The organism is Pseudomonas guariconensis (assembly GCF_024127895.1).
GTDB lineage: Bacteria > Pseudomonadota > Gammaproteobacteria > Pseudomonadales > Pseudomonadaceae > Aquipseudomonas > Aquipseudomonas guariconensis_B.
Window position 1 is genome coordinate 111999 of sequence record NZ_JAMYBK010000006.1, and the last position, 55842, is coordinate 167840.

52 protein-coding genes and 1 pseudogene (2 of these 53 running past the window's edge) are annotated in these 55842 nt (G+C 63.5%); 25 read left to right on the top strand and 28 right to left on the bottom strand.

Going from position 1 to position 55842, the window contains the following annotated elements; genetic code table 11:
• Window positions 1-196 carry the 5' portion of a dihydroxy-acid dehydratase gene (gene ilvD, locus NJF35_RS09710; protein WP_225787581.1) on the bottom strand. 1646 nt of this gene lie to the left of the window's left edge, so the window shows 196 of its 1842 coding nt (coding positions 1-196); its start codon is at window positions 194-196; its stop codon lies off the left edge, out of view.
• Between the two features lie 509 nt (window positions 197-705).
• Between ilvD and mgtE the strand changes: the two genes are divergently transcribed.
• Window positions 706-1761 carry a magnesium transporter gene (gene mgtE / locus NJF35_RS09715; protein WP_225787580.1) on the top strand — a complete coding sequence of 352 codons (1056 nt, stop codon included), beginning with the start codon at window positions 706-708 and terminating at the stop codon, window positions 1759-1761.
• A 36-nt stretch (window positions 1762-1797) separates the two neighbouring features.
• Here mgtE and NJF35_RS09720 read toward each other — a convergent pair whose 3' ends face one another.
• Together NJF35_RS09720 and NJF35_RS09725 are read right to left on the bottom strand one after the other, a co-directional pair.
• A complete protein-coding gene (locus NJF35_RS09720; protein WP_225787579.1) occupies window positions 1798-2994 on the bottom strand; it encodes a class I SAM-dependent rRNA methyltransferase in 1197 nt (398 codons plus the stop codon).
• Window positions 2995-3145: 151 nt separating this feature from the next.
• On the bottom strand, window positions 3146-3685 hold the full coding sequence (locus NJF35_RS09725) for a type 1 glutamine amidotransferase domain-containing protein (protein WP_225787578.1): 540 nt from the start codon (window positions 3683-3685) through the stop codon (window positions 3146-3148).
• Window positions 3686-3877: 192 nt separating this feature from the next.
• On the opposite strand from NJF35_RS09725, the gene NJF35_RS09730 reads away from it, so the two are divergent.
• Window positions 3878-4696 (top strand): HDOD domain-containing protein, encoded by an 819-nt coding sequence (locus tag NJF35_RS09730; RefSeq protein WP_225787716.1) that lies wholly within the window; start codon window positions 3878-3880, stop codon window positions 4694-4696.
• A 3-nt stretch (window positions 4697-4699) separates the two neighbouring features.
• Window positions 4700-5512: a bifunctional DNA-formamidopyrimidine glycosylase/DNA-(apurinic or apyrimidinic site) lyase gene (gene mutM, locus NJF35_RS09735; protein WP_225787577.1), complete on the top strand. Its 813-nt coding sequence runs from the start codon at window positions 4700-4702 to the stop codon at window positions 5510-5512.
• Window positions 5513-5630: 118 nt separating this feature from the next.
• Here the strand turns inward: mutM and ggt are convergent, their stop codons facing one another.
• The 6 genes from ggt to NJF35_RS09765 all read right to left on the bottom strand — a co-directional run bounded on the left by ggt (window position 5631) and on the right by NJF35_RS09765 (window position 11812).
• A complete protein-coding gene (ggt, locus tag NJF35_RS09740) occupies window positions 5631-7313 on the bottom strand; it encodes a gamma-glutamyltransferase (RefSeq protein ID WP_225787576.1) in 1683 nt (560 codons plus the stop codon).
• Window positions 7313-7564: a YfhL family 4Fe-4S dicluster ferredoxin gene (locus NJF35_RS09745; RefSeq protein WP_225787575.1), complete on the bottom strand. Its 252-nt coding sequence runs from the start codon at window positions 7562-7564 to the stop codon at window positions 7313-7315. Before NJF35_RS09745 ends, ggt begins: the two co-directional genes overlap by 1 nt.
• A 109-nt stretch (window positions 7565-7673) precedes the next feature.
• Window positions 7674-8153: a pantetheine-phosphate adenylyltransferase gene (gene coaD / locus NJF35_RS09750; protein ID WP_225787574.1), complete on the bottom strand. Its 480-nt coding sequence runs from the start codon at window positions 8151-8153 to the stop codon at window positions 7674-7676.
• A 111-nt stretch (window positions 8154-8264) separates the two neighbouring features.
• On the bottom strand, window positions 8265-9863 hold the full coding sequence (locus tag NJF35_RS09755) for a GMC family oxidoreductase (protein ID WP_253090975.1): 1599 nt from the start codon (window positions 9861-9863) through the stop codon (window positions 8265-8267).
• Window positions 9864-9882: 19 nt separating this feature from the next.
• Window positions 9883-10368, bottom strand: a complete 486-nt coding sequence (locus tag NJF35_RS09760) for a twin-arginine translocation pathway signal protein (RefSeq protein WP_225787572.1) — start codon at window positions 10366-10368, stop codon at window positions 9883-9885.
• Window positions 10369-10381: 13 nt separating this feature from the next.
• Window positions 10382-11812, bottom strand: a complete 1431-nt coding sequence (locus NJF35_RS09765; RefSeq protein ID WP_253079854.1) for a coniferyl aldehyde dehydrogenase — start codon at window positions 11810-11812, stop codon at window positions 10382-10384.
• 155 nt (window positions 11813-11967) lie between these two features.
• On the opposite strand from NJF35_RS09765, the gene NJF35_RS09770 reads away from it, so the two are divergent.
• On the top strand, window positions 11968-12633 hold the full coding sequence (locus NJF35_RS09770; protein ID WP_225787570.1) for a TetR/AcrR family transcriptional regulator: 666 nt from the start codon (window positions 11968-11970) through the stop codon (window positions 12631-12633).
• A gap of 37 nt (window positions 12634-12670) precedes the next feature.
• On the top strand, window positions 12671-13525 hold the full coding sequence (locus NJF35_RS09775) for a sulfurtransferase (protein ID WP_253090976.1): 855 nt from the start codon (window positions 12671-12673) through the stop codon (window positions 13523-13525).
• A gap of 67 nt (window positions 13526-13592) precedes the next feature.
• On the opposite strand, the gene NJF35_RS09780 is transcribed toward NJF35_RS09775, so the two are convergent.
• The 4 genes from NJF35_RS09780 to NJF35_RS09795 form a co-directional block, all read right to left on the bottom strand.
• Entirely contained in the window at window positions 13593-14585 is a 993-nt protein-coding gene (locus NJF35_RS09780; protein ID WP_225787568.1) for a hydrolase, read from the bottom strand.
• 92 nt (window positions 14586-14677) lie between these two features.
• The gene (rsmD, locus tag NJF35_RS09785) at window positions 14678-15280 is read right to left on the bottom strand and encodes a 16S rRNA (guanine(966)-N(2))-methyltransferase RsmD (RefSeq protein ID WP_225787567.1); all 603 of its coding nucleotides are present in this window, start codon (window positions 15278-15280) and stop codon (window positions 14678-14680) included.
• On the bottom strand, window positions 15280-16776 hold the full coding sequence (locus tag NJF35_RS09790; protein ID WP_253090977.1) for a M16 family metallopeptidase: 1497 nt from the start codon (window positions 16774-16776) through the stop codon (window positions 15280-15282). The genes rsmD and NJF35_RS09790 overlap by 1 nt, the downstream gene beginning before the upstream one ends.
• Window positions 16769-18124 carry a M16 family metallopeptidase gene (locus tag NJF35_RS09795; RefSeq protein WP_225787565.1) on the bottom strand — a complete coding sequence of 452 codons (1356 nt, stop codon included), beginning with the start codon at window positions 18122-18124 and terminating at the stop codon, window positions 16769-16771. Before NJF35_RS09795 ends, NJF35_RS09790 begins: the two co-directional genes overlap by 8 nt.
• 232 nt (window positions 18125-18356) lie before the next feature.
• Between NJF35_RS09795 and ftsY the strand changes: the two genes are divergently transcribed.
• From ftsY to rpoH, 4 genes are all read left to right on the top strand, one after another.
• Complete coding sequence (gene ftsY, locus NJF35_RS09800) at window positions 18357-19913, top strand: signal recognition particle-docking protein FtsY (RefSeq protein ID WP_225787564.1); 1557 nt, start codon at window positions 18357-18359, stop codon at window positions 19911-19913.
• The gene (gene ftsE, locus NJF35_RS09805; protein ID WP_225787563.1) at window positions 19910-20581 is read left to right on the top strand and encodes a cell division ATP-binding protein FtsE; all 672 of its coding nucleotides are present in this window, start codon (window positions 19910-19912) and stop codon (window positions 20579-20581) included. The genes ftsY and ftsE overlap by 4 nt, the downstream gene beginning before the upstream one ends.
• On the top strand, window positions 20578-21603 hold the full coding sequence (gene ftsX, locus NJF35_RS09810) for a permease-like cell division protein FtsX (protein ID WP_253079857.1): 1026 nt from the start codon (window positions 20578-20580) through the stop codon (window positions 21601-21603). Before ftsE ends, ftsX begins: the two co-directional genes overlap by 4 nt.
• A 112-nt stretch (window positions 21604-21715) precedes the next feature.
• Window positions 21716-22570 (top strand): RNA polymerase sigma factor RpoH, encoded by an 855-nt coding sequence (rpoH, locus tag NJF35_RS09815; RefSeq protein WP_225787561.1) that lies wholly within the window; start codon window positions 21716-21718, stop codon window positions 22568-22570.
• Between the two features lie 213 nt (window positions 22571-22783).
• Here rpoH and mtgA read toward each other — a convergent pair.
• Window positions 22784-23523 (bottom strand): annotated as a pseudogene (gene mtgA, locus NJF35_RS09820) (monofunctional biosynthetic peptidoglycan transglycosylase); the annotation flags it as partial.
• A gap of 37 nt (window positions 23524-23560) precedes the next feature.
• Here mtgA and NJF35_RS09825 point away from each other — a divergent pair.
• The 9 genes from NJF35_RS09825 to NJF35_RS09865 all read left to right on the top strand — a co-directional run bounded on the left by NJF35_RS09825 (window position 23561) and on the right by NJF35_RS09865 (window position 34458).
• A complete protein-coding gene (locus NJF35_RS09825; RefSeq protein WP_225787559.1) occupies window positions 23561-23932 on the top strand; it encodes a DUF423 domain-containing protein in 372 nt (123 codons plus the stop codon).
• A gap of 103 nt (window positions 23933-24035) precedes the next feature.
• Complete coding sequence (thiS, locus tag NJF35_RS09830) at window positions 24036-24236, top strand: sulfur carrier protein ThiS (protein WP_225787558.1); 201 nt, start codon at window positions 24036-24038, stop codon at window positions 24234-24236.
• 51 nt (window positions 24237-24287) lie between these two features.
• Window positions 24288-25082, top strand: a complete 795-nt coding sequence (locus NJF35_RS09835; protein ID WP_225787557.1) for a thiazole synthase — start codon at window positions 24288-24290, stop codon at window positions 25080-25082.
• Between the two features lie 9 nt (window positions 25083-25091).
• Window positions 25092-25814, top strand: a complete 723-nt coding sequence (gene trmB, locus NJF35_RS09840) for a tRNA (guanosine(46)-N7)-methyltransferase TrmB (protein ID WP_225787556.1) — start codon at window positions 25092-25094, stop codon at window positions 25812-25814.
• A 531-nt stretch (window positions 25815-26345) separates the two neighbouring features.
• On the top strand, window positions 26346-27746 hold the full coding sequence (gmtY, locus tag NJF35_RS09845) for a gamma-mobile-trio recombinase GmtY (RefSeq protein WP_253090978.1): 1401 nt from the start codon (window positions 26346-26348) through the stop codon (window positions 27744-27746).
• A gap of 75 nt (window positions 27747-27821) precedes the next feature.
• Window positions 27822-30365 (top strand): VPA1269 family protein, encoded by a 2544-nt coding sequence (locus NJF35_RS09850; protein WP_253090979.1) that lies wholly within the window; start codon window positions 27822-27824, stop codon window positions 30363-30365.
• A complete protein-coding gene (gmtX, locus tag NJF35_RS09855) occupies window positions 30362-31036 on the top strand; it encodes a gamma-mobile-trio protein GmtX (protein WP_253090980.1) in 675 nt (224 codons plus the stop codon). Before NJF35_RS09850 ends, gmtX begins: the two co-directional genes overlap by 4 nt.
• A 99-nt stretch (window positions 31037-31135) precedes the next feature.
• The gene (locus NJF35_RS09860) at window positions 31136-33283 is read left to right on the top strand and encodes a CHAT domain-containing protein (protein WP_253090981.1); all 2148 of its coding nucleotides are present in this window, start codon (window positions 31136-31138) and stop codon (window positions 33281-33283) included.
• A gap of 56 nt (window positions 33284-33339) precedes the next feature.
• Window positions 33340-34458, top strand: coding sequence for a hypothetical protein (locus NJF35_RS09865; protein WP_253090982.1), 1119 nt, complete (start codon window positions 33340-33342; stop codon window positions 34456-34458).
• Window positions 34459-35243: 785 nt separating this feature from the next.
• Here the strand turns inward: NJF35_RS09865 and NJF35_RS09870 are convergent.
• From NJF35_RS09870 to NJF35_RS09910, 9 genes are all read right to left on the bottom strand, one after another.
• On the bottom strand, window positions 35244-35570 hold the full coding sequence (locus NJF35_RS09870) for a DUF3392 domain-containing protein (RefSeq protein ID WP_003257821.1): 327 nt from the start codon (window positions 35568-35570) through the stop codon (window positions 35244-35246).
• Between the two features lie 9 nt (window positions 35571-35579).
• Window positions 35580-36794 carry a radical SAM family heme chaperone HemW gene (hemW, locus tag NJF35_RS09875; RefSeq protein WP_253090983.1) on the bottom strand — a complete coding sequence of 405 codons (1215 nt, stop codon included), beginning with the start codon at window positions 36792-36794 and terminating at the stop codon, window positions 35580-35582.
• On the bottom strand, window positions 36791-37387 hold the full coding sequence (gene rdgB, locus NJF35_RS09880) for an RdgB/HAM1 family non-canonical purine NTP pyrophosphatase (RefSeq protein WP_225787554.1): 597 nt from the start codon (window positions 37385-37387) through the stop codon (window positions 36791-36793). Before rdgB ends, hemW begins: the two co-directional genes overlap by 4 nt.
• A complete protein-coding gene (locus NJF35_RS09885; RefSeq protein WP_225787553.1) occupies window positions 37384-37818 on the bottom strand; it encodes a DUF4426 domain-containing protein in 435 nt (144 codons plus the stop codon). Before NJF35_RS09885 ends, rdgB begins: the two co-directional genes overlap by 4 nt.
• A 56-nt stretch (window positions 37819-37874) precedes the next feature.
• Window positions 37875-38495 carry a methionine biosynthesis protein MetW gene (gene metW / locus NJF35_RS09890; RefSeq protein ID WP_225787552.1) on the bottom strand — a complete coding sequence of 207 codons (621 nt, stop codon included), beginning with the start codon at window positions 38493-38495 and terminating at the stop codon, window positions 37875-37877.
• 7 nt (window positions 38496-38502) lie between these two features.
• Window positions 38503-39642, bottom strand: coding sequence for a homoserine O-succinyltransferase MetX (locus tag NJF35_RS09895; protein WP_225787551.1), 1140 nt, complete (start codon window positions 39640-39642; stop codon window positions 38503-38505).
• 90 nt (window positions 39643-39732) lie between these two features.
• Complete coding sequence (locus NJF35_RS09900) at window positions 39733-40323, bottom strand: YggT family protein (protein WP_225787550.1); 591 nt, start codon at window positions 40321-40323, stop codon at window positions 39733-39735.
• A gap of 10 nt (window positions 40324-40333) precedes the next feature.
• Window positions 40334-41152 (bottom strand): pyrroline-5-carboxylate reductase, encoded by an 819-nt coding sequence (gene proC / locus NJF35_RS09905; protein WP_225787549.1) that lies wholly within the window; start codon window positions 41150-41152, stop codon window positions 40334-40336.
• 38 nt (window positions 41153-41190) lie between these two features.
• Entirely contained in the window at window positions 41191-41877 is a 687-nt protein-coding gene (locus NJF35_RS09910; RefSeq protein ID WP_225787548.1) for a YggS family pyridoxal phosphate-dependent enzyme, read from the bottom strand.
• A gap of 65 nt (window positions 41878-41942) precedes the next feature.
• Here NJF35_RS09910 and NJF35_RS09915 point away from each other — a divergent pair, with 65 nt between their 5' ends.
• Window positions 41943-42941, top strand: coding sequence for a type IV pilus twitching motility protein PilT (locus NJF35_RS09915; protein ID WP_253090984.1), 999 nt, complete (start codon window positions 41943-41945; stop codon window positions 42939-42941).
• A gap of 103 nt (window positions 42942-43044) precedes the next feature.
• On the opposite strand, the gene NJF35_RS09920 is transcribed toward NJF35_RS09915, so the two are convergent.
• Window positions 43045-43686: a C40 family peptidase gene (locus NJF35_RS09920; protein WP_225787546.1), complete on the bottom strand. Its 642-nt coding sequence runs from the start codon at window positions 43684-43686 to the stop codon at window positions 43045-43047.
• Between the two features lie 169 nt (window positions 43687-43855).
• Here NJF35_RS09920 and NJF35_RS09925 point away from each other — a divergent pair, with 169 nt between their 5' ends.
• Window positions 43856-44275: an NINE protein gene (locus NJF35_RS09925; RefSeq protein WP_225787545.1), complete on the top strand. Its 420-nt coding sequence runs from the start codon at window positions 43856-43858 to the stop codon at window positions 44273-44275.
• Window positions 44276-44387: 112 nt separating this feature from the next.
• On the opposite strand, the gene NJF35_RS09930 is transcribed toward NJF35_RS09925, so the two are convergent.
• The 3 genes from NJF35_RS09930 to NJF35_RS09940 form a co-directional block, all read right to left on the bottom strand.
• Window positions 44388-45089: an SPOR domain-containing protein gene (locus tag NJF35_RS09930; RefSeq protein ID WP_225787544.1), complete on the bottom strand. Its 702-nt coding sequence runs from the start codon at window positions 45087-45089 to the stop codon at window positions 44388-44390.
• 1 nt (window position 45090) lies between these two features.
• Window positions 45091-46827, bottom strand: coding sequence for an arginine--tRNA ligase (gene argS, locus NJF35_RS09935; protein ID WP_253079860.1), 1737 nt, complete (start codon window positions 46825-46827; stop codon window positions 45091-45093).
• A 118-nt stretch (window positions 46828-46945) separates the two neighbouring features.
• Window positions 46946-49165, bottom strand: coding sequence for a primosomal protein N' (locus NJF35_RS09940; protein ID WP_253090985.1), 2220 nt, complete (start codon window positions 49163-49165; stop codon window positions 46946-46948).
• Window positions 49166-49334: 169 nt separating this feature from the next.
• Here NJF35_RS09940 and rpmE point away from each other — a divergent pair, with 169 nt between their 5' ends.
• From rpmE to NJF35_RS09955, 3 genes are all read left to right on the top strand, one after another.
• Window positions 49335-49550, top strand: a complete 216-nt coding sequence (gene rpmE, locus NJF35_RS09945) for a 50S ribosomal protein L31 (protein WP_225787541.1) — start codon at window positions 49335-49337, stop codon at window positions 49548-49550.
• A gap of 2 nt (window positions 49551-49552) precedes the next feature.
• Window positions 49553-50374 (top strand): thermonuclease family protein, encoded by an 822-nt coding sequence (locus tag NJF35_RS09950; protein ID WP_225787540.1) that lies wholly within the window; start codon window positions 49553-49555, stop codon window positions 50372-50374.
• A 177-nt stretch (window positions 50375-50551) separates the two neighbouring features.
• Complete coding sequence (locus NJF35_RS09955) at window positions 50552-51820, top strand: malic enzyme-like NAD(P)-binding protein (protein ID WP_225787539.1); 1269 nt, start codon at window positions 50552-50554, stop codon at window positions 51818-51820.
• Between the two features lie 134 nt (window positions 51821-51954).
• Here the strand turns inward: NJF35_RS09955 and NJF35_RS09960 are convergent, their stop codons facing one another.
• Entirely contained in the window at window positions 51955-54405 is a 2451-nt protein-coding gene (locus NJF35_RS09960; RefSeq protein ID WP_410896974.1) for a penicillin-binding protein 1A, read from the bottom strand.
• 165 nt (window positions 54406-54570) lie between these two features.
• Here NJF35_RS09960 and pilM point away from each other — a divergent pair, with 165 nt between their 5' ends.
• Both pilM and NJF35_RS09970 read left to right on the top strand, forming a co-directional pair.
• Window positions 54571-55494 (top strand): type IV pilus biogenesis protein PilM, encoded by a 924-nt coding sequence (gene pilM, locus NJF35_RS09965; protein WP_225787537.1) that lies wholly within the window; start codon window positions 54571-54573, stop codon window positions 55492-55494.
• Window positions 55494-55842: the 5' portion of a PilN domain-containing protein gene (locus NJF35_RS09970; RefSeq protein WP_225787536.1), read on the top strand. Its footprint extends 188 nt past the window's final position; only the first 349 of its 537 coding nucleotides appear in the window; its start codon is at window positions 55494-55496; its stop codon lies off the right edge, out of view. Before pilM ends, NJF35_RS09970 begins: the two co-directional genes overlap by 1 nt.

Here is a 55842-nt window from a genome sequence, read left to right on the forward strand (position 1 = left end):
GCTCGATCTCGCGGGCCACCAGTTGGCCCAGGTCCTTCAGGTGCACATGCCCTGGGACGAACTGGGTGAACGAGTTGGCGATGGCGATGATCGGTTTCTTGAAGTCTTCGTCCTTCATCCCGGTGGCGCGCCAGAGGGCACGGGCACCGGCCATGTTGCGGCCCTGGGTGGAAGTCTTGGAACGGTAAGCAGGCATGAAGCACTCCTGGCGGCTGAATCAGGTCACAAAAAGGGGAGTGAGCTTCTCTTGTCCTTTGCGCCGAGGCCGGTTGCCACTGGCACGGATGAGGTCGAAGACAGCGCGGGATCGCCGCGTGCTCGACCAGAGCTCATAAACCCGCCGGGGATGTCTGGCGATGAATAGGCCGATTCTACACCGCTGGCGCGGCGAGGGAATGGCGATGTGGATGGCCGGCGGCCATCTGGGACGGGGTTCGGCGATGATTTCATCTGACAGACGCTCTGTAGGAGGCTTCCCAAATGTAGCCAGAAGGCCTTTTCGCCACTGACGCGCCGGTGCGCCTGGCCTATCATCCCCGCGCCGCATGTGCGGCTTCACGAGACACGACCTCAATGGACCTTCCCAGTTTCAGTTCGTCACGAACCTGCAACCTGGCACTGAGTGCGCCGTCGCCAGGGCTACCGAAGGCTTGAGCCGGCAAGGCTGAGGTCTGCGGGCGCCTGGGTCGGCGCCTGGAGAACCTTATGCACTGCACATCCGATACCCTCGCTTCGCCATTCGACCCGCGCCAGGCCGCCCAGGCCCGTCGCGATGGCCTCCTGCAACAGGGCCGCTATCTCGAGGGCACCGCCGGCGCCCTGATGACCGGCGAATACTCGAGTCTCGACCGCGGCCTGAGCGCCAGCCAGGCCATCGACATGCTGCGCCGAGAGGCCGCCGATGCCGAGACCATCTACCAGGCCTACGTCCTCGACGGGCAACGCAACCTGCTGGGTACCCTGTCCCTGCGCGAGCTGATCCTGGCCGCACCTGACCAGCCGATCGAGCGGATCATGGTGCGCGATGTCATTTGCGTCGGCACGTCCACTGGCCAGGAAGAGGTGGCCCGCCTGGTCCGCGAACACGACCTGCTGGCCGTGCCGGTGCTCGACGAGGCTGGCCGGCTGGTGGGCATCGTCACCTGCGACGATGCCATCGACGTGGTGGTCGAGGAGGCCACCGAGGATTTCCACAAGGGCGCGCTGATCACCAACCACGTCGGCAACCTCAAGGAGGCCACCATTGGCCTGCTGTACCGCAAGCGTGTGCTGTGGCTGGTGCTGCTGGTGTTCGGCAACCTGTTCTCCGGGGCGGGCATCGCCGCGTTCGAGGAGACCATCGCCGCGCATATCGCCCTGGTGTTCTTCCTGCCCCTGCTGGTGGACAGTGGCGGCAATGCCGGCGCCCAGTCGGCGACGCTGATGGTCCGTGGCCTGGCCACGGGCGAGGTGGTGTTACGCGACTGGCTGCGCATGCTGACCCGCGAATGCGCGGTGGCGCTGGCCCTGGGCGGCACCATGGCGATCGCCGTGGCGTCGCTGGGCATGCTGCGGGGCGGGCCGGAGATCGCCGTGATCGTCGCCAGCAGCATGTTGGTGATCGTGCTCATCGGCAGCCTGATCGGCATGAGCCTGCCGTTCATGCTCAGCCGCCTGAAGCTCGATCCGGCCACTGCTAGTGGGCCGCTGGTGACCTCGATCGCCGATGCGGCGGGGGTACTGGTGTACTTCGGGATCGCTTCGCAGGTGCTGGGTCTGTGATGCGACCTGGGGCCGCGAGGCGGCCCCAGGTGACGGTCAGCTGTTGGGCAGCAGTCGGCAGGTGATGCTCTTGATGTAGCGGGTTTCGGCGATCGCCGGGTGCACCGGGTGGTCCGGCCCCTGGCCGCCGCGCTCAAGCAGTTGCAGGTTGCGGTCCAGGTGACGGGCGCTGGTCAGCAGGATGCTGTGCAGGTCGTCTTCCGGCAGGTGCATCGAGCACGAGGCACTGACCAGGATGCCGTCCTTGGTGAGCATGCGCATGGCCTGCTCGTTCAGGCGACGGTAGGCTGCCTCGCCGTTCTTCAGGTCTTTCTTGCGTTTGATGAAGGCGGGCGGGTCGGCGATGATCACATCGAAACGTTCCTCGGCGGCCTTCAGTTCGCGCAGGGCCTCGAACACGTCACCTTCGATGCAGGTCAGCTTTTCGCCGATGCCATTGAGCGTGGCATTGCGCTCCACGCCGTCGAGTGCGAAAGCGGAGGCATCGACGCAGAACACTTCGCTGGCACCGAACGCGCCGGCCTGTACGCCCCAGCCACCGATGTAGCTGAACAGGTCCAGTACACGCTTGCCCTTGACGTAGGGCGCCAGGCGCGCGCGGTTCATGCGGTGGTCGTAGAACCAGCCGGTCTTCTGGCCGTCGCGCACCGGGGCTTCGAACTTCACGCCGTTCTCTTCCAGCGGCACCCAGTCGGGCACTTCGCCGTAGACGGTTTCGACGTAACGCCCCAGGCCTTCGGCATCGCGGGCGGCGGAGTCGTTCTTGAACAGGATGCCGCTGGGCTTGAGCACCTGGACCAGGGCGGCGATCACCTCGTCCTTGTGCTGCTCCATGGTGGCCGAGGCCAGTTGTACCACGAGGATGTCGAAGAAGCGGTCGACCACCAGGCCTGGCAGCAGGTCCGAGTCGCCGTAGACCAGGCGGTAGCAAGGCTTGTCGAACAGGCGCTCGCGCAAGGACAGGGCGACGTTCAGGCGGTGCACCAGCAGCGACTTGTCCAGCGGCAGCTTGGCATCGCGCGACAGCAGGCGGGCGCAGATCAGGTTGTTGGGGCTCACCGCCACCACGCCCAGGGGTTTGCCGTTGGCGGCCTCGAGGATCGCCTGCTGGCCGGCACGCAGGCCTTGCAGCGGGGTCGCGGCGACGTCGACTTCATTGCTGTAGACCCACAGGTGGCCGGCGCGCAGGCGGCGGTCGGCATTGGCTTTGAGGCGAAGGCTGGGCAGGGACATGACGTCGCTCCGGGAAAAAGAGCGGGATTATAGCGCGTTGGACATAGGGCCGGGGCGGTTGACGATAAAGCGTGGATCGGGTTCCGGGGGGCTGGTCCGGCCTGTTTACGGCGGTTCGGCGCCCCGAACCGCCGCGAATGGGCTGCCGGTTTCACCTCGCCAGCGCCCTGACCAACTGTTCGTTGAAGGCCGGGATGTCGTCCGGCTTGCGGCTGGTGATCAGGTTACCGTCCACCACCACTTCCTCGTCGACCCAGTTGCCGCCCGCGTTGCGGATATCGTCCTGCAGGGTCTTGTAGCTGGTCATCCGGCGTCCCTGGGCCAGTCCGCTGGACACCAGCAGCCAGGCGCCGTGGCAGATGACCGCCAGGGGCTTGCTGGCCGAGTCATGGCTCTTGACCAGTTTTTGCGCGGCCGGAATCACTCGAATGGTGTCGGAATTTTGCACGCCGCCAGGTAGCACCAGGGCGTCGTACAGGTCGAGGCTGGCACTTTCGAAGGTGGCGTCGACCGGGAACGTGTCTGCCGGTTTGTCATGGTTCCAGCCACGCACGGTGCCTTCCTTGTCGCTCAGGATATCCACCACCGCACCGTGCCGCTCCAGGGTTTCGCGGGGGCCGGTGAGCTCCACCTGCTCGAAACCGTCGGTGACCAGGAAGGCCACGCGCTTGCCGTTCAGTTCTGCGCTCATGGGGTTGTGCTCCTTTTCTGGATGGGCCTGAGAAGGAGGCTGGCGGGGCTGTGGCAAAGTTCCTGGAAAAGGTGCCAGTGGTTGGTACGCCGATGGGATCCAGGGTTAGAATTCGCCGTCCTTTCCGAGTGTGTGTCCATGCCCCAGGAACTCAGCCCCGAACAGATCCAGCAAGCCTTGCAAGGCATCACCATCCCGCCGCAACCGCAGATCATGGTCGACCTGCAGTTCGAGCAATACATGCCCGACCCGGACCTGGAGACCATCGCCAAGCTGATCGCCCAGGACCCCGGCCTGTCCGGTGCCTTGCTCAAGCTGGTGAACTCGCCGCACTTCGGCCTTGCCAACAAGATCGGCTCGATCCAGCGTGCGGTGAACCTGCTGGGCAGCCGTTCGATCATCAACCTGATCAACGCCCAGTCGATCAAGGGCGAGATGAGCGACGAGACCATCGTCACCCTCAACCGCTTCTGGGACACCGCCCAGGACGTGGCCATGACTTGTCTGACCCTGGCCAAGCGCACCGGGCTCCAGGCGGTGGACGAGGCCTACACCCTGGGCCTGTTCCACGACTGCGGCGTGCCGCTGATGCTCAAGCGTTTCCCCGACTACATGCAGGTGCTGGAGGAGGCCTATGCCAATGCCGGCGAGGACCGGCGCGTGGTGGATACCGAGAACCGTGCCTTCAACACCAATCATTCGGTGGTCGGCTACTTCACTGCCAAGTCCTGGCGCCTGCCGGAGCACCTGAGCGCGGCCATCGCCAACCACCACAATGCCCTGGCGGTGTTCCGCGACGAGTCGTCGCGCAATACCCAGACCCAACTGAAGAACCTGCTGGCGGTGCTGAAGATGGCCGAGCACATCTGTGCCTCCTACCGGGTGCTGGGCAACCAGGGCGTTGACCATGAGTGGAACGTGGTCGGCCCGCTGGTGCTGGACTACATCGGCCTTTCGGAGTACGACTTCGAGAACCTCAAACAGACCATTCGCGAACTGGGTGGGCACTGATCCATGCCGGAATTGCCAGAAGTCGAGACTACGCGGCGCGGTATCGCGCCTTACCTGGAAGGCCAGCGGGTCAGCCGCGTGGTGGTCCGTGACGGGCGCCTGCGCTGGCCGATCCCGGAGGACCTGGACGTGCGCCTGTCGGGGCAGCGCATCGTCACGGTGCAGCGGCGTGCCAAGTACCTGCTGCTCAATGCCGAGGTCGGCACCCTGATCAGCCACTTGGGCATGTCGGGCAACCTGCGCCTGGTGGAGCTGGGCTTGCCTGCTGCCAGGCACGAGCATGTGGATATCGAGCTGGAGTCGGGCCTGGCCCTGCGCTACACCGACCCGCGCCGTTTCGGCGCCATGCTCTGGAGCCTCGATCCGCTCAACCACGAACTGCTGGTGCGCCTGGGGCCGGAGCCGCTGACCGACCTGTTCGACGGCGAGCGCCTGTTCCAGCTTTCCCGGGGGCGGGCCATGGCGGTCAAGCCGTTCATCATGGACAACGCCGTGGTGGTGGGGGTGGGCAACATCTACGCCACCGAAGCGCTGTTCGCCGCGGGCATCGACCCGCGCCGCGAGGCCGGCGGCATTTCCCGAGCCCGCTACCTGAAGCTGGCGATCGAGATCAAGCGGGTGCTGGCGGCGGCCATCGAACAGGGCGGCACCACGCTGCGCGATTTCGTGGGGGGCGATGGGAAACCGGGGTATTTCCAGCAGGAACTGTTCGTCTATGGCCGGGGCGGCCAGCCGTGCAAGGTCTGTGGCACCACCCTGCGTGAAGTGAAGCTGGGGCAGCGGGCGAGCGTCTACTGCCCGCGTTGCCAGCGCTGACATCCCTCTTGGGGCTGCTTTGCAGCCCATCGCCTTTGGCGTTGACCTCAAGAGCAGCGCGCCCCTTGTGGGAGCGGGCTTGCCCGCGATAGGGCCGCAAAGCGGCCCCTCTCGCAGGCTATTCGAATACCATGGCCTCGCCGACCCCACGCGGATCGCTCGCGGCCTCCAGTGTGCCGGCAGCCTTGTCCCAGTACAGCACCTGCTGGTTGCCATAGGTGCGCCCCAGGTCTTTCAGGCGGTAGCCGCGTGCCTGCAACTGCTCCTTCTGCGCCTGGCTGAAGGTCCCTGGTTCGTGTTCGAGCACATCCGGCAGGTACTGGTGATGGTAGCGGGGCATGGCCGGCCACTCGGCCACCGGGCGACCTTCGAGATAACCCAGCATCGACAGCAGCACCATGCTCGGGATGCGGCTGCCGCCCGGCGTGCCGAAGCTGGCGAACTGCTCCGGGCTTTCGATGAAGCTCGGGCTCATGCTCGACAACGGCCGCTTGCCCGCCGCCACCGCATTGGCCTGGCTGCCGGCCAGGCCATAGCTGTTGCTGCCGCCAGGGTCGGCGGCGAAGTCGTCCATCTCGTTGTTCAACACCACACCCGTGCCCGGCACGCTGAAGGCTGCGCCAAACGGCAGGTTGACCGAGAGCGTGGCCGACACGGCATTGCCCAGGGCATCGATCACCGCGAAATGCGTGGTGTGGTCGCCTTCGCGCCAGGCGCTGGCCGGTGGCAGGGTACTGCTGGGCGTGGCCTGGTGGACATCGATGCTGTCGGCCAGACCTGTCAGGTAGCCACGGGCCAACAGGCGGTCGATGGGGTTGGCGACGTAGTCCGGGTCGCCGAGCGAGCCACGGTCGCGGTACGCGCGGCGCAGCGTTTCGACCACGTAGTGGCTGCGCTGGACCGGCTCGGCCTGCTGCCACGGCAGGCGCTGGAGCATGGCCAGGCTCTGGGCCACGGCCACGCCGCCGGCCGAGGGGGGCGGGCTGCTGATCAGCTCGCGGCGCTCGGCCAGTGCGAAGCGCAGCGGTTCGCGCCAGGCGGTGTGGTAGCTGGCGAGGTCGTCGAGGGTCCAGATCCCGCCTGCCTGGCGTACACCATCGACCAGTTGACGCGCCAGGGGGCCACGGTAGAAGCCATCGCGACCGTGATCGGCCAGGCGTTGCAGGGTGTCGGCCAGCTCCGGCTGACGGATCACCGTGCCAAGGGCTGGCACCTGGCTGTCGCTCAGGAACAGCCGCGCGCTTTCCGGGTTGTCGCGCAGGGCAGACAGGCGCATGGTCGCGCGGTCGCGATAGATGCGATCGACGGCGAACCCCTGGTTCGCCAGGCGGATGGCCGGGGCCAGGCTGTCCTTGAGGGGGAGTTGGCCGTGGGCCTGCGCAAGGTCGGCCAGGGCCTGGGGCAGGCCGGGGATGGCGGCGGCCAGCGGTCCGTTGATCGACAGGTTGGGCAGGGGCTTGCCGTCTTTGAGGTACATGCCTGGCGTCGCTGCGCCAGGGGCGCGCTCGCGGGCGTCGAGAAAGGCATAGCGTGGTGTGTCGCCGGCTTCGCGGAGCAGGAAGAAACCACCGCCGCCGAGCCCGGAGCCATAGGGCTCGACCACCGCCAGCGCGGCGCTGATGGCAATGGCCGCGTCGAAGGCGTTACCACCTTGCGCGAGGATCTGCCGGGCAGCTGCGGTAGCCTCGCCATGGGGGCTGGCGATGGCGGCGCGACCGGGCCCGTCGGCCAGGGCGGCGCTGGCCAGCAGCGCCAGGAGCGTGCCGAGGCATACGCTGCGAAACGCGGCGACGAGCGGCATTAGGCCTTGCCGGTGATCCGGCGGTACTTGGCCATCAGTTCGTCGTGGGTCTCCGGGTGGGCTTCATCCAGGGGGATGCAGTCGACCGGGCAGACCTGCTGGCACTGGGGCTCGTCATAGTGGCCCACGCACTGGGTGCACAGGTTCGGGTCGATCACGTAGATCTCTTCGCCCTGGGAGATGGCGGCGTTCGGGCACTCGGGTTCGCAGACGTCGCAGTTGATGCAATCGTCGGTGATGATCAGGGACATGGGGACTCCGGCCGGGGCTCGAGGCCCGGGCATGTTTCAAACCAATGGGCACAATTGTGCCGCATTCGCGCCCGCAGTGCACGCGGGCGCGACGTTCAGGCAGGGGGCATCACTTCCTGAAGCGTTCGCTCAGGGCGTCGGCCACCACCGGATGAACGAACTTGCTGATGTCGCCACCCAGCGCGGCGATCTCCCGGACCAGGGTCGAAGAGATGAAGGAGTAACGCTCCGACGGCGTGAGGAACAGGCTCTCGACATCCGGTGCCAGTTGGCGGTTCATGTTGGCCAGCTGGAACTCGTACTCGAAGTCCGATACCGCGCGCAGGCCGCGCAGCAGCACATTGGCGCCCTGTTCCTTGGCGAACGCCGCCAGCAGGGTGGAGAAGCCGATGACTTCGACATTGGGCAGGTGCTTGGTGACCTCGCGGGCCAGCGCGACCCGTTGCTCCAGGGGGAACAGCGGATTCTTCTTCGGGCTGGCCGCCACGGCGATGATCACGTGGTCGAACAGGCGCGACGCACGTTCGACCAGATCGCCATGGCCTTTGGTAATGGGGTCGAAAGTACCCGGGTACAACACTCGGTTCATCGCGTCATCCTGGCTGGAGTGCGTTGGGGAGTCGGATGGTAGCGCAGGGACTGCGCCCGGCCAAGTCACGCGGCCGAATGATGGCACTATAGACAGTGCGGATAATCGTTGTCATGCGCCACGCGCCAGGCGGGTAGCCAGCGCCTCGCCGAGCCGGGCGCTGATGGCGTAGACCGACAGTTGCGGGTTGGCACCGATGCTGGTGGGGAACAGCGAACCGTCGTGGATCGACAGGTTCTGCAACTGGTGATGCCGACCCAGGCTGTCGCACACCGCTTGACGCGGGTCCTCGCCCAGCGCGCAGCCGCCCATGACATGGGCGCTGCCCAGGCGGGTGTGAAAGGGTTCCAGGAGCAGGCGCTCGATCAGTGCCTGGGCCTGGCGCAGGTCGTCGACGTAGCGTGCATCCCCATGTACCGGCATCACCTGGGCGGCGCTGGCGGCGAACTGGATCTGCGCCATGCTGTGGTAGGCCCGGCGCAGGCCGTCGCGCAGGTAGTCGGTGAGCGGGTAGTCGAGCACGGGCGAGCCGTCGCTGCGCAGCTCCACCTGGCCGCCCTGGCTCTGCGGGTGGAAACCGTCGCGCAGCAAGGCCAGCATCATGTGGGTATGGGGCAGCTCGGCCATGCGCTGGGCATTCTCCAGGCCATGCCCGCCCAACAGGGTACTGGCCAGGGCCGGGTGCAGCGGCGGCACCTCCAGCTTGTAGCCAATCGGGCCGTCGACACCCTCCAGCCACTGGAAATGATCGCTGTAGATGGACTGGGGCGCGCCGTAGAAAGGGGCGATCCGTTCGGCGAACCGCGCCACGCTGAAGTTGACCAGGTGCAGGAAGGTGCGCTTGCCCAGGCGCTGGTAAGGGTCTGGCGCTGCCGAGCGCAGCAGCAGGGCAGGGCTGTTGATGCCGCCGCCGGCCAGCACGTAGTGGCGAGCGCGGACCCGTACCTGGCGCCCGTTGGGATGTACGCCTTGGCTGTCCAGGGCCTGGCAGAGCAGTTCGCCAATGCGCTCGCCGTCGTGCAGGAAGCGCTCGGCCCGCGCCAGGTAGAGCAGTTCGCCGCCGTTGTCGAGGGTGGCCGGGATGCTGGTCACCAGCATCGACTGCTTGGCGTTGACCGGGCAGCCCATGCCGCAGTAGCCGAGGTTCCAGCAGTCGCGCACGTTGCGTGGGATCACCGCCCAGTGGTAGCCGAGGGCTTCGCAGCCGCGCCGCAGTACCTCGTTGTTGGCGTTCGGCGGGACGGCCCAGGGGCTGATGCCCAGGCGTCGCTCCAGGCGTTCGAACCAGGGTTGCAGGTCTTCGCTGCCCAGGCCTTTCACCCCGTGCTCCCTGGCCCAGTGGCCGAGGGTCTGTGGCGGCGTGCGGAAGCTCGAGGTCCAGTTGACTAGCGTCGTCCCCCCCACGGCTCGACCCTGGAGGATGGTGATGGCGCCGTCCTTGCTCATGCGCCCCAGCCCTTCCTGGTAGAGGCTGGCGTAGGCCTCGTTCTCCAGCAGGTGGAAGTCGCTGCTGGTCTTGAGCGGGCCTTCCTCGATCAGCAGGACCTTGAAGCCGGCGGCACTGAGTATTTCCGCAGTGGTGGCGCCACCTGCGCCGCTGCCGATCACGGCGACGTCGGCTTGCAGGGTCAGGTCTTGCTCCAGGCGCGAGGCATCATGGGTGATCCAGCCTTGTTCCAGGCCTTGGCGAAACGGGTCGGCTACGGGCATCGGGGAGGCTCTTGTGGGATCAGATGTTCGGAGGGCCGGGGTAACCACAGGCCGCCCAGGCTTCGGGGCGCTCGTACCAGGCCATGAGCAGCAGTTGCAGCAGCGAGGCGTGGCCCATGCGCAGCAGGTTCAGCGAGCTGTCCTGCCAGCGCGCGAGAAAGGCGCTGACCTGTGCGGGGCTGGCGTTCTCCCAGCGGCCCCAGACACCGGTCAAGGGCCCGCGGGTCAGCGGCAGGTTGAGCACGTCGAACAGTTGCCGGGTGAGCTTAAGCATCGCCGGCGACAGCGCCGCCAGCTTGTGGTCCAGGCTGTGCAGGACCAGCGTCGGCGACGCTTGGGTGCCGGCCAGCACCACGGGAATCAGGGCATGCAGCAGCGGCAGGTCGTCGTCGCGCAGCGTGCTGAAGCCCGGCGCGCTGGCCTGTGGCGAACAACCGACCAGGCTGGCGCCGGCCAGGAAGACGCTGGCGCCGAGGCTGAACTGGAGCAGGTCGCGGCGGTGCATGGGGGCGCCTCGCTCAGCGGATGAACAGCTTGTAGACCAGGCGTTGCAAGGCCTTGCCGTAAGGCGGGTAGATCAATCGGGCGGCGTTGAAGCGCTGCTTGGCCAGCACCGCCTTGGCCTTGCTGAAGGTCAGGAAACCCTCGTGCCCGTGGTAGTGCCCCATGCCGGATGGGCCGATGCCACCGAAGGGCAGGTCGTCCTGGGCCACATGCAGCAGGGTGTCGTTGAGGCAGACGCCGCCGGAATGGCTATGGCGCATGACATGGTCCTGCTCGGCGCGGTCGTAGCCGAAGTAATAGAGCGCCAAGGGGCGCGGACGGTCGTTGATGTAGGCCAGGGCGTCGTCGAGGCTGTCGTAGGGCACCAGCGGTAGCAAGGGGCCGAAGATCTCCTCCTGCATCACCTGCATGTCATCGTTCACATCCAGCAGCACATGGGGCGGCAGGCGCCGGCCCTGGCGAGGTTCGTCAGGGTAGAGGTCGAGCGCTTGGGCACCTTTGTCGCGGGCATCCTCCAGCAGTCGCTCCAGGCGCTGCAATTGCCGCGGGTTGACGATGGCGCTGTAGTCCGGGTTGTCGCCGATGCGTGGGTACAAGCGGCGCACGGCACGCCGGTAGGCATCGGCGAAGGCTCCCAGGCGTTGGCGTGGGACCAGTACATAGTCGGGGGCGACGCAGGTCTGGCCGGCGTTGAGGGTCTTGCCGAAGGCGATGCGCTCGGCGGCGGTGTCCAGCGGCACGCTGGCCGAGACGATGGCCGGCGACTTGCCGCCCAGCTCCAGGGTCACGGGGGTCAGGTTCTGTGCGGCGGCGAGCATCACGTGGCGGCCGACGGCAGTGGAGCCGGTGAACAGCAGGTGGTCGAACGGCAGGCGGGAGAAGGCCTGGCCGACTTGCATGTCGCCGAGCACGACACTGACCAGGTCGCCGGGGAACACTCGCTCCAGCAATGCCTTGAGCGCTTGCCCGGTGGCCGGCGTGGCTTCGCTGAGCTTGAGCATCACCCGGTTGCCGGCGGCCAGGGCGCAGGTCAACGGGCCGATGGCCAGGAACAGCGGGTAGTTCCACGGCACGATGATGCCCACCACCCCCAGCGGCTGGTACAGCACCCGGGCGCTGGCCGGCTGGAAGGCCAGGCCGACCCTGCGCCGCGAAGGTCGCATCCAGCGTTGCAGGTGACGCTCGGCATGGCGCAGGCCCTGTACCGATGGCAGCAACTCGGCCAGCAGGGTTTCGTCGGCGCTGCGGCCTGCGAAGTCCTGGTCGATGGCTTCGACCAGCTGTTGCTGCCCTGCCAGCAAGGCCTCGCGCAGGCTTTTCAGCCATTGCCGGCGTTGGGCCGCCTCGGGCATGGGGTGGCTGGCGAACGCCTGGCGCTGGGCGGCGAACGTCGCAGCCAGGTCGGGGTCGGAATACACAGGAGGCAAGGCGATCGGCGAAGTCATGGCGGCTCCACGAAAGGGGGCTGTGATGACTAGAGCCTATACTCTAATTTGCGCGCCGGCGCGAGTTTTTTGCGCCCTGGCACAGAACGGTGCATCCCTTGGCAGATACACCTTAAGATGGGCGATCATTGAAGTACGCAGACTTGGAGCTGAGCATGGCCCCGCGCATGAAGACCCGTGAGCGCATCGTGCAGAACAGCCTGGAGCTGTTCAACCAGCAGGGCGAACGCAGCGTCAGTACCAACCACATCGCCGCGCACATGGAAATCTCGCCTGGCAACCTGTACTACCACTTCCCTAACAAGCAGGCGATCATCGCCGTGCTCTTCAGCCAGTACGAAGCGCTGGTGGACAGCTTCCTGCGGCCTCCCCAGGGGCGCACCGCGACGGTCGAGGACAAGCGCTTCTACCTCAAGGCCCTGCTGGCGGCGATGTGGAACTATCGCTTCCTGCACCGCGACCTGGAGCACCTGCTCGACAGCGACCCGGAACTCGCCGCCCGTTACCGGCGTTTCTCCCAGCGTTGCCTGCAGCAGGGCCAGGCGATCTACCGGGGCTTCGTCGAGGCTGGGATCCTGGCCATGGATGCGGCGCAGATCGAATCGCTGACCATCAACGCCTGGATCGTCCTGACCTCGTGGGTTCGTTTTCTCAGCACCACGCGCGAACATTCCGCGCACCTGGGTGAAGAAGCCTTCAAGCGCGGCGTCTACCAGGTACTGGTGCTGGAACTGGGGTTCGTCACCGCCAGTTCGCGCGCTGCCGTGGACACGCTCTGCGAGGAGTTCCACGTACCGTTCAACCAGGCCCTGGAGCAGTGACTCCAGGGCCTTTCGTGCCATCGATCAGGAGATTGTCATGCCCCTTGCGCAATTGATCACCCCGCAGCAGTTGGCCGACCGCCTGGAGTCGCCGGGGTTGGTGATCCTCGACTGTCGTTTTGCCCTGGAGGATGTGGATTACGGCCAACGCAGCTATGCCGAGGGGCATATCGCGGGGGCGCACTTCGCCGACCTGGAGCGGGACCTGAGCGGGCCGGTGGTCAAGGGCCGCACCGGGCGCCACCCGCTGCCGGATCCGCGACGGCTGGTCGAGCGCCTGCGCGAATGGGGCATGGACAACGACAGCCAGGTGGTGCTGTACGACGATGGCCCCGGCGCGTTTGCCGCCCGCGCCTGGTGGCTGCTGGCCTGGCTGGGCAAGCGCGATGACGTTTTCATCCTCGATGGTGGCCTCAAGGCCTGGCATGCCGCCCATCTGCCGCTGAGCCTCGATCCACCGGTCAAACGCGAGGGCAGTTTCACCGGTGAGCCGGACATGAAGCTGCTGATCGACGCCGAGCGTCTGGCCAAGCGCCTGGGGCAACCGGAGTTGACCCTCATCGATGCCCGCGCGCTGCCGCGTTTTCGTGGCGATGTCGAGCCGATCGACCCGGTGGCCGGGCATATTCCGGGGGCCCAGTGCTTGGCGTTCACCGACAACCTGGGGCCGGATGGCCACTTCCTGCCGGCCGCGCAGCTCAAGCAGCGTTTCGACGAGGCACTGGCAGGGCGGGCACCGGAACAGCTAGTAGCCTATTGCGGCTCGGGGGTGACCGCTTGCCACAACCTGTTCGCCCTGGCGCTGGCGGGGTACCCGCTGGGGCGGTTGTATGCCGGGTCGTGGAGCGAGTGGATCAATGATCCACAGCATGGCGTGGCGAAAGGGGACTGAGCTTTCGAGGTCTTCGTCATCTGTGAAAGCAGGTAGTTCTGGCAGGCAGTGGGGTGTCAGGGCTGTTCTAGGCGCCCTCCGCCAACCACTGCGCAATCCTCCGCTCCAGGTAATACCCCGGATTGCGCAGGCTGCCATCGACGAACCCCACATGCCCGCCTCGCTCATGTAGCTCCAGATGCGTCTGTGCCGCCAACTCGCTGGCTGCGGGCAGGCTGTGGCCGGACACGAACGGGTCGTCGGTGGAGTGGATGATCAGTGTCGGCGTCCGGTTCTCGCCTAGGTAGTAGCGGCTCGACGAGCGCCGGTAGTAGTCATGGGCATCGCTGAAACCATTCAACGGTGCGGTGACCTTGCCGTCGAAATCCCAGAACGTGCGCAGGTTGCGTAACGGCCCCAGGCGCTCGAGCGCCGCCAACCCTTCGTGATGGCCGCTCTCGCGAAAGTGCCGCTGCTTCTGCTGCACATAGGCAAGCATCTCGCGCATGAAATGCGCCTGGTAGACCTTGGAAAAACCCTGGCCGATGCGATCGGCGCACTGATCCAGGCGAAACGGCACCGACACCGCCACCGCGGCCTCCAGCTGGCTGGCCGTACCGCTCTCGCCCAGGTACTTGAGCAGCACATTGCCGCCCAGCGAATAACCGACCGCATACAGCGGCGCCAGCGGGCGCTGGGCGCGCAGGTGGAGAATGGTCTCGGCCAGGTCTTCGCTGGCGCCGGAGTGGTAGCTGCGCGGCAGCAGGTTCGGCTCGCCGGAGCAACCGCGCCAGTTGACGGCGACGCTGGCCCAGCCACGGGCCTGCAGCGCCTGCTGCAGGCCTTTGACGTAGGGGGAGGCGGACGAGCCAGTCAGGCCGTGCAGCACCAGCACCAGCGGGGCGGCGGGCTGGTGTGGGCCATGCCAGTCCAGGTCGAGGAAGTCGCCATCGGCCAGCCACAGGCGCTCGCGGGTGCGCTGCAGGTCGGGGAGCTTGCGCCACAGCGGCCCCCACAGGGTCTGCAGGTGGGGGTTGGACAGGCCGGTGGCCGGACGGAAAGTGGCGTTGAGGCTAGGCATGCTGGGTGACCCCTGTTGTGCCTGCCTAGCTTGACATGAATCGTCGCCACTGTACCTGCGCTATTGGTCGCAGCCGTGCCTGCCGCTGGACGTCAGCCGCGCTGCCAGAGCGCGTAGTGCACCTGGCCGGTCTTCTTTTCCCGGTGCAGGCGCCAGTTGCCAGGCATCGGCAGGGTAGAGGGCGCAGCTTCGCTCTCGGTGTAGATCCAGGCCTGTTCACGCAGCCACTGGCCGTCTTCGAGCAGGTTGCAGGTGTTGGCCAGCAAGTCCTGATGGAAAGGCGGGTCGAGGAATACCACGTCGAACCGCTGCTTGGCCGGCCCTTGCAGGTAGCGCAGCGCGTCGGTCTGCAGGATCTGGCCGCGGGGGCAGCGCAAGACCTCCAGGTTGTGCTTGAGGTTGGCGATCGCTGCCGGGTTGCTGTCCAGGGCCACAGCGTCCTCGGCTCCACGCGACAGGGCCTCCAGGACCAGCGCCCCGCTGCCGGTGAAGGCATCCAGCACCTGGGCGCCCTCGATATACGGTGCCAGCCAGTTGAACAGGGTTTCGCGGACCCGGTCGGGGGTCGGGCGCAGGCCGTCTCCTTCGGGTACCGTCAGGCGGCGGCTGCGCCACTCGCCGGCGATGATGCGCAGGTGGCCCGGGCCCTTGCTGGGCCCTTGGCCCGGGTGGGCGGGTCTGGATGGCTTGGCCATTAGTGCTCCGGTACGCCGAGCGGTTGCTCGGCGGGTTTGTCAGTGAGCGGTGGCAGCGGTTTCTGCGGCACCTTCGGGCCGGCCGTGACGATCACCAGCTTGTCTGCCGACAGGTGCTTGTTCATGGCCGCCTTGACCTGCTCGACAGTCAGGTCCTGGGATTGCTGCATGAAGTCCTCGAGCCAGGTCAGCGGCAGGTTGTAGAAGCCTATCGCCCCCAGTTGACCGACGATACTGGCGTTGCTGGCATTGGACAGCGGGAAGCTGCCGGCCAGTTCGCGCTTGGCGTCGTCCAGCTCTTGCTGGGTCGGGCCATGTTCCAGGTAGTCGGCGAGGATATCCTGGACCAGCTTGAGGGTGCCTTCGCTCAATTCGGCGCGGGTCTGCAGGTTGATCATGAATGGCCCGCGCACCTGCATCGGGCTGAACACCGAATAGACGCCATAGGTCAGGCCACGTTTCTCGCGGACCTCGCTCATCAGGCGGGTGCCGAAGGCGCCGCCGCCAAGGATCTGGTTGCCCAAGGAGAGGGCGGCCCAGTCCGGGTTCTGGCGGTCGATGCCGAGCTCGGCCAGCATCAAGTGGGTCTGCTTGGAGGGGAAGTCGATGTGGGTCAGGCCCGCCTTGGGCTCGACAGGCTCGGCCGGCTTGGGCAGGGCCGGGCCCTTGGGCAGGGCAGTGGAAACCTGGGCGGCGATGGCCTCTGCTTCGTCGCGGCTGAGGTCGCCGACCAGGGCGATCACCGCGTTGCCGGCCGCATAGGCCTTGGCGTGGAAGGCGCGCAACTGCTCCAGGGTGATTCCGGGGATGCTCTCGGCGGTGCCGTCGCTCGGATGGGCGTAGGGATGATCGCCGTACAGCTTGGCGAACAGCGCCTTGCCGGCGATCTTGCCGGGGTTCTGCTTCTCGTACTCGAAGCCTGCCAGCAGTTGGTTCTTGATGCGCGTGAGGGCATCGTCCGGGAAGGTCGGTTTGCCCACCACCTCGGCGAACAGCTTCAGCGCCGGCTCGCGCTTGTCGGCGGCACTTAGGCTGCGCAGGGTGGCCACCGCCATGTCGCGGTAGGCGCCGTTGCCGAAGTCCGCCCCCAGGCCTTCGAAGCCTTCGGCGATGGCGGTCACGTCCTTGCCGGCCACGCCTTCGTTGAGCATGGCGTTGGTCAGGGTGGCCAGGCCTGGCGTGTCGCCGTCCTGGCTGCTGCCGGCGGCGAAGGTCACGCGCAGGTCGAACATCGGCAGCTCGCGGGCTTCGACGAACAGCACGCGGGCGCCTTCGGCGGTATTCCAGCTCTGGATGTTCAGCTGGCGCCGGCTGGGCGCCTTGCCGTCCAGCTCGGCCAGGGACTGCAGGGTGTTGGCCGGACGGGCGGCGGTGCTGTCGGCCTGTGCCACGTTGTCCGACTGGGCTGGGCGGGCCAAGGCCATGGCCAGGGCCACCACCAGCACGATGATGCCGAGGCCGAACAGGGTGTAGCGAGTTGCGCTGCGGTCACTCATGGGCGGACTCCTCGGGCAGTACATGGGCAACGCTCAGGCGTTCGCGGGTGAAGTAGGTGCGGGCGGCGTCCTGGATGTCCTGCGGGGTCACGCGCTTGAGCTCGTCGAGTTCGCTGTCGATCAGCTTCCAGGACAGGCCCACGGTTTCCAGTTGGCCGATGGTGGTGGCCTGGCTGCTGATGGAGTCACGGTCGTAGACCAGGCCGGCGATCACCTGGGCGCGCACGCGCTCGAGCTCCTCGGCGCTGGGCGGCGTGGTCTTGAGTTCGTCGAGCAATTGCCAGATGCCTTTCTCGACGTCGGCGAGGGTCTTTTGCTTCTGTACGTTCGGAGTGGCCGAGACCAGGAACAGGCTGTCGCCACGGGTGAAGGCGTTGTAGCTGGACGAGGCGCCGGCCACCAGCTCCTGGCCGCGCTCCAGGCGGGCTGGCATGCGGGCGCTGTAGCCGCCGTCGAGCAGGGCGGAGATCAGGCGCAGGGCATGGACGCTGCGTGGGTCCTTGGCGGTGGCCAGGCCTGGTACGTTGAAGCCGTAGATCAGGCTTGGCAACTGGGTGCGCACATGCAGGGTCAGCTGGCGCAGGCCGGGTTCGGCCAGCTCCAGCGGCAGCTTGGCCGGCGGCACGGCGCGCTTGGGAATGGCGCCGAAATACTTGTTGGCGAGGCCCTTGACCTCGTCGACGCTGACATCGCCGACCACCACCAGGGTGGCGTTGTTCGGCGCGTACCAGGATTCGTACCAGTGGCGCAGTTCCTCGACCTTCATGCGCTCGAGGTCGGCCATCCAGCCGATGGTCGGGGTATGGTAGCCGCTGGCCGGGTAGGCCATGGCGCGGAACAGCTCGAAGGCCTTGGCATTGGGCTGGTCGTCGGTGCGCAGGCGGCGCTCTTCCTTGATCACCTCGATCTCGCGGCTGAACTCGTCGGCCGGCAGGCGCAGGCTGGCCAGGCGGTCGGCCTCCAGCTCCAGGGCCACCGGCAGGCGGTCGCGGGCGAGGACCTGGTAGTAGGCGGTGTAGTCGTCGCTGGTGAAGGCGTTCTCTTGCGCGCCGAGGTCGCGCAGGATGCGCGAGGCCTCGCCAGGGCCGACCTTGGCGCTGCCCTTGAACATCATGTGCTCCAGGGCGTGGGACAACCCGGTCTGGCCCGGGGTCTCGTAGCTGGAGCCGACCTTGTACCAGATCTGCGAAACCACCACCGGGGCGCGATGGTCTTCGCGCACGACCACCTTCAGGCCGTTGTCGAGGATGAACTCGTGGGTGGGCTGCGGATCGGCGGCGAGGGCCGCGAGCGGCAGGCAGAGCGCGCTGAGCAACAGACCAGCGGCGCGGCGGGCTAGAGCATTCATACGTTGGTTAACCTGTACGGCGGCCCGCTTGGCTTAGCGTCGGCGGGCCAGGAGGTGCTAGGATACTGATCCGGTTGCCTGGCGACCATGCCTGTCGCCGTTCTGGCCCACAGGCCACTTCGACAAAACGTTGCGCATGAACCAGCCGGATCCAAGAGAGTCTGTTCTGCGTTACCAAGAATTTCCGATGCGCCGTTGATGGCCCATCGCTACCCTGAGATAGCCGTCTTCCATGTTTGGTTCCAACGACGACAAAAAAGCGCCGGCCGAGGCTGGCGAGAAGAAAGGCCTGTTCAGCTGGTTTCGCAAGAAGCCGCAGCAAGCTGTCGCCGAACAGCCGCAATCCCCTGAGCCTCAGGCTGCTGAGCCGGTAGCGCCGCAGGCGCCTGTCGAGCAGCCTGCTCCGGTCGCCGAGGCGCCGGTCGTGGCTCCAGCCCCAGTCGAGTCCGCACCTGCCGCCGCGCCGCAGCCCCCTGCTGGCGCGCCGGTGCTGCCTGTCGCCGAGGATCAAGCCCTGGCGGCCCCTGTGGGAGCGGGCTTGCCCGCGAACGAGGCCACGCCGTCGCCAGCGCTGGCGGGCAGCGCCTCCCAGCCTGCCAGCACCCTGACCCTGCCAGTCGCCGAGGAGCCTGTGGCCCTGGTCCCAGACCTGGAGCCCAGGACCCCCCCTGTCATTCCCGAGCGCCCGGCCCCTGAGCCGGTGCCGGCTGAGGTTCGAACCGAGCGCCCCGAACCCGTACCGGTCGCTGCGCCGGCGCCTGTCGAGCCTGTGCCCGCGCCGGACGCTGCGCCGACGCCCGTCGAGCCTGCCCCCGAGCCGGTCGCTGCTGCGCCCGCTGTCGCCGCCGAACCTTCCAAGGTCGGTTTCTTCGCCCGCCTCAAGCAGGGCCTGTCCAAGACCAGCGCCAGCATCGGCGAGGGCATGGCCAGCCTGTTCCTTGGCAAGAAGGTCATCGACGATGACCTGCTCGACGAGATCGAGACACGCCTGCTCACCGCCGATGTCGGCGTGGAGGCCACCTCGACCATCGTCCAGAACCTGACCCAGAAAGTGGCTCGCAAGCAGCTGGCCGACGCCGATGCGCTGTACAAGTCGCTGCAGGAGGAGCTGGCCGCCCTGCTGCGCCCTGTGGAACAGCCACTGACGATCCAGTCGCAGGGCAAGCCGTACGTGATCCTCGTGGTCGGTGTGAACGGTGCGGGCAAGACCACCACCATCGGCAAGCTGGCCAAGAAACTGCAGCTCGAAGGCAAGAAGGTCATGCTGGCCGCTGGCGACACCTTCCGCGCCGCGGCCGTGGAGCAACTGCAGGTGTGGGGCGAGCGTAACCAGATCCCGGTGATCGCCCAGCACACCGGTGCCGACTCGGCTTCGGTGATCTTCGACGCCGTGCAGGCCGCCAAGGCCCGTGGCATCGACGTGCTGATCGCCGATACCGCCGGTCGCCTGCACACCAAGGACAACCTGATGGAAGAGCTGAAGAAAGTGCGCCGGGTCATCGGCAAGCTCGATGCCGAGGCACCCCACGAGGTCCTGCTGGTGCTGGACGCCGGCACCGGCCAGAACGCCATCAGCCAGGCCAAGTACTTCAACCAGAGCGTCGAACTGACCGGCCTTGCCCTGACCAAGCTGGACGGCACCGCCAAGGGCGGAGTGATCTTCGCCCTGGCCAAGCAGTTCGCCCTGCCGATCCGCTTCATCGGCGTCGGCGAAGGCATCGACGACCTGCGTACCTTCGAGGCCGAGCCATTCGTCAAGGCTCTGTTCGCCGAGCGGGAGCATCCATGATCCGATTCGAACAGGTTGCCAAGCGCTACCCCAACGGCCATGTCGGCCTGCACGAACTGAGCTTCCGGGCGCGCCGGGGCGAGTTCCTGTTCGTCACCGGCCACTCCGGTGCCGGCAAGAGCACGCTGCTGCGCCTGCTGCTGGCCATGGAGCGTCCGACCAACGGCAAGCTGCTGTTGGCCGGGCAGGACCTGGGCCAGATCAGCAACGCCCAGATCCCGTTCCTGCGTCGGCAGATCGGCGTGGTGTTCCAGAACCACCAGTTGCTGTTCGACCGCACGGTGTTCAACAACGTCGCGTTGCCGCTGCAGATCCTAGGCCTGTCCAAGCCCGAGATCGCCAAACGGGTGGACTCGGCCCTGGAGCGAGTGGCCCTGGCCGACAAGGGCGAGCTGTTCCCGGCCGACCTGTCCACCGGCCAGCAACAGCGGGTCGGCATCGCCCGCGCCATCGTCCACCAGCCGGCCCTGCTGCTGGCCGACGAGCCGACCGGCAACCTCGATCCGCGCCTGGCCGCGGAGATCATGGGGGTGTTCGAGGACATCAACCGCCTGGGCACCACGGTATTGATCGCCAGCCATGACCTGGCGCTGATCGCGCGCATGCGGCACCGCATGCTGACCCTGCAGCGCGGTCGACTGATCGGCGATGGGGAGGCCGGGCAATGAGCACTACACGTACGCCGAAGGTTTCCGAGCGCGTCGCGCCCAAGGCCGCCGACCCGCAGCCGGCGAAAAAACGCGCAGGTCACGACGACGACGGCCCAGATTTCCGTACCCTGCTGCACGCCTGGCTGGAAAGCCACCGGGCCAGTCTGGCCGACAGCCTGCGGCGCCTGGGCAAGCAGCCGATCGGCAGCTTCTTCACCTGCCTGGTGATGGCGGTGGCGCTGAGCATGCCCATGGGGCTGTCGCTGCTGCTGAAGAACGTCGAGAAGCTCGGCGGTTCTTGGCAACGTGCCGCGCAGATCTCCCTGTTCCTCAAGCTCGACGCCGGTGGCAAGGAAGGCGAGGCCTTGCGCGACGAGATCAAGGGCATGCCTGGCGTGGCCGATGCCCAGTATGTCAGCCGCGAACAGGCGCTGGAGGAGTTCCAGCAGCAGTCCGGCCTGGGCGAAGCCCTGCGCGAGCTGCCGGAGAACCCGTTGCCCGGCGTGGTGGTGGTGACCCCGACCGAGGTCGACAAGCCGGCCCTGGAAGCCCTGCGTCAGCGTCTGTCGGAGCTGCCGCGGGTCGAGGTGGCGCAGTTGGACCTGGTGTGGGTGGAGCGCCTGGCGGCGATCCTCAAGCTGGGTGACCGTTTCGTCTTCGGCCTGGCCGTGCTTCTGGTTTCGGCCCTGCTGTTGGTAATTGGTAACACAATTCGCCTGCACATCGAGAACCGCCGCACCGAGATCGAAGTGATCAAGCTGGTGGGCGGGACCGACAGCTACGTGCGCCGCCCCTTCCTCTATATGGGGGCCCTGTACGGCCTGGGCGCGGGGTTGCTGGCCTGGGGGATCCTGGCGTTCTCCCTGGACTGGCTGAACGATGCGGTCATAGGGCTCTCCGGGCTGTACGGCAGCGACTTCGCCCTGGGCGGCGTGCCGGGTTCCGATGGTCTGTCGCTCTTGATCGGGGCCGTGCTGTTGGGGTATATCGGTGCATGGATCGCGGTCGCCCGCCACTTGAACGAGTTGGCGCCTCGATAATGTTTTCTGGCCAGCATTGACTTTTTTCTCAGTCTGGGAACTTGTTTCTTGGTTTCCGGTCAATGTTGGCAGTGCCCAAAAGGCACGAGTTCAGTGAGTCGGAGGTTCTTGAATGACCACTTCGTTGCAACCTGCTTATGCCCTGGTTCCCGGTGCAAACCTGGAAGCCTATGTGCACACGGTCAACAGCATCCCCCTGCTGACGGCCGAGCAGGAGCGTGAACTGGCCGAGCGTCTCTACTACGAGCAGGATCTTGAGGCCGCTCGGCAAATGGTGATGGCCCACCTGCGTTTCGTCGTACACATCGCCCGTAGCTATGCAGGCTACGGCTTGGCCCAGGCCGACCTGATCCAGGAAGGCAACGTCGGCCTGATGAAGGCGGTAAAGCGTTTCAACCCGGAAATGGGCGTGCGTCTGGTGTCCTTCGCGGTGCACTGGATCAAGGCCGAGATCCACGAGTTCATCCTGCGCAACTGGCGCATCGTCAAGGTGGCCACCACCAAGGCCCAGCGTAAGCTGTTCTTCAACCTGCGTAGCCAGAAGAAGCGCCTGGCCTGGCTGAACAATGACGAAGTCCATCGCGTGGCCGAAAGCCTTGGCGTCGAGCCTCGCGAAGTGCGCGAGATGGAAAGCCGCCTGAGCGGCCAGGACATGGCCTTCGACCCAGCTGCCGAAGCCGATGACGACAGTGCCTTCCAGTCGCCAGCGCATTACCTGGAAGACCACCGCTACGACCCGGCCCTGCAACTGGAGGATGCCGACTGGAGCGACAACTCCACCAGCAACCTGCACGATGCCCTGCAAGGCCTGGACGAGCGCAGCCGCGACATTCTCTATCAGCGCTGGCTGGCCGAGGAAAAAGCCACCCTGCACGAGCTGGCGGAGAAATACAGCGTGTCGGCGGAGCGTATTCGCCAGTTGGAGAAGAACGCGATGAACAAGGTCAAGGCGTTGATCGCGGTCTGATCGACGGCTGGGCTGGATCGATAGAGCCGCTTGTCTTATGGGCAGGCGGTTTTTTTATGCCTGGCGTTTCAAGGTGCCTGAACTGGCCCTATCGCTGGCAAGCCAGCTCCCACAGGGTCCGAGTCGATCACGCATGATATGGATTGCAGGGTCATGTGTGGGGCTTGCCAGCGATAGGGCCAGGCAGGGCAGGGGCAGGGTGGTGCAGGAGTATCAAGGCCTGCGCGATGCCTCCAGCTGCATCAGGTAGCTGGCCCCGCCCAACTGGCTCATTTGCCGGCGGATCCAGCCGGCCCGGCTGGCCACGTAGGCGCTGGGCCGGCTGGCGCTCCACTTGATCGGGCTGGGCAGTACGGCCGCCAACTGGCTGGCCTGCTGGCGGGAAAGGCGGCTGGCATCGATGCCGAAGTGATAGCGTGCGGCCGCCTGGGCGCCGAACACACCTGGCCCCCATTCGGCACTGTTCAGGTAGATCTCGAGGATCCGCTCCTTCGACCAGAACAGCTCGATCAGCCCGGTGAACCAGGCCTCCAGCCCCTTGCGCAGCCAACTGCGACCGGACCACAGGAACAGGTTCTTGGCCACCTGTTGGGTGAGAGTGCTGGCGCCGCGCAGGTTGCCGCCGCGTTCGTTATGGGCGAGGGCCGCCTGGATGGCCGGGATGTCGAAGCCCCAGTGGCTGGCGAACTTCTGGTCTTCGCCGGCGATGACCGCGACCTTCAGTTCGTCGGAGATCCGCGCCCAGGGCGTCCAGTCACGCTGCAGGTCGATCGGCTCGCCGGCCATCCACGACTGGACCTTGCGCTCGACCATCAGTGCCGTGCCCGGAGGCGGTACCCAGCGCAGCGCCAGGACCAGCACGATGCTGCCGGCGGCGAACCAGAGCAGGGCGCGGACGAGGCGGCGGATGAGGGATGACAGCATGGCGATGGCTTGGCCGGAACCTGTGGAGCGGGCCATTATACAGACCCCACCCGAGGAGTCGTCCCCATGCTTCGCAGCTTCCTGATGCTCGCCGCGTTCTTTGGATTCACTGGTGTCGCCCTGGGGGCTTTCGCCGCCCACGGCCTGAAGAGCCGGCTCACGGCCGATTACCTGGCGATCTTCCACACCGGCGTGACTTATCAACTGGTCCACGCCCTGGCCCTGCTCGGCGTCGCCGTGCTGTCGACGCACTTGCCCGGACGCCTGGTGGGCTGGGCCGGCGGTCTGTTCGCCGTGGGCATCGTGCTGTTCTCCGGTAGCCTCTATGTGCTGACCACCAGTGGCCTGGGCAAGCTTGGCATCATCACCCCCATCGGTGGCCTGTGCTTTCTCGCCGGCTGGCTGTGCCTGGGGCTGGCGGCGTGGCGATTGAGCTGACCAAGTGGTCCACAATCACGACTAATGGCCGCTCGTGCCCTTGGGTTCGAGCGCTGATCGGGGCTAGAATGCGGGCCCCCAAAGAACAATGGTGGCCGTGCGCATGCGCATTCAATTGAACGGTGAACCTTACGAATTGCCCGATGGCGAGAGCGTCGCGGCCCTGCTGAACCGCCTGGAACTGGCCGGTCGCCGGGTAGCGGTGGAGCTCAACCTGGATATCGTGCCGCGCAGCCAGCACGACAGCACGCTGCTCAACGACGGCGACCAGGTCGAAGTGGTCCATGCCATCGGTGGCGGTTGATCCGTCGGCGATTCACCTGCAAGCCCCGTAACCTTTTCCAGAGGAACAACGATGAGCAACGTTCGTAGCGACAAGCCCTTCACCCTGGCCGGGCGCACTTTCCAGTCGCGCCTGCTGGTCGGTACCGGCAAGTACCGTGACATGGAAGAGACCCGCCTGGCCATCGAGGCCTCGGGTGCCGAGATCGTCACCGTCGCCGTGCGCCGTACCAACATCGGCCAGAATCCGGGCGAGCCGAACCTGCTCGACGTGCTGCCACCGGACCGCTACACCATCCTGCCGAACACCGCCGGCTGCTACGACGCCGCCGAAGCGGTGCGTACCTGCCGCCTGGCCCGCGAGCTGCTGGATGGCCACAACCTGGTCAAGCTGGAAGTCCTGGCCGACCAGAAAACCCTGTTCCCCAACGTGATCGAAACCCTCAAGGCTGCCGAAGTGCTGGTCAAGGACGGTTTCGACGTGATGGTCTACACCAGCGACGACCCGATCATCGCCCGCCAACTGGCCGAGGCCGGCTGCATCGCAGTGATGCCGCTGGCTGGCCTGATCGGCACCGGCCTGGGGATCTGCAACCCCTACAACCTGCAGATCATCCTTGAGGAGTCCAAGGTCCCGGTACTGGTCGATGCCGGCGTGGGCACCGCCTCCGACGCCACCATCGCCATGGAGATGGGCTGCGAGGCCGTGCTGATGAACTCGGCCATCGCCCATGCCCAGCAGCCGGTGCTGATGGCCGAGGCCATGAAGCATGCCATCGTCGCTGGTCGCATGGCCTACCTGGCCGGGCGCATGCCGAAGAAACTCTATGCCAGCGCCTCGTCGCCGCTGGAAGGTCTGATCAAGTAAGAGCCCCTGATGACTGAATCGCAAGAAACGCCGATCACCACCGACGGCGAAGCGCGCCCCCACCGCCGTATCAAGAGCTTCGTGATGCGTGCCGGGCGCATGACCGAAGGCCAGCAACGCGGTCTGGAGCAGGGCGGCCCCCTGTTCATCCTGCCCCTGGCCGACAGCCCGGTGGACTACGACCAGGTGTTCGGCCGTTCGGCGCCGCGCACCCTGGAGATCGGCTTCGGCATGGGCCATTCCCTGCTGGAAATGGCCGCTGCCGCGCCTGAACAGGACTTCATCGGTGTCGAGGTGCACCGTCCAGGTGTCGGCGCGCTGCTCAACGGCGTGCTGACCCAGGGCCTGAAGAACCTGCGGGTGTACGATTGCGACGCCATCGAGGTGCTCAACCGCTGCGTGGCCGACAACAGCCTCGACCGGCTGATGCTGTTCTTCCCCGACCCTTGGCACAAGGCGCGCCATCACAAGCGCCGCATCGTCCAGCCGGAATTCGCCGAGCTGGTGCGGCGCAAGCTCAAGGTCGGGGGCGTGTTCCACATGGCCACCGACTGGGAGCCCTATGCCGAGCACATGCTGGAGGTGATGAGCGCCGCGCCGGGGTATCGCAACCAGGCCGCCGACGGTACCTATGTGCCGCGCCCGCAAGAGCGCCCGATCACCAAGTTCGAACGCCGTGGCGAGCGGCTGGGGCATGGGGTGTGGGATCTGAAGTTCGAGAAGCTGGGTTGAGTGGCTTGGGCTGACGCCACACTGCCTGCGTAATGCAATAAAAAAACCGCCTTTGAAATTATTCCCCCCAGCGGGGAATACATAGTTCGGATTCTGGCAGCAATAAACAATCCTAAAACCCCTCTCTGAGGGGTTTTTTTTGCTCGGTGCGTGTGAAAGCCATACCGTAATCTACCATGGTATGTAGCTAAGACTCAGTTCTATGCACAAGGGAAAGAGTTGGGATCTACGCTTCTAAGCGTCGTGTCAGAAGCCTTGCATTGGCCAGTTTCGCGTATCGCAACTTCATCGATTGGAGCAATGCTATGCCGACAGGTTACTACTTGGCGTGCCTCGAAACCCAGCGCTATGTATGGATCGGCACGCTTGGCAACACAATATCAGCAGCGGGTGTGAACGCTGACCTCGTATCTAACTTCTGCTTGGTACATCGCGGTAAGGCGCTCATCGTGGTTAGCGAAACTCATCAGGTCGTTGATAACGGGTGCGAATGGGCGATTTAACCTGCGCAGATCATCGTAGGAGCGCCTCATGTTTGTTACGGTGAAGGCACGTGTATACACAGACGCTACGGGCGCCTACACGGAACTGCCAGCGTTGCTTACGCCCAAGGGTGTATTGGAGACATTGCTCGACTACTGTCTTTCCCGAAGCCACGACCGAAGCCTGGCGTGGATGCGGAAGGTGACACGCTCCGTGCGGATGTTCCTCGAGTACCTGCAAACCAATCCGGTCGAGCACGACACCTACCTACTGTTCCAGAACTTCGCCCAACGACTCTATACAGGAACCTTCGACCGCGAGACCAGACTTGACCCCAGCGGCCTGTGCTGGCCGCCACGCTCTCCGCAGGATGCTTCACACATAATCACTCACCTCACCGACTTCTTCGATTGGCTCGGGAAGACCCGACCTGAAGCGGCCAAGTTGAATCCCCGCTATGCGGGTAGCGCCTTTGACCGCCAGACAGACGAGGCCGCTTACGTGTACAGGCGCAGCCAGGCTTTCCTTGGGCATACTTGGGCGGAGAACGCATCTCCTGCCGAGACCAGTCACCGTGTGCGGGGTCGGCGCTTACCCAAAATAGAGAAAGGCGAACCACCAGCATTTCCAGACGAGCGCTTCGAGGAACTTCTGGTCAAGGGATTTTGCACAGCTGGTCGCTACGACTATCGTGGCATGCTCATCACATTGCTGCTGCATGGTGCAGGCTTCCGGGAGTCAGAACCCTTCCACCTCTACGTCTCTGATGTGTTCCCAGATCCTGCCAATTCGCGTCAAGCAAAGGTACTCATCCACCATCCAACAGACGGTGCCGCGCCTACCGATTGGCACGATAAACGGGGACGTCCACGTAAAGGCAACCGAGCGGAATATCTTGCCCATCAGTTCGGTCTCGCACCCCGAACCGATTTAATGGATCGCCGTCACGCTGGCTGGAAGGGAGGTATCCACGATGCGGCTTACTACAAGCAGGCGTACTGGTTCGTGCCCGAGTACGGCGAATGGTATCTGCAACTTTGGCTCCGTTATCTCGAACAGGTAGCACGTATTGAACGTGACCACCCCTTTGCCTTTATCAACCTGAGCCGAGAGCCTGTCGGCGCCATGTACACGATAACCCAGTACAACAAGGCACATGCTGCAGCGTGCGAGCGTATTGGGCTCACGGTAAGCAAGGCGCTGGGCACTACGCCACACGGTCACCGCCACGCCTATGGCCGGCGACTCCGCAGCGCTGGCGTCGATAAGGAGTTCATTCGTCGCTGCATGCACCATGCGTCGCTCGAGAGCCAGGAGGTATATACACAGGCGAGCATCGGCGAGGCGATGGCGGCACTGGAGGTGGCCGCGCAGCGATTGCAGCTCAGCGTAATCGGGATACCGTCCGTCTACCGATCATTCATGTCTGGTATCGATCTCAACGATTGAGGATTCTTTATGCCCCCCAAATATATAGGAGGTGCGCGCACGGGGTCTGCCAATCAAAGCCGCAACGAGTTGGGAGTGTGGCGTGAAACGGATACTACCCTCGGCTGGGTCGAGCGCGACCATCCACGCCTCGCTGCCTGGCGAATCTTGGCGGTGGAGTGGATGAAAGGAGAGACACGTGGTGTCGCAGTTAGGCTCAAAGCATTTGTGGCCTTTTTTGAGCGCTACCTTATCGAGCAGGGTCTACCAATCGAACCGGCAGTGTTCCTGGCACGGACCACTGTCCTGCCAGATTTCTATCGAACGGTATGCCCAGATTCAGCGATTGGCATCAGGTACAACAATACCATTCATGATTTCCTTCACTTCGTGCTTTTGCGCGAGTTTAGCGACGCGGGGGACGACGGCCGACCGGTAGTCTCGCCGGCCTTCTGCAACCCCTTGCCTCGCCTATCCATGAGCGGTATTCCGAAGCTCGATGAGAGTGTGCATTCTCCGCTACCCTACGGTTACATTGATGAACTGCGGCAGATCCTCGCGGCAGGTCCGCACTTCCGAGACTGGCATTGGGCGCAGAGTCCGATGGGGCGTAATCGCGGTCAACGTGAGCGCAGTAGCTCGGGCTGGTTCGAGGTTACAGAAGACCAGATTGACCAGAACGACCCAGACTGTGTGTGGCGACTCCGTAGGTTTGATCAGCGCTATCGCGGTGGGCAGGTACTGGAGATGTGGAGCCCGGTCCGATGGGTCGCCCTCCTGTTAAAGCTCATTCTGCCGTTGCGCACCTTTCAACTCCGCATGCTCGACTCGGGCGAAGCAGATACATGGCGGTACGTGGCGGGAAACTGGAGGTTGAATGAGAGCCGGATCGCGCAGGGTAGCGAACGCCATCCGTTAAAACAGGGGGTGTTCCGCCGCTGTGATTCATTAGTCGAAGGCGAAGCGGGCTCGGTCTTGTTCTACGTCAACACCAACAAGACGGCCGACATCGTCAAGTCCGGTCTCGAAAAGGGTTATGTGATGCCATGGCCCATCGGTGGACCGGTGCATCAGGATGCCTTCTACTGGCTGGAGAGGTTGCGCAACTGGCAGGAGAAATACAACCCCATCTCGCGGCGAACAGCTTGGATAGAATTGGACGGCCGCCATATCAATGCGAAGAGCGACGTGCAGCTAGCGGGGTACCCGGACACCTGCTTCCTCTTCAGGATGCCGGAGGCCAGCAGTAGCGAGCGACACCTGCCTATCCGGAATAAGATAATGGACGGTTGCTGGTACCGCCTATTGGAAACTATGGAATTCCGGATGGCTGAGCGAGGCGAAACCCATCGTAATGGTATGCCGATTCGTTTCCTTCCGCCGGCTGATGAACGGAACAATCTAGTAACGACTCTCTTCCCTCTGCATAGCTTACGCGTTTCCCTTATCACTGCTCTGGCGCTCGAAGGGCAGGTGCCATTCCCTGTGTTGCAAAAGCTGGTCGGCCATAGCCGCCTGCTGATGACCATTTATTATACGAAGCCCGGTGCATCTCACATCCGCGACTTGCTGCTCGGTGCGGCGGAGCGGCTGGAAGCGAACAAGGAAGCGAGCATTCAGAATTTTCTGCTTGACACTGACCATAGCCAACTACTGAAAGAGGCTATCTGTAATAGCGTATCTAGTCTCGCCGCCGCGATCCCACAGCATCCGGCCGCGCGCAATCCGGCGGGATGGATGCCGATGCACCACGGCCTATGTCTAGTCGGTGGCAACACTAGCGAGATTGAGGATAACGGTTCGGTGGGTGGCTGTCACAATGGGGGCCCGAACCTAGCATCGGATTCAGCTCCTAAGTTCGGGCCTGTTCCGGGCGGTATCCGCAACTGCGTTCGCTGCCGCTGGTTCGTTACTGAGCCGCACCACCTACCGGCGCTTGTCGCCCACTTCAATACACTCGCCTATCACTTCGATGAATCACGCAATCTCTGTCTCATGCGCGAGAACGAACTTCAGAACCTGAAGAAGCAGAAGGCCGATGCGGAGGATGCGAGCCGGCCATTTTCACAAATGGTCGCCTACCGGCAAGCCGAGCGTGTGTGGGAAAGCGCTATGAAGCGCTTCAGTGACCTCGCCGAAGACCTGGTAGCTTGCTGGCGCCTCATCGCACGCTGCAAGGCGGCGCTCGAATCTTCACAGTGCGATGGCAGGCAGCTGGTGGCTGCTGGCACGATGGGTGACGTGCACATTGCCTTTGAGGAAACGGAGTCGGAAATGCTTCAGCTTGCCGGTGTGTGCGAAAACGTCGAGGTCTACCCCGATCTCGAACCGGGCAAGGCGGTATTCCGTCGCAGCCAGTTGCTAGACGCGGTTCTTTATCGAGACGACTTGCAACCCGTGTTTATGCTGTTGAGTGAACAGGAGCAACTGCTCGCCGGCAATTCCTTCATACGACATCTAGCTCAACAGATTAACCCTGCGAATCCTGCGCTCGGCCATCGCAAGGTGATTCGCATGATGGATGCAGGCATGACCCTCAGCCAACACTTCGATATGGACCTCGCCTCCCTGCTGCCCAGGCCAAATCACCTCCGGCCGTCTTTCTCTGAGCACTCAGCTCTCCCAGGAGATGAAGCATGAATGGGAAAACAGACATCCATCCCAACGCGGTTCTCGATTCGCTTCTCGCAAAGGGTGGGCGCTCGAACCGGCGTGCCGGCCTCGCAAATCTGCACGAGGTTTGCCGTCGGCAGCATGAAACCGGCTCGCGAGACTTCTCGCTGCCCGCCATTGGGCGCCTGGCCGAAGCCGAAGGTATCATGAAGGGCCGTGTGCTCTACAACGCCCAGTCCGCCGACTATCGAACACTAATTGAGGCTTGGTCAGCCTATTCAGGGCCGCCTGCGCCCAAGCCGCCTAAAACACTAGCGAGCCATGAATACCTCATGCGCATTGAGGATCCAGCTATTCGCTCCATCATGCAGGCCACAATCGCTGAGCGTGACAAGCTGAGGGCGCAACTTAACGTTCTGAAAGCAAACAGCCAGGTGACTGTGGACCGGCGTCCACTGGCTACGACCATCATTGCAACACCTGAAGTGCAACCTGTACCAGTGCTCGCGATCCCCGCACGACTAACCCAATCTGAGCGCGAAGCGTTCAGAAAAGCGATATCGCCGAATTACCTGGAAGAGCGTGGACTGAGGGAGGGTAGCCATGGCGAAATCGTCAACGAGCGCGGCCGGATAATTTTTGAAGTAGGCTTTACCCGGGCGATTCGTAAGGTACTAAGCGACTCAACGTACAAATAGCTGCACGGACTGGACTCTCCATCAGCATTCGATAACCAGCAGTGCTTGGCACTACCCATCGATGCCTGACTCACTAGAACGTATAACCAAGGAAGCGTTATGAGCACCAGCGCGATCAGTCACTTAGTTATTGTTCCAAGCAACGCCGAAGTTAGAAGAACCACATTTTTTCAAGGGTATTCAGATTTTTGGCATCCTGATTTCATAAAGATTTTAAGCTGCTTAGTTTTTTTTCCGCATGACGCTTCTGATATATACCTCTCGGGCGAAAGCTTTGTCAAAGCAAGATCTATTGGCGCGTGCTTGCAGGTAGATTTCCTACGGGCAGACCTGCTAAAACAGCATTTAGACATTGGCTATAACCCCTTAACCGTTTTATGGAGCACTGACGAAACGGTCGATGATGTTGAAGATGCTATTTCCAAGCTGTCTTTAAAGCCGTTACATATTACAACATCCAATAGCAAGGGGAGCACCTCGCTAGTTGACTTGAGTGAGGAGGCTGTTAAAAAATTAGTTGATGATCTTTTTGCTCGCGCAGCATCTGTCGACTCAAAACTCAACGAATTCAGAACTTTTCTGGTTTCAACGGGATTTAGTAAGCGGGCGAAAGCTGGTCCGCACTTAAATGCCAAAGGTCACAACTGTACCGAACCCCTAATTGAGGCGCTTATTAATTATGGAGCGCAAATAAAAGTTACGGGAATAAAGCCTTCAGGCAACACTGCAGAGCACATCTCGGGAATGTTACATTTAATGGGCGAAATAGACTCCCTTCGCCCAGATGACGTTGTGAAATCTCCATTTCGAAAAAATGATGCCATCGTCTATTGTCCATCTGTCTATACATATCTTTATCGCGCAGAGGGAAAGCAGTGGCGTGATTTGAATAGACAATTAAACAACCCCAAGCGAAACTTTCTTAAGGCAACCTTGATCCGCGGCAAAGGATACGGCAATTCGTCATTGGCCATTTCTAAAGAAGATGTATTCAACCCATACGACGACAAAATACTTGGCCCGTTACTAAGGGATCGTCAGGTCGAACTTAAGATATTTACTATCACCATCTCAATATTGGCATCTAACCAGTTTGTGCCAGCATTAAGACTCCCAAACTCAGTCATGCTGCACCACGACAAATTGAAAGACATAGGGCAAACTGTTAACTCAAACGTGAGGCAGTGGCATGAAAAGCTAAGTGGGAAATTCTTCGAGTACAGCGAGCTACTTAAGGCAGATATTGGTGAGGCGCTACTTTTCGGTATATTTAATAATCGAGAGAAAATCTTAGCGATTTGCGACTTCCCTATCGAATGGGTTTCCATTGATCTATTACCTGCGATGTTCAGGCATGAGCTGTCTCGGATTCCGTCCACGCCCGGAAATGTTACAACCAATGTGTCGTTATCTCTTCCCAAACATGCCTATCCCTATAGCGCACTGTGCGACATTCTCATAATTCGGTCTTTTGATGAAGGTGACGAAATCAGAGATCATCTATCAAAAGTCGTGCAGTGGGGGCATGACGAAGGGCGTCTGAAAGGTCTCAGAGTACAACTGGTAGATGTAGCATCAAAGGATGAAATAATAGAGGCATTGAAGTCCTTCAAAGGGATTATGGTTATCTTTGACTGCCATGGGGGGCATGGGGGTGAAAAGGACTCAGCTTGGCTGCATATTGGGGGTGAGAATATAGATGTCTGGCACTTATATCAATCCACTAGGGTCCCACCAATAGTCATTTTAGCTGCTTGTAGCACGCATCCGGTTGAAGGTTCGCATGCGTCCGTAGCAAACGGATTTTTGGAGTCTGGAGCCTGCAGTGTGCTAGGTACATTTGCGCCTATTAACTCAGATCACGCTGCGACATTTGTGATGCGGCTATTAACCCGAGTAGCAGTATATTTACCTATAGCGCTCAAATCACGACCCTACACCTGGCGCGAGGTAATATCAGGTCTTTTTAAAATGTCATATACAAGAGACGTCTTGACATATTTGCGCGACGGCAAAAAGCTTTTAAACCAAAATCAATATGCCGCCATACATATAAAAACCAATATGCTCGTGAATGCAATTGAAGATGAAGATTGGTTCGATAAATTTAAGCTTTTGATTGGTGAGGAGCTGAAGATGGAGGGGGCGGCAATTAATGAGTTATTTCGGCAGAGTTTTCAATTCGTAGAAACGATGCTAATGGTTCAACTTGGGCGCCCCGAAAACATCGTCATTGTCGCAGACTAATCGCCATCTATTTGTCGCATATATTTTAAGTATCTTGGATTTTTGAAGGAGCAATAATGGCGGATGTGAAGTTTTGTGTATTTTGTGGGCGGCCGCCAGAGTCAAAAAACAAAGAGCACGTATTACCTCAATGGTTGCTAAAATTGACTGGCGATCCTAATAGGGTTGTTAGCATGGGGTACAACTATAAAAGAGGAGCAGAAGTTTCTTTCCGCTGGAAGTCGTTAGTCACTCCAGCCTGTGAGGAATGCAACACAGAGTATGCGTCTCTAGAAAGTGAGGTGCGCCCAATAGTAGAGGCTCTACTTGGGCGACAAGCTTTGTCAGCCGCCAATTATTGCACATTATTGGATTGGCTAGATAAAGTTAGGGTAGGCTTGTGGTTAAATTATCATCTCTTGATGGGTAACCCGACTGGCATTAATCCCTCGTTTTATATTAATTCACGATTACGAAAAAAAGATCGTTTTGTCGCGATCTACCCAATTCAAGAGAAAAGTTTAGGACTAAATGCACATGGTGTGGAAACGCTTTCATTTCACGGAGCTCCGTCGGCATTCGGTTTGAGAATCAACAGCATTTTTTTGATAAACTGCTCAAGTGATTATATTTTTTCAGGGCGCTGTGGCTTTCCATATCCCACCAACATGAAATTAAATCTAGATGGTGAGAACTCAGGCTATCTGCAGATGGATGAATTTAAAGCCACAAGAAAAATAAAATCACCTATATTCAGCTTTAAACTTCACAAGCCTTCGGTATTCCTTCTTCAGCCAATAATGCAAAGTCCCGCAGGCGAGATAGACCAAAGTTCTACTATTCTAGGCGGGGATCCAACTCGCGACCCATACCTACTCGCTAGTACAATTACAGGCATGCAGGCCGGTGTTGGCAAAATTTATCGCCAATTTAAAGATCATGCCTCTAGACTGGACGATCAAAATGCGAAAATTACCTTTGACACTATTACGGGCTCTGAATGCAGACCGGCCGGGCAGTTAGTCTCTCAAGTATATGAGCTGCAAACTTTTTTACAGGGTTTTTACAGTCCGGTAACCGAAAATTTGGAGATCCGCAAGAACTGGAATAAAAGGCAAAAAATAATGAAACAACTTAATAGGTCAATATCAAAAAGTTATATTAATGCTTCCAATTCTAAACCGTCATGTAGCTAGATTTCTTGGCTAAGAGAAATTCTGGACTGATGCAAGAAATATTGAGAGGTCAGAAATTGAGGTAACGGTGCCGTACCGCAAGGTTCTCCCAACGAAAGAAAGCGCCGGCATTGCAGCCGACGCTCAGGAATTGCGATGCATTATTATGTATTTCTACATAGTAATGCCTTAACGCCTAAAGCCCATAGTCAGTGGGCTTTCGCAGGACTTCTAGATACTATGTACCATTATGGTAGAAGTCTACGAAGGGCGGTTTTTTTGCAATGACGGATTGAGAGGCCGTCAATGCGGATGCTTCACTGGAAATCAATCACAGCGTCGATGATAGAAAGCATCGAGTGGGGCGTCAATCGAGTTGACATATCCAGCAGTAGTTAATTGCCTTCAGGCAAAGCAGTTCCGCGTATTATCGCCCCTGCTCTCATGTGAGTGGATCCAATGAAAGGGCTGGGTAGGCGAAGGATTTTGCTGTCTAGCCCCTTCGACACGGCCTGAGAACCGTGCCGGTGATTTTCTTCGAAGCTGGCCACTTCACTGGAAATCAATCACATGGATTCCGAAAGCATCGACGTACCGGCTAGATGCTGGAAGATTGGCCCAGCCAACACGGAGGCCAAGGCATATGAAGCGTTTGCTTGATGCGCTGAGCCGCGTGTGGAAGCTCATTCGGGTCCTGACTGTGCTCAAGACCGCGCGGGATTTCATGCGTGATCACTTCGACGATTCCCTCTAGGGGATAGTCGGCGTGGAGAGGCCGCCCTGGTATTCCAGGGCGGCTTTTAGGATCACCCCCGCCGATCGGCCACCACGCCGATCAACACCAGCACCACCAGCAGCACCGGCGCCAGGGCATAGTTGTTGAACTGGCTCAGCCCCTTCACCACCCAAGGCGTTGCATAGATCAGCGCCGCACCGCTGCCGATCATCACCAGCAGGGCCATGAATGGCACGCGCAAGGCGCCAGCCAGGCCGCCCAGGCGCTGTTCCACCCAGCCCTTGATATCGGTGCCGAACAGCACCAGCAGGCAGCCTACCAGGGCCAGGGAGATCTCCGAGAGGTTGCTGCGGCTCCAGCGAGAAACGGTCGCGAGCAGGTCAAGTACCAGGTCCATGGGTCATCCTCAGGTCAAGAAATACTGCAACAGGTCATTGAGGAACAGCTGGCCTCGCGGCGTTGCCGCCAGTCGATCCGGTTCGACCTGCAAAAGGCCCTTTCGTTCGGCCTCGCGGCGCGCCTCGGCGAGTTGCTCCAGCGGCAGGCCGGTGCGCAGGGTGAAAAGCTCGGCTTCCACGCCTTGGGTCAGGCGCAGGGCGTTCATCAGGAACTCGAAGGGCAGCTCGTCGGCTGGCAGCAGCTTCTCGCCGGCCTTGAATGGCTTGGCCGGGTTCAGGTAGTCCTTGGGCAGGCGAGTCTTCCAGGTGCGCAGGATGCGCCCATCCGGGAACGACAGCTTGCCATGGGCCCCCGCGCCGATGCCGATGAAGTCGCCGAAGCGCCAGTAGTTGAGGTTGTGCTGTGCGGCGCGGCCCGGCTGGGCATAGGCCGATACTTCGTACTGCTGGTAGCCCTGGGCGGCCATCAGGGCCTGGCCCGCCTCCTGGATATCCCAGAGGATGTCGTCTTCGGGCAGCTCCGGTGGCTGGCTCCAGAACACCGTGTTGGGCTCCAGGGTCAACTGGTACCACGACAGGTGGGTCGGCCCCAGGTCGATGGCCTGGCGCAAGTCGCCCAGGGCGTCGTCCAGCGACTGGTCGGGCAGGCCGTGCATCAGGTCCATGTTGAAGTTGTCGAAGCCCGCGGCGCGTGCCATGCCGGCGGCACGCACGGCCTCGTCACCGTTGTGGATGCGCCCGAGCTTTTCCAGTTTCGCCGGCTGGAAACTCTGCACGCCGATGGACAGCCGGTTGATCCCGGTCTGCCGGTATGCCTTGAACTTGTCCTGCTCGAACGTCCCGGGGTTGGCTTCCAGGGTGATCTCGATGTCAGGCGCGAACGGCGTGCGCTGCTCCACGCCGCGCAGCAGGCGACCCAGCGCATGTGCGCTGAACAGGCTCGGCGTGCCACCCCCGAAGAAGATCGAACGGATCGGGCGCCCCTGCACGGCGGGCAGTTCCTGGTCGAGGTCGGCGAGCAGGGCGTCGACGTAGGCTTCTTCCGGCAGGTCGGGGCCTGCCTGGTGAGAGTTGAAGTCGCAATAGGGACACTTGCGCACGCACCAGGGGATATGGATGTACAACGCCAATGGCGGGAGTTCCGGCAGTGCCAGGTGTGGCGCTGGCAGGCCGGAACCAGCCGCCCCGGGGTGGAGCAGCTGGATGGACGGCTTGTCGGTCATGCCAGGCCCAGGCGCTGACGCAGCAGGGCCATGGCGCGGGCGCGGTGGCTGAGCTGGTTCTTGTCGACGGGGGCCAGGTCGGCGCTGGAGCAATTGCGCTCCGGTACCCAGAACAACGGGTCGTAGCCGAAGCCGTGCTCGCCACTGGCTTCGAACAGGATGCGGCCATGCCACAGGCCTTCGCAGAGGATCGGCAGTGGATCCTCGGCATGGCGCACCAGGGCCAGGACACAGACGAACTGTGCCCCGCGCTGTTCGGCCGGCACGTCCTTCAGGGCCTCGAGCAGCTTGGCATTGTTCGCCGCGTCGCCCTTGCCATCGGCATAGCGCGCCGAATAGATGCCCGGCGCGCCGCCAAGGTGATCCACCGCCAGCCCCGAATCATCGGCCAGGGCCGGCAGGCCGGAGATGCGCGAGGCGTTGCGCGCCTTGAGGATGGCGTTCTCGACGAACGACAGGCCGGTCTCCTCCGGCTCCACCTGGCTGAACTCGCCGATCGAGCGCAGGTGCACGGAGGTACCGAGCATGGCCTGGAGTTCCTTGAGTTTGCCGGCGTTATGGCTGGCCAATACGAGTTGCTGGAAATTCATCATTCGCCTGGGAACACTTCCTGGTTGAAGCTGAGTTTGTGACTGACGCCGCCGGTTTCGACATTCACGTCGAAGGTCAGGGTTTCCGACTGGTCGATCTTGAACTGGGCGATGTAGTACACCGCGCCCTGGTCGGTGATCTGCTTGAACGACAGCGCGCTGCTGCGCCCCGTGAGGTCTCGCACCGTGCCGCTGACCACCGCCATGCCCGGCTTGCCGCCCTTGAGCACGGTGATGTTGAGCACGCCCTGGTTCTTGCTGCGGGTCAGGCCCGTGGCAGCGGCCACCTCGGGTTGCAGCATGCTCGAGGTGAAGGCGCTGTAGTGGACCGTCACGTCGCCGAAGACTTCCTTGCGCTCGGGCTTGGCGGCATCGGCAGCCAGGACCGGCAGCGCCAGGCACAGGCTGATCAGGAAAAGAGCTAGACGACGCATGGTGCGGTTCCTCCAGATTGATGGGGCAGCGCGAAGCCGGCCCCGCGATCGTGTGCTCAGACCGCGACCTGATGTTCCTGCAGGCCCGGGCTGCTGACCCGATAGATGCCGATCTCCCCTAGAAGATTAGGCCAAAGCCGGCCGGCCCACCCGTTGCGGTGCAGATGGTCGACCGCCAGCCGGTCGAGGACCTTGGCCTGGCGCTCGTGGCACAACTGCTCGAAGTCGGCGAAGGTGCAGAAGTGGATGTTCGGGGTGTTGTACCAGGTATACGGCATGAAGTCCGAGACCGGCATGCGGCCTTTGGTCGCCAGGTACCAGCGGCAGCGCCAGTGGCCGAAGTTGGGGAAGGTGATGATGCACTCGCGGCCCACCCGCAGCATCTCGTCGAGAATGCGGTCGGGGTACTCCACGGCTTGCAGGGCCTGGGTCATGACCACCACGTCGAAGCTGTTGCTGGCGAAGTTGCCCAGGCCCTTGTCCAGGTCCTGCTCGATCACGTTGACGCCCTTGGCCACGCAGGCGGCGATGTTGTCGGGGTCGATCTCCAGGCCATAGCCGGTGACGTGCTTGCGCTCGCGCAACGAGGCCAGCAGCTCGCCATTGCCGCAGCCAAGGTCCAGTACCCGGCTGCCGGCGGGGATCCAGTCGTGGATGATTTCCAGGTCGGCTCTCATGCTGTCCTCAGATGGCGATGCGGTTCATGTAGTTCGAGAAACCCTGCATGTAGCGAGGTGTGGGGATCAGGAAGGCATCGTGCCCGTAAGGTGCATCGATCTCCAGGTAGCAGACGTTCTTGCGCGCCGCCATCAGGGCGTCGACGATCTCCCGCGAGCGGGCCGGGGAGAAGCGCCAGTCGGTGGTGAACGACATGATGCAGTAGTCCGCCGTGACGTGGGCCAGGGTGGCGGCCAGGTCGCCGCCATGGGCTGCGGCCGGGTCGTAGTAGTCCAGGGCCTTGGTCATCAGCAGGTAGGTGTTGGCGTCGAAGCGGCCGGAGAACTCCTCGCCCTGGTAGCGCAGGTAGCTCTCGACCTGGAACTCGACGCTGTGAAAGTCGTAGTTGAGCTTGTCGCTCTTGAGCTCGCGGCCGAATTTCTCACCCATGGAGTCGTCGGACAGGTAGGTGATATGCCCGACCATGCGTGCCAGCATCAGGCCGCGCTTGGGGATCACGCCCTGGTCCTGGAACGAGCCGCCATGGAACTCCGGGTCGGTGAGGATGGCCTGGCGTGCCACTTCGTTGAAGGCGATGTTCTGCGCCGAGAGCTTGGGCGCCGAGGCGATGTCCACGCAATGGCGAACGCGGTCCGGGTAGCTGATGGTCCACTGCAGCGCCTGCATGCCGCCCAGGCTGCCACCGACCACCGCTGCCCATTGCCCGATGCCCAGGCGATCGGCCAGGCGCGCCTGGCTGTGTACCCAGTCTTCCACGGTCAGTACCGGGAAGTCGGCGCCGTAGGGTTTGCCGGTGGCCGGGTTGATGCTGCTGGGGCCAGTGCTGCCGTTGCAGCCGCCGAGGTTGTTCAGGCTGACCACGAAGAAGCGGTTGGTGTCGATCGGCTTGCCCGGGCCAATGCAGCTGTCCCACCAGCCCGGCTTGCGGTCGGTAGGCGCATGGTAGCCGGCGGCATGGTGATGGCCGGACAGCGCATGGCAGATCAGCACGGCGTTGCTGGCGGTGCTGTTGAGGGTGCCATAGGTTTCGTAGATCAGTTCGTAGGTGGCCAGGGAGCGGCCACAGGCCAGGGCCAGCGGTTCATCGAACCGGGCAATCTGCGGTGTTACCAGACCGACGGAATCTTCGGGAAGGACAGTGGACATCGACCCTGCTCACGCTTGACGGAGGCGTAAGTCTAAAGAGGGCCACCCCCAGCGGCAAGCGAAGGCTTGCCACCGGGGGCGTCGGTCGAATCAGATCATCCGCCACAGCTCCTGGGGCATGCCGGCGTAGGCTGCCAGAGGGGGCATGACGAACGACTGGATCACCTGGATGGCAATGAAGGCGAAGATCGGCGAGATGTCCATGCCGCCCAGGCTGGGGATGAGCCGGCGGAACGGCGCCAGTACCGGTTCGCTGATCTGGTAGGCCAGTTGCGCCGCCGGATTGTGGCTGTTGGGTGCGACCCAGGAGACGATCACCATGACGATCATCGCGACCCAGAAGATCTTCAGGAACAGCGAGGTGACGCCGATGATGGCCCACATCAGCAGGTGCAGCACGTCGCCGAAGGTGCCGTAGCTGACCATCAGCACGAACGCCATCAGCAGCGCCTGGATCACCACCGACAGCAGCAGGGACGAGGTGTCCAGGCCGCCGATGCTGGGAATGATGCGACGGATCGGCTTGAGCAGCGGCTGGGTGGCGCGTACCGCGAACTGGCTCAGGGGGTTGTAGAAGTCGGCCTTGACCATCTGCAGCACGAAGCGCAGCAGGACGATCACCAGGTACAGGCTGACCAGGGTTTGCACCACGAAGATCGCGGCGCCGGACAGTGCATTCATCGACAGCTCCTTATTTGCCCAATTGTTCGGCCAGCTCGGCGGAACGCTTCGCCGCGGCCTCCAGCGCCTGCTCGACGATGGCCTCGAAACCGTTGCCCTGGAACGACGTGATCGCCGCCTCGGTGGTGCCGGCCGGCGAGGTTACCCGGCGCCGCAGCTCGGCGGCGTCCACGTCGCTGGACACGGCCATGCGCGCGGCACCCAGGGCGGTCTGCAGGGTCAGTTGGGACGCGGTTTCGCGCGGCAGGCCGAGTTTTTCGCCGGCGGCGGTCATGGCCTCGATCAGCAGGAAGAAGTAGGCCGGGCCACTGCCGGATACGGCGGTGACGGCGTCCAGTTGCTGCTCCTGTTCCAGCCACAGGGCGGTGCCCACGGCGCGCAGCAGTTGCTCGGCCTGCTGGCGCTGCTCGGCCGATACCTCGCCGGTGGCGTACAGGCCGCTGACGCCCTGGCGCAGCAGCGCCGGCGTATTGGGCATGCAACGCACCACCGGGCGGGCGCCGAGCCAGGCTTGCAGGCTGGCGCAGGTGATACCGGCGGCGATGGAAACGATCAGCTGGCCCGCCTCGAGGTGCGGCTGCAGGGCCTGGCACACGGCTTTCATGACCTGCGGCTTGACCGCCAGGACGATCACGTCGGCGCCGGCGATGGCCTGGGCGTTGTCTTCGAAGGTTGCGATGCCGTGTTCGGCCTGGAGCCGTGCGCGGGTCTCGGCGCCTGGGTCGCTGGCGCGGATCTGCGCGGCGTCCAGGCCCTGGGCACGCAGACCGCCGATCAGGCTGGCGGCCATGTTGCCGGCGCCGATAAAGGCAATACGTGTCTTGCTCATGTCAGGTCCTTGAGGGAAAGAGTGAGTAAAGCATGGATTCAGGCGTGCCCGTAGTCGCGGGCACCGAACAGGGCGGTACCGATACGGACCCAGGTCGCTCCCTGGGCGATCGCGGCTTCCAGGTCGTGGCTCATGCCCATGGACAGGGTGTCGAGCTCCAGCCCGAGGCTGTCTTGCAAGTGGCGCAGGGTGGCGAAGGCGGCCTCTTGCGCGGCGCGTTCCTCGGTAGGCTCGGGGATCGCCATCAGCCCGCGCAGGCGCAGGCCGGGCAGGGTGGCGACGGCCTTGGCCAGGGCAGGCAACTCGTCCGGGGCGCAGCCGGACTTGCTGTCTTCGCCGCTGACGTTCACCTGCAGGCAGATGTTCAGTGGCGCCAAGCCGGCGGGGCGCTGTTCGGACAGGCGTTGGGCGATCTTCAGGCGGTCCACGGAATGTACCCAGTCGAAATGCTCGGCGATTGCACGGGTCTTGTTCGACTGGATGGGGCCGATGAAGTGCCAGGTCAAGGGCAGGTCGCGCAAGGCTTCCTGTTTGGCCAGGGCTTCCTGGAGATAGTTCTCGCCCACGTCGACCACGCCGGCGGCATGGGCTTGGCGGATGGCGCTGGCCGGCTTGGTCTTGCTCACCGCCAGCAGCTGGATGCTGGCCGGGTCGCGTCCGGCGGCCTTGGCCGCGCTGGCGATGCGGGCGGCGAGGGCGGAAAGGTTGTCTGCTATGGTGGACATGGATCGGTGCCGACGGCTCAGTGGTCTGCGGCATTCTACCTGCTTGATGGCCTTTGGGGAGTCTCATGGACGTGACCGACCTGTTGGCCCGGGCCGTGGCTGCGGGGGCTTCCGACCTGCACCTGGCCGCGGGCGAAGTACCGATGCTGCGCCTGGATGGTGAATTACAACGCCTGGAGCTGCCACGCCTGGCGCCGCAAGCCCTCACCGAGGGCATGGCGCCCTTGCTCGAAGAGTCGCAGCGGCGCGAGTGGGCGGCTGGCGACGAACTGGACCTGGCGCTCACGCTGCCGGAGCTGGGGCGCTTTCGCCTGAACCTGTTCCGGCAGGGCAATGGGCCGGGGGCGAGCGTCCGCTTGCTGCCGGCCGGCATCCCGAGCGTCGATGCGCTGGGGCTGAATGAAGTATTTCAATCTGTTGCGCAGTTGCATGACGGGCTGGTGCTGATCGGTGGGCCGACCGGCAGTGGTAAGTCATGCACCGTGGCGGCCCTGGTCGACCAGCTCAATCGCCAGCGGGCGCTGCATATCATCACCCTGGAAGACCCCATCGAAGTCATCCACAGCGGGCAGCGCAGCCTGGTCAACCAGCGGGAGATCGGCCGACATTGCCGCAGCTTCGCCCACGGCCTGCGCAGCGCCCTGCGCCAGGACCCGGACGTGGTCGTGATCGGTGAGCTGCGTGACCTGGAGACTATCCGCCTGGCCCTGCGCGCGGCGGAAACCGGGCACCTGGTGTTGGCGACGGTGCATACCCGCTCGGCGGTGAACAGCATCGATCGGCTGGTGGAGGTGTTCGCTGCCGAGGAGAAGCCGCTGGTGAGGGCGATGCTGGCGGAGTCGCTGCGCATGGTGGTGGCGCAGGTGCTGGTCAAGCGTATTGGCGGTGGCCGGGTGGCGGCGCGGGAGGTGCTGGTGGCCACGCCGGCGGTGCGCAACCTGGTGCGCGAGGGGCGGGTGACGCAGCTGTATTCGATGATGCAGGCCGGGGCGGCGGCGGGGATGCGGACGATGGAGGCGGCGATGCAGGGGTTGAGGGACCAGGGCTTGGTTGGAGCGCTCTAGTGCCTATGCCGCGACAAGCCCGTGCAGCCTGCAAGTCACATCATTTTGGCTCGACTCTTTGGGGCGCGAAGCGGCCCCAAAGGACGCCGATGCCGGGGGCGGATCAGCGCTTGGCCAGGCTCAATACCTGGCTTTCCTGTTCCTTCGGCAGCACCCGCTTGGCGACCACGTAGTGCTTCTGCCAGTACGGCTTGTTCAGGTTGTCGATGCTTACCCGCTTGCCGCGCCGGGGCGCATGGATGAAGCGGTCGTTGCCCAGGTAGATGGCGACGTGATTGACCCGGCGGCTCTTGATGTTGAAGAAGATCAGGTCACCCGGCTTGAGGTCACTGCGGGCTACCTTGATACCATGCCCGTGGGCCATGGCATTGGAAGTGCGCGGCAGGTCGACGTCGGCCACGTCGTTGAAGGCATACTTGACCAGCCCGCTGCAATCGAAGCCCTTGCTCGGGCTGCTGCCGCCCCAGCGATAGGGCGTACCGAGGACATTCACGGCGCGGCTGAGCACGTCGCTGCTCTGCTTGGCCGACATCGCGGCGATCGGCAGGTTGCCGGGGGCCTTGGCGGCATTGCTCGGGCGGGCACGCAGGGTGCTGTGCTTGACCGGCGCGCGTTTCACCGTGCTGCTGGCATTGGTGGTATAGCCGGTGAACCCGTTGGGAAGGCGTTGCTCACGGTTGGTGGCGTGGGCGGCCAATGGCAATAAAAGGCAGAGGGTCAGCCATGTCTTGAAGAAAGGCGGCATAGTTGAAGCTCTTTTGTATTATCTAGGTATGTGTTGGCGCGCAACTTTATAACAGCTTTTTGATCAAATTCTGATCCGTTGGTCGATGCGCCGCTGCCATACGTCGGCTTCTCGCGAAAAAGTCACATTTTTCCTTAGAAAATTTTCCGCTAACCCCTGGGAGCTATGAATGAACAGTTATCAACAGGGCGTGCCGTTCCACGACACCCACAGCAAGGTCCTCGGCTATCTGCTATGGATCTTCGGCTTCACCGGCTCGCACCGCTTCTACTACGGCAAGCCGATCACCGGGACGATCTGGTTCTTCACCTTGGGCCTGCTCGGCATCGGTTGGCTGATCGACCTGTTCCTGATCCCGTCGATGGACCGTGAGGCCGACATGCGCTTCCAGTCCGGGCGGGTGGACTACAACCTGGCCTGGATCCTCCTGACCTTCCTTGGCATATTCGGTGCGCATCGCCTGTACCAGGGCAAATGGATCAGTGCCCTGATCTACCTGTTCACAGGCGGTCTGTTCCTGCTGGGCGTGCTGTACGACTTCTGGACCCTCAACAGCCAGATCTCCCAAGTCAACGCCGAACGCCGCTAGGAAAGCCGCAGGTTGCCATGGCCGTGCTCGGCTCATATGAGCGCCGCCTGCTTTTGCTTGCCGCTTGCAGTTAAAAAAGGCCTTGTAGCTGAGAGCGACAAGGCCTTGGTCTTCATTGCTGGCGGGTCTGCCTGCGCTGCAAGAGCAGGTTGCTGAAACCCGCACCTGCCAGCTGCTTCTGCGCCACGGTCAGCTGTTCGCGGTTGCTGAACGGGCCGACCAGCACGCGGTACCAGGTTTCCTCTTTCACCGTCCCCGACTCCACCTTGACCGACTGGCCGAGCAGGATGATCTGCGCACGGACCTTGTCGGCGTCGGCCTGCTTGCGGAACGAGCCGGCCTGGAGGAAGAACTGGGTGGTCGCCGCCGGCTTGATGACCGGTGGCGCCGGCGGTGGCGTCTGCCCCATCAGCGCAGCCTGGGCCCTGGCCGTGTCGATCTTCGCCGCTTCCTCAGGCGTCACCGGCTTGACCGGCTGGGCCGGTACTGGCGGCGTTTTCTCCGGCACGGCCTCGGGTGGCACGATGACCTCGGACTCCGGCAGCAGCGTGTAGAAGTCGTATTTCGGCTTGACCGGCTGCTGCGGTGCCGGCGCGGTGGCCTTGGCGCTTTCGGCGACCTTGGCTGGCTTCTGCTGTTCGGGCTTGGTGCGCTTGATGTCTTCGCTACCCGGTTCGAGCTTCATCAGAAAAACGATGAAGGCGCCGACAGTCAGGCCGACCGCCAGCCATATCCAGCCAGGGATCGGCTGCTTGGCCGGGGGCTGGTAGCGGCTGGCGCCACGCTTGGGGGCGGGTTTCTTCTTGGCAGCCAACTTACATGCGCTCCAGGGTTTCCAGGCCGAGCAGTTCCAGGCCCTGCTTGAGGGTGCGACCGGTCAGGGCCGCCAGGCGCAGGCGGCTCTGCTGTTGCTCGGCGGTTTCCGCCGTGAGGATCGGGCAGTTCTCGTAGAAGCTGGAGAACAGGCCGGCGATGTCGTACAGGTAGCTGCACAGCACGTGCGGCGTGCCCTTGTCGGCCACGCTGTTGAGCACTTCGCCGAACTGCGCCAGGCGCGCGGCCAGGTCCTGCTCATGGGCCGCCTGCAGCACGATCTTGCCGTCGACCTCGTCGAAGCCCTTGCCCAGCTTGCGGAACACGCTGGCCACGCGGGTGTAGGCATACAGCAGGTAGGGCGCGGTGTTGCCGTCGAAGTTGAGCATCAGCTCGAAGTTGAAGCTGTAGTCGCTGGTCCGGTGCTTGGACAGGTCGGCGTACTTCACCGCGCCGATGCCGACCACTTCGCCGATACGGCGCAGCTCGTCCTCGGACAGGCTCGGGTTCTTCTCCTTGACCAGCGCGTAGGCGCGCTCCTTGGCTTCGGTGAGCAGGTCGATCAGCTTCACGGTGCCGCCGTCGCGGGTCTTGAACGGCCGGCCATCGGCGCCATTCATGGTGCCGAAGCCCATGTGTTCCATCTGCATCGGGTGGCCAACGAAGCCGGCGCGGCGCGCCACCTCGAACACCTGGTTGAAGTGCAGGGCCTGGCGCTGGTCGACGAAGTACAAGGCTCGGTCGGCCTTGAGCACGTTGCTGCGGTAGCGCACCGCGGCCAGGTCGGTGGTGGCGTAGAGGTAGCCGCCGTCGGCCTTCTGCACGATCACCGGCAGCGGCTCGCCCTCGGTGTTCTTGAATTCGTCGAGGAACACGCACTGGGCGCCCTGGTTCTCGACCAGCAGGCCTTTGGCCCTGAGGTCGGCGACCACGTTGGCCAGGTCATCGTTGTAGGCGCTCTCGCCCATCACGTCGGCCATGCTCAGCTTGACGTTGAGCAGGTCGTAGGTCTTCTGGCAGTGGGACAGGGAAATGTCCTTGAAGCGTGTCCACAGCGCCATGCAGTCCGGGTCGCCGGCCTGCAGCTTGACCACCAGGCCACGGGCGCGGGTAGCGAACGCCTCGGACTCGTCGAAGCGCTTCTTCGCGGCGCGATAGAAGTTCTCCAGGTCCGACAGCTCGTCGCTGGTGATCGGATTCTCTTCCAGGTAGGCCAGCAGCATGCCGAACTGGGTGCCCCAGTCGCCCACGTGGTTCTGGCGGATCACCTGGTCGCCGAGGAACTCCAGGACGCGGGCGACGCTGTCGCCGATGATGGTCGAACGCAGGTGGCCGACGTGCATCTCCTTGGCCAGGTTGGGTGCCGACATGTCGATCACCACCTTCTCGGCGGGGCCGGCCTTGCGCACGCCCAGGTGGTCATCGGCCAGGGCTGCGTCCAGGCGGCTGGCCAGGCCGTCGATGTTCTGGAAGAAGTTGAGGAAGCCCGGGCCGGCGATCTCGACCTTGCTGATGTCGTCGCTGGTCGGCAGGGCGGCGATGATCTTGTCGGCCAAGTCGCGCGGCTTCATGCCGGCGGGTTTGGCCAGCATCATGGCGATGTTGCTGGCGAAATCGCCGTGGGTCTTGTCCCGGGCGTTTTCCACCTGGATCGCCGGCGTCAGCCCTTCAGGCAGCACACCGTCGGCGACGAGTTGGGTGAGGGCTTGCTGGATCAGCTGGCGAATGGTGTCTTTCATGGGGGTCTCTTTTCGACCGCAAGCGCGGTAGGGCGCTTCGATGCGCAGGTGGAAAAACTGAACATTATCCGTTCCCGGAGCCGGGTTGCCAACCTTTCGGCTTCTTGCAGCTTGCCGCTCAATAAAGATCCACCGGGTCCACATCCAGCGACCAGCGCACCTGGCGTCCCGACGGCATCTGCTCCAATGCCAGCAACCAGGCGCTGATCAGCCGATGCAATGCTCCCCGGGCATTGGCCTGCAACAGCAACTGTGCCCGGAAGCGCCCGGCGCGGCGCTCCATGGGCGCGGGGACCGGGCCGAGCAGCTCGATGCCCTGCAGGCCCTGTTCGGCCAGCAAGCGTTCGGCGGCGCTGCAGGCCTCGTCGAGGAAACCCTCGGCCTGGCCCGGCTTGTGCGCCTCGGCGCGCAGCAGGGCGAGGTGGGCGAAGGGGGGCAGGCCGGCGGCGCGGCGCTCGCTCAGGGCCTGCTCGGCGAAGGCGAAGTAGCCTTGTTCTGTCAGTTGCACCAACAGCGGGTGTTCGGCCAGGTGGGTCTGGATGATCACTTTGCCGGGGTCTTCGGCGCGCCCGGCGCGGCCAGCCACCTGGACGATCAACTGGGCCATGCGCTCGCTGGCGCGGAAGTCGCCGGAGAACAGGCCGCCATCGGCATCGAGAATGGCGACCAGCGTCACCCGGGGGAAATGATGCCCCTTGGCGAGCATCTGGGTGCCGACCAGGATGCTCGGTTGCCCGCGCTGGATGGTGGTGAACAGGTTGTGCATGGCGTCCTTGCGCGCGGTGCTGTCGCGGTCGACGCGCAGCACCGGGTAGTCCGGGAAGAGGACCTTCAGGCGCTCCTCTGCACGCTCGGTCCCCGCACCTACCGGGCGCAAGTCCACATGGGCGCATTGCGGGCACTGCTGTGGCAGGCGCTCGTCATGGCCGCAATGATGGCAGCGCAGCACGCCGGAACGCTGGTGCACGGTCATCCGCGCATCGCAGCGCGGGCACTCGCTGAGCCAGCCGCAGTCATGGCACAGCAGGGTCGGGGCGAAGCCGCGGCGGTTGAGGAACACCAGCACCTGCTGGCCCGCCGCCAGGGTCTGGCCGATGGCCTGTTGCAGCGGGCCGCTGATGCCGCTGTCCAGCGGTCGGCTGCGCACGTCCAGGCGCAGCAGCCGTGGCGGTTGTGCGCCGCCGGCGCGTTGGGTCATGCGCAGCAGGCCATAGCGGCCGCTGTGGGCATTGTGCAGGCTCTCCAGCGAGGGCGTGGCGGAGCCGAGGAGGATGGGGATGTTCTCCTGGTGGGCGCGCACCACGGCCAGGTCGCGAGCATGGTAACGCAGGCCTTCCTGCTGTTTATAGGAGCCGTCATGTTCTTCGTCGATGATGATCAGCCCCGGATGCTTCATCGGCGTGAACAGCGCCGAGCGCGTGCCGATGATGATGTCGGCCTCGCCATCGCGGGCCGCCAGCCAGGCATCGAGGCGCTCGCGGTCGCCCACTGCCGAGTGCAGCAGGGCGATGCGGGCGTTGAAGCGCTGCTCGAAGCGCGCCAGGGTCTGCGGCCCGAGATTGATCTCGGGGATCAGGATCAGCGCCTGCTTGCCTGCTTCGAGGGCCTCGCGGATCAATTGCAGGTAGACCTCGGTCTTGCCACTGCCCGTCACCCCGGCCAGGAGGAAGGCGTGGAAACTGCCGAAGCCCGAGCGCACGGCGTCGAACGCGGCTTGCTGTTCGTCGTTCAGCGGCAGTTCCGGCTGGGCCAGCCAATGTTCGTGGCGGGAAAGCGGCAGGTAGCGGCGTACTTCCACCTGGACCAGCTCCTTGGCCAGCAGCAGGTCGAGGCTGTCCTTGTTCAGGCCGAGCTTGCCCAGCAGGCTGTGGGCCACGCCATGGGGGTGCTGGGACAGGGTCTTGAGGGCATCGCGTTGGCGTGGCGCACGGGCGATGCGCGGGTCTTCCAGGCGGGCACCGGGGGCGACATGCCAGAAGCGCTCCTGGCGCATCTGCGCCGGCTCTCCCTGGCGCAGCAGGGTCGGCAGTGCCCAGTTCAGGGTGTCGCCGAGGCTGTGCTGGTAGTACTGGGCGGTCCACAGGCACAGCTTGAACAGTGCCGGTGGCAGTGGCGAGACCGGGTCGAGCAGGGCCGTGGCCGGCTTGAGCTTATCGGCCGGCACCTCGCTCTTGTCGCAGACTTCCACCAGTACGCCGATCATTTCGCGGCGGCCGAACGGCACGCGGATGCGCATGCCTGGCGTGAGTGCCTGGCGGGCCATGCTCGCCGGCGCCCGGTAGTCGAACAGGCGACGCAGGGGCGAGGGCAGGGCAAGGCGCAGGATGACGTCGGACACGCGGAAGGTCTCTGGAGGGTATTTCGGAAATCACGCGAGACTAGCAGACGACGGTCGGTGCTCGCGACAACTTGCGTTGGCGCAATGCTCTGGTATTATTCGCCGCCTATTTCCGTGCGGTATTCAACAATTGGTGTTGGGTGGCGGCACGCAGCTCGAGGAAGTGACGATGAAACCAGAAATTCACCCGAATTACGAAGTAGTTGCGGTCACCTGCAGCTGCGGTAACAAGTTCGAGACCCGTTCGACCCTGGCCAAGCCGCTGGCGATCGACGTCTGCTCCCAGTGCCACCCGTTCTACACTGGCAAGCAGAAGGTCCTGGACACCGGTGGTCGCGTACAGAAGTTCGCCGATCGCTTCGGTATGTTCGGTACCAAGAAGTAATCATGCGCATGGCGAATCCTTCGGGTTTCGCGCTGCTGTGGAAAAAGGCGCCCCTCGTGGGCGCCTTTTTCATGGGCGCGATCTGGCATGTTCCGGCGCTGGCCTTCTGCCCACTGCCCGACAAGGTACAGCAGGTAGCGGTGCGCCAGGTGGTGGATGGCGACACCCTGCGCCTGAGCGACGGGCGCAGCGTACGCCTGATCGGCATCAATGCGCCCGAGATCGGCCGCAAGGGCCGTACCAGCGAACCCTATGCCGAGGCTGCACGGCGCCGCCTGCAGGCGCTGGTCAAGGCCAGCGACGGCCGTGTCGGGCTGCTGCCGGGTGTCGAAGCGAAAGACAAGTACGGGCGCACCCTGGCGCACATCTATGGGCGCGATGGCGACAATTTCGAGGCACGGCTGCTCAGCGAAGGGCTGGGCTACCGGGTTGCGGTCGCTCCCAACGTCAAGCTCGCCGGCTGCCAGCAGCAGGCCGAACAGGCTGCCCGCACCGTGCGGGCGGGGCTCTGGCGGCAGTCGCCGGTCATCCGCGCCAGCGACGTGCGCCAATCAGGGTTTGCCGTCATCGGCGGCAAGATCCGCGGTATCGAGCGCAATCGTGGCGGGATCTGGCTGGAGCTGGACGATGCCGTGGTGCTCCAGGTTCCCGCTCGTCTACAACGCAACTTCCCCTCAGGCTTCTTCGATAACCTCAAGGGACGCCAGGTCGAGGCGCGCGGCTGGGTCGTGGATCGCTCCCGCAAGGGCGGGTTGAAGCCGGGGCAGCGACGCTGGGTATTGCCATTGACCGATCCGAGCATGTTGGAGCGCATTTCAGGCTAAAAAATTGTAGACATTACGCTGATGAATTGTACACACTGAGGCCGTATGCCCCGCGGGTTATAGCGTAAAGTCGTAGGCTGAAGGCCTTGACAGAAGTGACCGGGCAGTCTTGTGGCCCCCCGGCTCTTTGCGTATCCTCGGCGGTCCGTCAGAACAGTAAATAGCGGAATGCCCACCATGTCAGACCTGAAAACCGCCGCTCTCGAATACCACGCTCAGCCTCGTCCGGGGAAACTGAGCGTCGAGCTCACCAAACCCACCGCAACCGCCCGCGACCTGGCCCTGGCCTACAGCCCGGGCGTCGCCGAACCGGTGCGCGAGATCGGCCGTGATCCGGAACTGGCCTACCAATACACCGGCAAGGGCAACCTGGTCGCCGTGATTTCCGATGGCACCGCCATCCTGGGCCTGGGCGACCTCGGCCCGCTGGCCTCCAAGCCGGTCATGGAAGGCAAGGGCGTTCTGTTCAAGCGTTTCGCCGGCATCGATGTGTTCGACATCGAAGTCGACTCGGAAAGCCCACAGGCCTTCATCGATACCGTCAAGCGCATCTCCATCACCTTCGGCGGCATCAACCTTGAAGACATCAAGGCGCCGGAGTGCTTCGAGATCGAGCGTACCCTGATCGAGCAGTGCGACATTCCCGTGTTCCACGATGACCAGCACGGCACCGCGATCGTTACCGCGGCCGGCATGATCAACGCCCTGGAAATCGCCGGCAAGAAGCTCGAAGACGCCAAGATCGTCTGCCTGGGTGCCGGTGCTGCCGCCATCTCCTGCATGAAGCTGCTGGTGAGCATGGGCGCCAAGGTCGAGAACATCTTCATGATCGACCGCAGCGGCGTGATCCACGCTGGTCGCGACGACCTGAACCAGTACAAGGCGCAGTTCGCTCACGCCACCGACAAGCGCACCCTGGCCGATGCCCTGGAAGGTGCGGACGTGTTCGTCGGCCTGTCCGGCCCGAACCTGCTGAGCCCCGAAGGCCTGAAGTCCATGGCGCCGAACCCGATCGTGTTCGCTTGCTCGAACCCGGACCCGGAAATCAAGCCGGAGCTGGCCCACGAGACCCGCAGCGACGTGATCATGGCCACCGGTCGTTCCGACTACCCGAACCAGGTCAACAACGTGCTGGGCTTCCCGTTCATCTTCCGTGGCGCCCTGGACGTACGTGCCAAGCGCATCAACGAAGAGATGAAGATCGCTGCCGCCATCGCCCTGAAGGACCTGGCCAAGCTGCCGGTACCGAAGGAAGTCTGCGACGCCTATGGCGTGCAGGCGCTGGAGTTCGGCCGTGAGTACATCATTCCGAAGCCGATGGACCCACGCCTGATCACCGTCGTTTCCGACGCCGTGGCCAAGGCGGCCATCGAGTCTGGCGTGGCGACCCTGCCGTATCCGCAGCACTACCCGCTGCAGAGCGTGGACGAAGTCTTCAACGGCTAACGGCACGCAAAAAAGAACCGGCTCATATGAGCCGGTTTTTTTTGCTTCGAGCTTCGATCTGCAAGAGGTGTTGCGCAGGCTTCGATACCTTGCTCGGCATCTGGCTCAGCGCAAGACAGCTTGCAGCGTGTAGCTCAGAAGAGATCCATAGGCGCCGTCTCGTCGGCTGGCAGTGGGCTGCCGGGTACGACGCCATTGCCCAGTTCGTCCATCGAAGGCGGCGAGTCCTCGGCCTTGAACAGTTCGAAGTAGGCATTCGGTGTGCTCGGCGTAGCCGCCCGGCCGCTGATCGGGTCGACCCGCAGGCTGAGGATGCCTTCCGGCTCGGCCGGGGCATGTTCTGGCTTGTCCTTGAGCGCGGCGCCCATGAAGTTCATCCAGATCGGCAGCGCAGCGGTGCCGCCGTACTCGCGGCGACCCAAGGTTTCCGGTTGGTCGAAACCGACCCATACGGTGGTGACGTAGTCGGCGTTGTACCCGGAGAACCAGGCATCCTTGGACTCGTTGGTGGTGCCGGTCTTGCCCGCCAGGTCGCTGCGGCCCAGGGCCAGGGCGCGGCGGCCGGTGCCGCGCTTGATCACGTCCTGGAGCATGCTGGTGAGGATGTAGCTGGTGCGCCCGTCGATGATGCGCTCGGCCACCGCCGGCAGCTGGGGTGGCGGCGCCACCTGGCCAAGGGCCGACGGTGCCTCGCCGGGCAATGCCTCGGTGCTGATCGGCTGCTCCGGCGCGGCGAGGCCGGCCTGGTCCTCGTTGGCCTGCGGTACCCGTGCCGGGTTGGCGGTGAACAGGGTCTCGCCGTTGCGGCTCTCGATGCGCTCGATCAGGTACGGATTGATCTTGTAGCCGCCATTGGCGAAGGCGCTCCAGCCGGTAGCGATCTCCATCGGCGTCAGCGTCGCGGTGCCCAGGGCCAGCGATAGGTTGCGGGGCAGGTCCTGCTTGTTGAAGCCGAACTTGGCGATGTAGTCGATGGTGCGGTCCACGCCCATGGCTTGCAGCAGGCGGATCGACACCAGGTTGCGCGACTTGTACAGCGCCTCGCGCATGCGGATCGGGCCGAGGAAGGTATTGGTGTCGTTCTTCGGGCGCCAGACCTTGTCCAGGTACTCGTCGACGAACACGATCGGCGCATCGTTGACCAGGCTGGCGGCGGTGTAGCCATTGTCCAGCGCGGCGCTGTAGACGAATGGCTTGAAGCTCGAGCCTGGCTGGCGCTTGGCCTGCATCGCACGGTTGTAGTTGCTCTGCTCGAACGAGAAACCACCCACCAGGGCGCGAATGGCGCCGCTGTACGGGTCCAGGGTGACCAGCGCGCTCTGCGCACCAGGTACCTGGCTGAACTTGAGCGTGCCGTCGTCCAGGCGCTGCACGCGGATCAGGTCGCCGATCTGGGCCACGTCCGCGGGCGATTGCGGCGAGCGCCCCTGGGCATTGCTGTTGAGGAAGGGGCGGGCCCACTTCATGGTTTCCCAGGCCACGTCCTGTTCCTCGCCGTTGCGGGTCAGCACCTTCAGGCCGGCCTTGTCGACCTGGGTGACGATGGCCGGCTCCAGGCCGCCAAGCGTGCGCTGCTTGGCCAGCTCCTGCAGCCAGGCGGCGCGGGTCTTGCCCGGGAAGCGCGACTCGGGGCCCCGGTAGCCGTGGCGCTCGTCGTAGTCGGACAGGCCATCGAGTACGGCCCTGTTGGCCATCTCCTGCATGTCGCTCGGCACCGTGGTGGTGACGCGGAAACCTTCGGTGTAGGCGTCGCTGCCATAGCGCCCGACCATTTCGGCACGGGCCATCTCGGCGATGTAGGGGGCGTTCACTTCCGGTGTCGGCACGTGGTAGCTGGCGTTCAGGGGCTCGGCCAGGGCTGCCTGGTAGCTGGCTTCGTCGATCTTGCCGAGCTTGTACATTCGGCCGAGGATCCAGTCGCGTCGCTCCTTGGCACGCACCGGGTTGGCCAGCGGGTTGAAGCGCGATGGCGCCTTGGGCAGGCCGGCGATCATGGCCATCTGGGCCAGGCTCACGTCCCGGATCGACTTGCCGTAGTACACCTGTGCGGCGGCCTCGATGCCGTAGGCGCGGTTGCCCAGGTAGATCTTGTTGACGTACAGCTCGAGGATCTCGTCCTTGGTCAGTTCGCGCTCGATCTGCAAGGCCAGGAGGATCTCGTTGGTCTTGCGCGAGAAGCTGCGCTCGCTGGTGAGGAAGAAGTTCTTAGCCACCTGCATTGTGATGGTGCTGCCGCCGGTCTGGATATGGCCGGACTTCACCAGCTGGGTCGCGGCACGCATCAGGCTGCTCGGGTCGACCCCGTAGTGATTGAGGAAATTGTCGTCCTCGGCTGACAGAAGTGCCTGGATGAACTGCGGGGGAATATCCGCGAAACGGATCGGCGAACGCCGCATTTCGCCGAACTCGGCGATCAGCTTGCCGTCGCTGCTGTACACCCTCAGGGGGATCTGCAACTGGATGCTTCTAAGGGACTCGACCGAGGGCAGGCTGGGGCTAAGATACAGAAACGCACCGCTCACACCGAGTACGAGCGCACAGATGACTGCGACGAAAGACCACCAGAAGAACTTCAGCAGGCGTATCAAGGCTTTTGGGTGTCCAGGTTGGGAGTGGATTGCACGCGGGTCCGGCGGACAGGGAAAAAACGCTGGCCATTATAAGCATTTTTAGCCTCGCCGGGGCGACCGGCCGGCCCTGGCGGCCGGATCCGACGGCGCGATATCGCTACGATTTCTCAGGAAATAGCCATGCTTGGACGCTTCGGCAGGGATGCCGGTTCACTGCTGGGGGTAGAAATTGCCTCCGACTCCGTACGAATCCTTCAATTGCACCGGCGTCGTGGGCGTCGGGTTGTGGCCGCTTGGGCCCTGGAGCCCTTCGACACGCCCTGGCGCGGTGACGCCTCCCAGGACCCGCAACCCGTGGTGGATGCATTGCGCCGGGCGCGCTTGCGCAGCGGCAGCCGACAGTGCCGGGCGGCCATCGCGTTGCCAGGCTCGGAGGTGATCTGCAAGGTCTGCCACTTGTCGGCGACCTTGTCCGCGGGGGAGATGGAGGCGCAGTTGCTCACGGATGCCGACCGCCTGTTTCCCTTTCCACTACAGGACCTGGCCCTGGATTTCCAGATCCTGGGGCCTGCGTCGGGGCAGCCTGGCCATGTGGACGTGCTGGTGGGCGCGTGCCGTCAAGGCCTGCTCGAACCGCTGGAGCAGTTGCTCGAGGATGCGGGCTTGCACGCCGAGGCGGCGGAAGTCGACAGCATCGCCCTAGGGCGCCTGTTGCCCTCGGCCAGCAGCGCGTCGACGGGGTTGCTGCGGCTCGAGGCAGACAGTGCGACCCTGCATGCCTGGCCGCAGGGCGGCTTGCCGCAACGGCTGGCGCTGCGGTTCGCGCGTTCGGACTCGTGGGAGCGAAGGCTCGAGGGCATTGGCCAACTGCTGCACCATAACCTGCCTACGATCGGGGTCGAGCACCTTTGGATTGCGGCAAGCGCTCCTGCGGATGAGGGCTGGGCCGAGGCGCTGAAGGTGCGCCTGGGCATCCCCTGCGAACCCTTGGTGCCCTGCATCGACCTGGCAGCGGGAACTGACGAGGCCGCTACCCAGGCGCTATTGCGTGACTTCTCGCCCATGGCGCTGGCGTGTGGCCTGGCGTTGGGAGGGGCGCACTGATGGTACGTCTGAATCTTTTGCCCTGGCGGGAGCGGCAACGTCGCGCGGCGGTGCGGCGATTCCAGCTCGCACTGGTGGTCAGCCTGCTGCTCGCCTTCTGTGGTGTGATGCTGCTCGATCATCTGGCCCGCCAGCGCTTGCAGCAGCAGGCACTGGCCAATGCTGGTCGACAGACGGCCGTGGAAAGCCTGGAGACGCAGTTGCAGCGAATCGCAGCCCTGCAGGAGGCGCGTGACGACATACAGGCGCAGTATGCGGCCTTGGCCGAGCTGCGGGCAGGCCAGGGGCTGGTCGTGGCGATGTTCGCGGAGTTCGAGCGGGCAATGCCCGGCGGCTTGCACCTGACTG

Coding starts and splice junctions, on each gene's coding strand:
- NJF35_RS09770 (WP_225787570.1), top strand. CDS start 11,968: ATGGCCCCGCGCATGAAGACCCGTGAGCGCATCGTGCAGAACAGCCTG.
- NJF35_RS09900 (WP_225787550.1), bottom strand. CDS start 40,323: ATGAATGCACTGTCCGGCGCCGCGATCTTCGTGGTGCAAACCCTGGTC.
- rpoH (WP_225787561.1), top strand. CDS start 21,716: ATGACCACTTCGTTGCAACCTGCTTATGCCCTGGTTCCCGGTGCAAAC.
- NJF35_RS09915 (WP_253090984.1), top strand. CDS start 41,943: ATGGACGTGACCGACCTGTTGGCCCGGGCCGTGGCTGCGGGGGCTTCC.
- NJF35_RS09790 (WP_253090977.1), bottom strand. CDS start 16,776: ATGAGTGACCGCAGCGCAACTCGCTACACCCTGTTCGGCCTCGGCATC.
- hemW (WP_253090983.1), bottom strand. CDS start 36,794: ATGACCGACAAGCCGTCCATCCAGCTGCTCCACCCCGGGGCGGCTGGT.
- NJF35_RS09780 (WP_225787568.1), bottom strand. CDS start 14,585: ATGCCTAGCCTCAACGCCACTTTCCGTCCGGCCACCGGCCTGTCCAAC.
- NJF35_RS09720 (WP_225787579.1), bottom strand. CDS start 2,994: ATGTCCCTGCCCAGCCTTCGCCTCAAAGCCAATGCCGACCGCCGCCTG.
- argS (WP_253079860.1), bottom strand. CDS start 46,827: ATGAAAGACACCATTCGCCAGCTGATCCAGCAAGCCCTCACCCAACTC.
- NJF35_RS09865 (WP_253090982.1), top strand. CDS start 33,340: ATGGCGGATGTGAAGTTTTGTGTATTTTGTGGGCGGCCGCCAGAGTCA.
- pilM (WP_225787537.1), top strand. CDS start 54,571: ATGCTTGGACGCTTCGGCAGGGATGCCGGTTCACTGCTGGGGGTAGAA.
- mgtE (WP_225787580.1), top strand. CDS start 706: ATGCACTGCACATCCGATACCCTCGCTTCGCCATTCGACCCGCGCCAG.
- NJF35_RS09885 (WP_225787553.1), bottom strand. CDS start 37,818: ATGCGTCGTCTAGCTCTTTTCCTGATCAGCCTGTGCCTGGCGCTGCCG.
- NJF35_RS09920 (WP_225787546.1), bottom strand. CDS start 43,686: ATGCCGCCTTTCTTCAAGACATGGCTGACCCTCTGCCTTTTATTGCCA.
- NJF35_RS09910 (WP_225787548.1), bottom strand. CDS start 41,877: ATGTCCACCATAGCAGACAACCTTTCCGCCCTCGCCGCCCGCATCGCC.
- NJF35_RS09955 (WP_225787539.1), top strand. CDS start 50,552: ATGTCAGACCTGAAAACCGCCGCTCTCGAATACCACGCTCAGCCTCGT.
- NJF35_RS09895 (WP_225787551.1), bottom strand. CDS start 39,642: ATGTCCACTGTCCTTCCCGAAGATTCCGTCGGTCTGGTAACACCGCAG.
- gmtX (WP_253090980.1), top strand. CDS start 30,362: ATGAATGGGAAAACAGACATCCATCCCAACGCGGTTCTCGATTCGCTT.
- rdgB (WP_225787554.1), bottom strand. CDS start 37,387: ATGATGAATTTCCAGCAACTCGTATTGGCCAGCCATAACGCCGGCAAA.
- rsmD (WP_225787567.1), bottom strand. CDS start 15,280: ATGGCCAAGCCATCCAGACCCGCCCACCCGGGCCAAGGGCCCAGCAAG.
- NJF35_RS09860 (WP_253090981.1), top strand. CDS start 31,136: ATGAGCACCAGCGCGATCAGTCACTTAGTTATTGTTCCAAGCAACGCC.
- rpmE (WP_225787541.1), top strand. CDS start 49,335: ATGAAACCAGAAATTCACCCGAATTACGAAGTAGTTGCGGTCACCTGC.
- ftsX (WP_253079857.1), top strand. CDS start 20,578: ATGAGCACTACACGTACGCCGAAGGTTTCCGAGCGCGTCGCGCCCAAG.
- ggt (WP_225787576.1), bottom strand. CDS start 7,313: ATGCCGCTCGTCGCCGCGTTTCGCAGCGTATGCCTCGGCACGCTCCTG.
- NJF35_RS09760 (WP_225787572.1), bottom strand. CDS start 10,368: ATGCACCGCCGCGACCTGCTCCAGTTCAGCCTCGGCGCCAGCGTCTTC.
- ftsY (WP_225787564.1), top strand. CDS start 18,357: ATGTTTGGTTCCAACGACGACAAAAAAGCGCCGGCCGAGGCTGGCGAG.
- NJF35_RS09835 (WP_225787557.1), top strand. CDS start 24,288: ATGAGCAACGTTCGTAGCGACAAGCCCTTCACCCTGGCCGGGCGCACT.
- NJF35_RS09925 (WP_225787545.1), top strand. CDS start 43,856: ATGAACAGTTATCAACAGGGCGTGCCGTTCCACGACACCCACAGCAAG.
- mutM (WP_225787577.1), top strand. CDS start 4,700: ATGCCGGAATTGCCAGAAGTCGAGACTACGCGGCGCGGTATCGCGCCT.
- NJF35_RS09775 (WP_253090976.1), top strand. CDS start 12,671: ATGCCCCTTGCGCAATTGATCACCCCGCAGCAGTTGGCCGACCGCCTG.
- NJF35_RS09795 (WP_225787565.1), bottom strand. CDS start 18,124: ATGAATGCTCTAGCCCGCCGCGCCGCTGGTCTGTTGCTCAGCGCGCTC.
- trmB (WP_225787556.1), top strand. CDS start 25,092: ATGACTGAATCGCAAGAAACGCCGATCACCACCGACGGCGAAGCGCGC.
- NJF35_RS09765 (WP_253079854.1), bottom strand. CDS start 11,812: ATGACTTCGCCGATCGCCTTGCCTCCTGTGTATTCCGACCCCGACCTG.
- NJF35_RS09950 (WP_225787540.1), top strand. CDS start 49,553: ATGCGCATGGCGAATCCTTCGGGTTTCGCGCTGCTGTGGAAAAAGGCG.
- NJF35_RS09725 (WP_225787578.1), bottom strand. CDS start 3,685: ATGAGCGCAGAACTGAACGGCAAGCGCGTGGCCTTCCTGGTCACCGAC.
- NJF35_RS09755 (WP_253090975.1), bottom strand. CDS start 9,863: ATGCCCGTAGCCGACCCGTTTCGCCAAGGCCTGGAACAAGGCTGGATC.
- NJF35_RS09745 (WP_225787575.1), bottom strand. CDS start 7,564: ATGTCCCTGATCATCACCGACGATTGCATCAACTGCGACGTCTGCGAA.
- gmtY (WP_253090978.1), top strand. CDS start 26,346: ATGTTTGTTACGGTGAAGGCACGTGTATACACAGACGCTACGGGCGCC.
- metW (WP_225787552.1), bottom strand. CDS start 38,495: ATGAGAGCCGACCTGGAAATCATCCACGACTGGATCCCCGCCGGCAGC.
- coaD (WP_225787574.1), bottom strand. CDS start 8,153: ATGAACCGAGTGTTGTACCCGGGTACTTTCGACCCCATTACCAAAGGC.
- thiS (WP_225787558.1), top strand. CDS start 24,036: ATGCGCATTCAATTGAACGGTGAACCTTACGAATTGCCCGATGGCGAG.
- NJF35_RS09825 (WP_225787559.1), top strand. CDS start 23,561: ATGCTTCGCAGCTTCCTGATGCTCGCCGCGTTCTTTGGATTCACTGGT.
- NJF35_RS09870 (WP_003257821.1), bottom strand. CDS start 35,570: ATGGACCTGGTACTTGACCTGCTCGCGACCGTTTCTCGCTGGAGCCGC.
- proC (WP_225787549.1), bottom strand. CDS start 41,152: ATGAGCAAGACACGTATTGCCTTTATCGGCGCCGGCAACATGGCCGCC.
- ftsE (WP_225787563.1), top strand. CDS start 19,910: ATGATCCGATTCGAACAGGTTGCCAAGCGCTACCCCAACGGCCATGTC.